This window comes from Acinetobacter sp. S54, assembly GCF_016624945.1.
GTDB lineage: Bacteria > Pseudomonadota > Gammaproteobacteria > Pseudomonadales > Moraxellaceae > Acinetobacter.
Genome location: NZ_JACVUI010000016.1, coordinates 1 through 57,671, shown reverse-complemented (window position 1 = coordinate 57,671; position 57,671 = coordinate 1). Strand labels below are relative to the sequence as shown.

Below are 57,671 nucleotides of genomic sequence, written 5' to 3'. Positions count from 1 at the left end.
AGTGCTTTTTTTATTATTCAGCACCCTAACAAAATTAGTTTAAGTTTTAATGACAAATATTCAGAATCATTCAACTTTGGGCTTCACCGTACGCTTACGTTTTGGTTTGGCTGGCGTAGACTCAATTTGGGCATTAGCGTCTTTATCTTCTATTTCTGTTATCGGTGCTGTTTTTTCGGACAATGCGGGTTGCTGTTCGGTTTTTTCATGAGCTTCAACGTATTGCTCAGCCAATGAATGAATTCCCTGTTCAACTTTCTGTGTTGAATCCTGCTGGTTTTTTGTGGCACGCGGTTTACGTGGCTTAACCGTTACTTTTTTTATGTCATCTGAATTTGTAGGCACAACCACTTCTGCCTGAACTTGTTTAATTTTCGACTCATCAATTTGTTTAATTTTCGATTCATCCATATGCAAAGAGGCAGTTTGCGAATTCGGACTGATGAGTGACGGTTTTGCTTGTCCAATTTGCTGTTCCAATGCCAGATAGGCATTTAATGGTGAAACCTGAGCATTTGGATGTTCAAGTAAATAATGACGCGCACCTCCAAAAATCGCTTGGGCTTTTTGACCTGCATCCTCGATTAAACGCCAACTATAAACAGCACTCACTGTCGCACCTGCAAGTGGGCTTAATTTACCAATCAACGAAAATTTAGAAAAACCATTTAACCATTTATATTTAAACTGTCCCTGATCATCAACTAGCCATTGTTTTAGAAATTCTGCATCATTAGTTGAACCCAATAGTTGCTGAAATTGAGACAGATCATGCGTTTGCAGCATACTACTTAAACTTTTAATCGCCATGAGTAAAGTTTGTTTCTCTGCGACTAAGCCTAAATCCACTTCTTTAAAAATAAACTCAACAATATCTTGCTCTTGTTGCTGGCTTAATTCAAAACCATGCGCCCGACCTGTTTGATAAATCGTTCTTAAAGCCAAAGCCAACGAGAAAGGTACATCTACAGCTGCACCAATCACCCCTGTCGCACCACTCACCGCGCCTTGCGCAATAGCCAAAATTTTATTTTGTTCAATTAATGCCTGACTAATACGTTGCGAACGATCAGGATTGTTACTAAGTTCATCAAGACTCTTAGCTCCCGCTTCTTCAAGTACTTTCGTCATTGAGCTAGTCTGTTCAGTAAAATCATTTAAACGTGTAAATAAATAGTCAGAAATTTTTTCATTAATATCTGGAGATAAAAAACTGGCAACGTTATAAATGCGGTTGTAATGACGACCTAATAACTGCTGAGATACTTTAGGTAGATGCTGACGCATCATTTGTTGCGGATTTTGATATTTTTCAACTTCCAGCGGATTTTTCACTCGTGCATTACCTTCTATGGTACGTGCTTCATTGACTGTAGTATTGATCTTAGAAACAGTGTCCGGCGCAACATGACCTAATATGCTTAAACCACTGGAACTGAGCTTTTTAGCCACTCCAAAAGCAGTGCCGAGCAAACTTTGCGATTGATTATTATTAGAATTTGTCATCAAGTACCTCTATATTTTGATTCTGGCATTTAGCTATAAATACTAGGTGTAGTGTGGACTTATCTCAACTTTAATCTGTTTCTTTTGGTAAAGCATTGTCCCAAATAACCATGATCGCTACGCATTTCTGTCTTAATACAATGGGCATAAGATTTGCCATAAGAATTGAAAATTCTTTCTGTTATTATGATGTCAATCTCAAACATGAGTGACGCAATTCTTCGGGCTCCAATCTCCCTTCAATCAAAAATGTCGAATTTCGTTAAACTCAAAACTATCACCATATAAGGGATCTGTAGATGAAACGTGTTGTAATCACTGGCATGGGAATTAACTCATGCATCGGTAACTCTTTAGAAGAGGTCACTCATTCACTTCAAAATGGCATCTCTGGAACACGTTTTAACCCATCTTATGCTGAACTGAATTTTAAAAGCCATGTCAGTGCAGCTGCGGAACAAAACTTTGATCACATTGATCGCAAAATTAAACGGTTTATGGGCGTGTGTGCTATGTACGCTTATAATGCAGCAGTTGATGCAGTTAAACATGCGGGTCTTGAAGTTGCAGATCTGGCAGGTAACCCTCGCTACGGAATAGCAGGTGGTAGCGGTGGTAACTCGACTCATTCAGTAGTTGAAATGGTCGAATTACTTGAAGAAAAAGGTGCACGTAAAATCGGTCCTTTCTTTGTACCACGTAATATGAGTAACACCATTACTGCAAACGTCGGCGTTGCTTTTAAATTACAAGGTGTTGCCCATTCTATTACCAGCGCATGTGCAACTTCTGCAGATGCTATTGGTTACGCATTTAACCTGATTCAACTTGGTAAACAAGATTTAATGCTTGCAGGTGGCGGTGAAGAGGATCATTGGTCACAAAGCTTATTGTTTGATGCAATGGGCGCACTGTGTTCAAAATATAATGACACTCCTGAAACTGCATCTCGCCCATATTCGGCTGATCGTGATGGTTTTGTTATTGCTGGCGGTGGTGGTTTTGTGGTTCTTGAATCACTCGAACACGCTCAGGCACGTGGCGCAAACATTCTTGCCGAAGTTGTAGCCTATGCAGCAAATTCTGACGGTGCCGATATGGTTGCACCAAGCGGTGAAGGCGCAACACGTTGTATTCTCATGGCATTGGATGAAGCGAAACAACATGGCGTTGAGAAAATCGACTATGTCAATACACATGGTACATCAACGCCAGCAGGTGACGTTACTGAGCTTAAAGCCATGGAACGCGCATTTGGTGAAGGCCAGGTTCCAGCTGTAAGTTCAACTAAATCCATGACAGGTCATAGCTTGGGTGCAGCTGGTGTACAAGAAGCCATTTACTCTGTTCTTATGATGCAAAATGACTTTATCGCACCAAACATTAACGTGACCGAACTTGATGAAGGTGCGAAAGGTTTTGATATCGTACTTGAAAAACGTGATGCAAAATTGAATACTGTGATGAGTAACAGTTTTGGTTTTGGCGGCGTCAATGCCTGCCTCATTTTCAAGAAGTGGGATGCCTAATATCCCACTAGGGATAATCGATGGATGCACCTTCTGATGCTTTCCTGTGGGTAAAAGCATTACATATTATTGCTGTCGTCTGCTGGTTTGCGGCATTGTTCTACTTGCCGCGCCTGTATGTCTATCATGCTATGAGTGAAGATACAATTAGTCATCAACGCTTTGAAGTCATGGAGCGTAAACTGTATCGCGGAATTATGTGGCCATCCATGATTGCTACCTTAATTACCGCACACTTTTTGGTGGATTGGGGCGACGCAACCCGACATTATCACCAAGCATTATGGTTTTATCTGAAAGTTGGTTTAGTCGCCCTATTGGTAATTTACCATTTCATTTGTGGTTATTATCGAAAAAAGCTGATTGCGAATGCTCACTATAAATCACACAAATTCTGGCGTTTCTTTAATGAAATGCCGACGCTGATTTTGTTTGCAGTGGTGATTTTAGTGGTAGTTAAACCCCAGTTTTAACATAAATGTTTCATGTTAAGCCTCAGTCTATCTGGGGCTTTTTTATTAACCACTTTTCTCTAATCTTATGGTTTAAAGGTGCAGAATAATATTTTTCAATCACCCAACTCAGAGCAAAGGTTCCAGCCAAAAAAATCAGCAGCAACAGCATCTTCTGATCGGGTGCAGTAGTTTTGGGAAAATACACCACCTTTATTAATCCTAAAATAATCAGATGGAATAAATACATTTCATAACTACGCTGGCCCATCCAAACCAAAATTTTAGAAAATAGAGCGAGAGTTTGAAATTTCGAATATTGAGAAAAACAAAATACTAAACATGCTGTTAATACTGCAAAAACACTAATACTCCAAGTACTTACATTTTTAATCGGCGCATACATATATAAAGCAACCATCAAGATCACCAGTAAGGGTATCATCCACTTGGCTGCATTCTGCTGCATTGAAAATTTGTGTAGCAATAACGCAGTTAAACAACCTATGGCGATCCCATCAAAACTAGAAAAATAATGATAAAGATATGCCCCATTTTCTTCGCCAAAATGTAATGCTCGAAAATACGGCGCATAGGCAATAATCAACACAAGAAATAAAATAAAAGCTTTCGTTTTAGTCAACATTAAACATAACAGTGGAAATGCCAAATAAAACACCTCTTCAACCGACAATGACCACAATACGCCCAAGGCATAATTGACCCAGCCATACTCAATAATCAGGATATTCATCCAAAAGGTGAATGCAGCCAAGATCGTCACGACATACGGCACTGCAATAGCATTGGGTGCTTGATTGAGAAAAGGCTGCAATCCCATGCCACCCAATAAAGTCACCACCGCTACCAAAAGTAAAAGGCAAGGGACAATACGAGCAATACGTCGAATATAGAAATTTCGGATATGAATGTTCGATAAAACCCCATCGCGATGAAGAGTATGCTGCGTGATAAGAAAGCCTGAAATAACAAAAAACATGGTCACACCATAATTACCATTTCTAGCAATCAAATGACTTAAAGGTTCTCCGAAAATTGAAAATCCTAACCATGTATCGTTTAATTTATAAGGAATATTAAAGTGATGCAGCAACACTAAAAAAATAGAAACACCTCTTAAGATGTCAATTTTATAATTTCGCATAAATTTCAAATTCGTTCAGTCAAGCATATTAATATCGTCATGATCTGCCTAAAATATCGTGATTATTTCAGTATTTTTTCTTATTGTGCTTGATAGAGTGCAAAGCCTATAGCTTGTGCCTGAGCCAATTGTTTCTGATTAATGCTAAAGATTCCAATTTTACCATTTGGCGCACCACACACCTGAGGTCGCATCAGCCCATCATCTCCAATCGATTCAGTATAAACGTGTATATGTTTTATCTCTAATTGCTGCTTGAGCATCGAGATATCAATTCCTGAGCTTTCGCACTGCTTACCTTGAAGAGATTTAGTCACCTGCACTCGATCTGTTGAATCATTGCTCGGAAATGTGTGGCAAGCAACCAAACCCGATATCAGCAAACCTTTTAAAGCTATTTTTTTAAACATGCGTGCTCCATCACACTGAGGATTTGTTATAAAGCCATCATAAAATAAGAGCTGGAGAGTTGCTGTTCGGGTTTGGTATCTCTTATTTAAATCAAAATATCCAGCAACTGATTAAAACTTTTGATTTTATACTTCGGTGCTGCCAGATTAAGTTCTTGTTCGGAGCCATAACCATACTCAACCGCAACGGTTTCAATGCCATTACGACGGGCACCTAAAATATCATGTTCCCGATCCCCTACCATTAAACACTCAGCGGGATTCAATCGCTCTTTTTCAAGTATATATGTAATCAAGTCGCCTTTATTGGTACGCTCGCCGCTCAACTCACTCCCATAAGGATGAGTAAAATACCGCAACAACTCAAAATGTTCCAAAATACGCACGGCATACACATGTGGCTTTGCTGTTGCCAAGTACAATTGATAACCCTGATTTTTGAGGCTATTCAATGTATCAATCACATAAGGATAAAGTTCATTCTCAAACAAACCTGTGACTGAAAAGCGCTCTCTATAGCCTAGCAGTGCCTGCTCTGCCAAATCATGACTCACATCGACATTCATAATTTTAGCCAGTGAAGCCTTCAAAGGTGGGCCAATAATCCAATCAATATTCTCATGGTCAGCAATAGGAAAGCCTACTTTATTTAACCCATAACGGGCTGAAGTAGTGATCCCTACTTTAGGATCGGTTAATGTTCCATCCAGATCTATCAAAATATTTTTTACAGCACTCACAAATTACACTCAAATAAGAAACAGGTTAAAATCAATAAAATCTGATTAAAAATGGGGTCGAGAGTTTAGTCAAACTTGCCTATACTACCTCAAATTGAACACTTTAAGGATAATAACTGTGCGCCCAACCGTACTTTGTTTCTCTGGTCTCGATCCTTCTGGTGGCGCTGGATTACAAGCCGATATTGAAGCCATTGGGCAAAGTGGCGCACATGCTGCTATCGCCTGTACTGCACTGACAGTTCAAAACTCACAACAGGTCTTTGGCTTTGAAGCCACTTCAAAACAACTGCTGCTTGCTCAAGCCAATGCAGTAGTTGGAGATCTACCCATTAAATGCATTAAATCAGGCATGCTTGGAACTACCGATAATATTGCAGCACTTGCCCAATTTTTACGTGAACATCCAAATTATCAATATGTACTTGACCCAGTGCTAGTCGCCAACAGTGGTGGTTCTTTAGGTGATCAGGCAACACTGGTTAAAGCTTTTGTCGAACTCATCCCCCTAGCCACGATTTTAACCCCCAATACAGTTGAATTACGGGCTTTAACAGGGCTGGATGATTTAGAAGCAGCGACTCAAAAATTATTTGAAATGGGTGCAAAAGCTGTTTTAGTCAAAGGTGGTCATGAAGCCACCCCAGATTTTATAAAAAACCAGTTATTCATACAAGGTGAACTCATTGCTGAAAGCACTTGCCCTCGTCTGGAGGGCGAATACCATGGTTCTGGTTGCTCAATGGCCAGTTATATTGCAGGTCGTTTAGCCTTAGGTGATGATTTAAAAATTGCGGTACAGCATGCCGAAGTATGGTTGTTTGGTGTATTAAAAAATGCAGAAACACCTGTACCCAATGGGCAAAAGATTCCAAAGCGGTTCTAAAAATTAAAAAAAGGCGCATAAGCGCCTTTTTTTAAAACATAAAATTTATTGCGGAATACGCAATACCTGACCTGGATAAATATCATCCGCATTCTTTAAAAGCGGTTTATTGGCTTCAAAAATTTTATTGTACTGATTTGGATCACCATAATATTCTTTTGAAATTTTGGATAAATTATCACCAGATTTAACCGTATAAAATTTACTTTCAGGCGCAGGCGTTTCAACTGTCATTTGATCATCCACTTTTGCAACATGATCAATGTTACCAACTGCCAGTACAATTTTTTCTTTATCTGCCTGACTCTTAACTTTGCCCTGAATAGTAGCCAAATCACTGGTACTATTATAATTTACGACTAGACCTTCAACAGGTAAATCCAAGCTTTTGATATGCGCTAAAAGCTGATTTGCAATTTCTTGAGCAGTAGGCTCAGCAGGTGTTGCGGCTGGTTGTTCTGTTTTTGCTTGATTCTTTTTACCAATGCCTTTTACAAAATCAAAAAGACCCATAATTGTCTCCTATAATGATTATTTTCATCATGCAATAAATTTTAAAGCCCTTATAGTTATACTCAAAAAACAAACAACTTATGGTGTCAGTTCGCTTCAATCAGGTAACGGTATGTAATTTATTTATCCGCTTTTTATAAAGACATAAAAAAACCACCTTGCGGTGGCTTTTATCAACATTGATCAATTAACCAAGTTTTTTGGTTACGTAATCAATTGCTGATTGAACAGTTGTGATTTCGTTAGAATCTTCATCAGGAATGGTGATGTCGAAATCATTTTCGAAAGACATAACTAGTTCAACAAGATCAAGAGAGTCTGCGCCCAAATCATCCATAAAAGATGCTTCGTTTTTGATCTCTTCAACTTTCATACCGAGTTGTTCTGCAACTGCTTGCTTAACACGTTGTTCGATATCGCTCACAGGAATTCTCCTCATTGCTTGTGGCGTTTTTAATTGCCGTTAGTTTAATTGAATATTGAATATTTTAAAAGTTTATCCATCAGCCTTAAGCCATGTATAAACCACCATTTACATGTAATACCGTACCAGTAATGTAACTTGCTTTATCTGAAGCGAGGAAACTTACTGCATTTGCGATATCTTGTGGTTCGCCAAGACGACCTAGCGCAACCTGATCACTCATTTTTTTACGAAGATCATCACTGAGTGCATCTGTCATTTCAGTTGCAATAAAACCAGGTGCAACACTATTTACCGTAATCTGGCGACTCCCCATTTCCTTGGCAAGACTGCGACTAAATGCCTCAATTCCCGCTTTAGCTGCTGAGTAGTTGGCTTGACCTGGATTAGCAAAATGTGCAACCACTGAACTAACATTGATGATACGTCCAAAACGGGCTTTGGTCATGCCTTTTAGCACACGTTTCGATAAACGATAAACCGCTTTCAAATGAATATTTAAAATGTCGTCCCAGTCATCTTCAGACATACGCAGTAACAAATTATCACGCGTAATACCTGCGTTATTGACCAATACCAGCACCGAACCGTAGTTCTGTTCAATATTGGAAACAACCGCCTCAATTTGCTCCAAATGACGAACATCTAGCACCAAACCAACGCCCTGCTCACCAAACTGCTCTGTTAATTTTTGAGCACCCGATTCGCTGGTTGCTGTACCCACTACAAAATAACCGTCTTGAAGAAGTTGCTGAGCAATTGCCGCGCCGATACCACGGCTCGCACCTGTCACCAAAGCAACTTTACGTTGTTGTGTCATGCAATTTTTCCTTCCGCCACTAAAACTGCGTTTAGGGCATCTTCCATACGACCTTTGGTATCGATCGCAAATGCTTTTTCAATATTTGGCAACCGTTTCGCTAGGTTACTTAAAACTGTACCCGGACCACACTCCACTACATACTGAATCCCTTGATCCTGTAGATATTGCATAGTGCGTGTCCATTGTACTGACTGATACAATTGAGCCGTTAATGCCTGACGTAATTGCGTAACATCGGTCGCGATTGCCGCGTTGACATTTTGTATTACAGGTATATGTGGTAGCTCAATGGCAGTTTGTTCCAATGCTGCTGCGAATTGTTCAGCAGCAGGTTTCATCAATGAACAATGTGACGGTACAGATACAGGCAAGGCAATAGCTTTACCTGATTGCTCTTTAGCAAGAGTCATCACCTCATTCACCAACACTGAAGAACCTGCGATTACAACCTGACCTTGCGCATTGTAATTCGCGGCTTCCACAGAACCCTGCCCAGATGCAGATACGTTTTGGCATAACTCAACAACTTTTTCGTCTGGCAAACCTAAAATTGCAGCCATTGCACCTTGTCCTTGCGGAACAGCACTTTGCATCAATTTACCGCGTAAATTCACAAGTTTTACCGCATCACTAAGGCTCAATGCCTGTGCTGCAACTAATGCACTATATTCACCAAGTGAATGTCCTGCCAAATATTTTGGAGCAATACCGCCCAAATCCAACCAGACACGCCATAATGCAATACTTGCAGTAAGCAAGACAGGCTGAGTATTCTCAGTTTGATCTAAACCTTCACCACTTTGCGCAATATGCCATAAGTCAAAACCCAGCGCTTCTGAAGCTTCAGCAAAGGTATCCTGCACACCACTAAACTGTTCAGCAAGTTCAGCGAGCATGCCGACTTTTTGTGACCCTTGGCCTGGGAACAAAAATGCAGTTTTAGTTGCTTGAGCCACTTGCTCGAGTCGTTTAGCAGACATATAGAAATCCTTTATTTCGTCTTAGCTGGTTTACGAGGCGGAAATTTAACATTTATTGAATCGCTTGATAATTGCGAAAAGCAACAAAAAAAGGGAGCTTTCGCTCCCATTTTTTCTACACTTAAGCATCACGCTTTAATGCAAATTCACTAAATTACTCAGCATCAGCTGCTTTAGCGAATAATTGACGACCACGGTAAAAACCATCTTTAGTCACGTGGTGACGACGGTGAGTTTCACCCGTAGTTTGGTCTACAGTTAATGCATTCTCGGTTAAAGCGTCATGTGAACGGCGCATGTCACGGCGAGAGCGACTTTTACGGTTTTGCTGAACGGCCATGATGGCTCCTTACAAAGATCGAAAAAATGGATCAGAACAAATTCAGTTGTCTTAACTCAACATAATAACACAAATTGTGTTATGAATTAAGTTTGCCTTTCAAACTTGCTAATACGTCAAACGGATTATCACGTTTTTCTTCAACAACGTCCTGAACGGCTGGTTGATGTTTATGCTCACAAGACACATGCTTAGGAGACAAAGGCATCAACAATAACAATTCATCTTCTATTAGAGAAAGCAAATCAACAGTGGCAGGAGTGGCAAAATCACCCTTTGTTGAAGATTCACTTTCGCCCAAGACGATGAAATCAGCATCCTCATCCAAGCGCTCTATCAGTGACTCATCATCGATCAATGCTAAATGGAAATCTGAAACAAGAGAAATCTCCACAGGTTCCAGACAACGCTGACATTCCAATGGGACTTTTGTTTCAACATGACCATTCAGCCATACAACACGATGATACGCATCCATTGATAGCTTACAGTCTATAGAGATCAATTGATCATCAATTGATCCAACAGCTTCACGAGCAATACGAGCAAAGCGAGACAATGGCAGTGTTCCTGACCATGTAAAGCCTTGTTCAGCCCATTTAAACGGCTCAATCTGTGCCGGAAAGGTATTTGCTGACATAATTAAGGCGGCAATTCTACAAATTCATCGGTACTCTGTCAAAGATTAAGATACAATTTTGTACTAATTTAGACAGAACTCATGGTAACACAGCAATGCATCTGTTGCAGCCGCAACCTGAAGTAACAACTTCATCACTTGTTAGCACCCATTCAACCCATCGGTCTGCCCTGTCGTCTAATACAGTGCAACTCTCACCGTGGCAAAGCCTACAAACAGAACATGAACAGGTTGATTGGCTTATTTTACACTTTAATCACTGGTTTTCCCATCAAAATGTGGCTTTGATCAGAGGAGATTTTGAACCAGAATATTTCCCTGCCCAAAATCAAGCGCCAGCCAAAATCCAGTTTGCCCATGGTTTTTTTAATAGTGCATTGCACGAAATTAGCCATTGGACGATTGCTGGAGCGAAAAGGCGTTTATTACCTGATTTGGGGTATTGGTATGCGCCAGATGGGAGAACGCTTGAACAGCAGCAACTTTTTGAACAGGTTGAAGTTAAACCCCAAGCCATTGAATGGTTATTTTCAACCGCTTTTGGCCGGAAATTTCGTGTATCTTTAGATAACCTAACGGGCGATGGCGGAGATGGAATGCGATTTAAAGATCGTGTTTTTGCTCAGGTACACTCTTTTTTTTCAGGTGAAACCAAACTCCCACGTGATGCAGCTTATTTTATTGAATGTATTTGTTTATGCACGCGCCATGGAAAAACATTACAGGCCGATGAATTTAGCCGCGCTCTATTAGATTAAATCTGCATTCAATTACATAACCTCAACTTGTAGTCACCTATTAAAGCTATTCAATGTGATTAAATAGACGATGTAATTGAATAAAAGTGTCCCTTTACAACAATAACATTTTATTCAGGAGGATCCAGACATGTTGCATTTGCATATTCATCCAGAAAATCCACAAGCTAGATTGATTAATCAGGCAGTTGAACGTATTCGCGCAGGTGATGTAGTAGTTTATCCAACTGATGCAGCGTATGCAATTGGCTGTCAAATTGGCAATAAATCCGCCATGGAACGAATTGCTCAAATTCGTGGCCTTGGCCCAAAACATCAATACGCGATTATGTGTTGTGATTTATCAGATATTGCAACTTATGCCAAAGTCGATAATGCGATGTATCGTCTGCTTAAAGCGAACACCCCCTCAATTACCACTTATATTTTGCCCGCCACTAGCGAAGTTCCAAAACGTTTGATGCATCCCAAAAAGAAAACGATTGGATTGCGTATTCCCACCAATCCCATCTGTCAGGCATTATTGCAAGAGCTTGGTGAGCCGATTTTGACCAGCACCTTGATTTTACCGGGTCAGGAAGATCCACTCGATGATCCTTACGACATTGAAAATCAATTGGCTAAACGTATTGATGTGTTTATCGATGGTGGGTTCGGTACACTTACGACTACCAGTATTGTAGATTTATCAGGAGACCATCCTGAAGTTATTCGCCAAGGGGCGGGAGATGTAACTGCATTTGAATAAGTAAGGACCCATGAACAATGGATTTATTTCAGATTTTACTGAATATTAGCCTCTATCAAGATGATGAAATAATCTATGTTGCTCAACCATGGACTTTGGAATCTGAAGCCAAAGTCCTTAACGCATCGAATCAAAACTTAATCCAGATGAATGAACATCATTTAAATTTTCAGTATTTTTTAGATATATCCACCGCAAAAGAAATGCTAGAAGATTCACAACCCCAGAACGTGTGCTATAGAGATCAATGCCAGCGTGTGATTGAATACGTCCTTGATGAAATCTAACCTATAATCCCTCATAAATTATAAAAATTAAAGTAATCGCGAATGGATTAGACGCTGTTTTTGACTCCCCTGCGGATCAAAGTTATCTGGACTTAACCACGCTTCATAAACAGCTTTCAACTCTGGCCATTCTCCATCAATAATTGAAAACCAGGCCGTATTACGGTTATGCCCTTTTGTGACTCTATCTTGTCTGAATAATCCTTCAAAGTAAAAACCGAAACGTAATGCAGCGCGTTTGGAGGGTTCATTAAAATCATCACACTTCCATTCGATTCGTCGAAAATTCTGCTCAAAGCATTTTTTAAGCAATAAAAATACAGCTTCTGTTGCCGCAACCGTACGCTTTAAACGATGCGAAAAATAAACATTCCCGACTTCAATCACTGCATGTGTCAAACGCGGATTTAGCAATGCAATCCAACCGACGACTTCACCATTCATTTTAATCAAATAATGGTAAGAAGGATGAAAACCAAATACCGTTTGCAGCGCATGTTTTAGTTCATTACGATTACTAAAACCTTCATAAGGTAGATATGTCCAGCAACGTGCATCTGGTTCAGTGTTTAGCGTTTGCCAAAGCTGTTCCAATTCCAGATCATTAGGGCAGTCATCGTTAATAGGAATTAGTTCAACAAACTGCCCTATTAATCGCTCATGGCGATATGTTACCGGTAATAATTGTCTAATCGGGGTGCCAACAGGTTGCTGAAAAGCATTGAACTCGGATTTTAAATAATCTTTCATTTTTACTTTACCCTGAATAATCAATATTAATAAGCTGATATTTTTTAGTAAAATAACACTATCACATAAAACACGGTCTATTTAGACATAAAATAGTGCTTATTTTTTTACGGTTTTGATGCGTTTAACAATTTATTAAACTCTGAATTTCTATTAGAATAAAACACATTCTGATCTCCTCCCTCTTTATGGCGTTTGTGTTCAATATGCCTAAAGTAATTCATGCTTTTGAAAATTCGCGTGGCCTATAACTGTAATGAATCAAGCTTTGAATAACTCCTCGGAAGTTTTGCCGCAGATTCGTGTATTAGACGAATGGCAAGAAGTCATCCCCGAAGATTTATACATCCCCCCTGCTGCTTTTGAAATTTTACTTGAACATTTCGAGGGACCACTCGACTTTCTGATTTATCTCATTCAAAAAAACGGTTTTGATTTATTGCAACTGGATATTGCCCCTATTGCAACCCAATATCTATCCTATATGGATGCGATGAAATCTCTCAATATTGAGCTCACTGCGGACTATATGGTAATGGCCGCATTGCTGGCTGATCTCAAATCACGTTTACTTCTTCCTAAACCCACATCGATCACATTGGAAAAAGATCCTAAGCAGGCGTTAATTGACCGTCTGGAAACTTACTTACGCATCAAACAAGCTGCAGAGCGTTTAGGACAATTCCCTGTACTGGATCGGGATACTTTTATTCCCAATGTCGGTTTAGGCCATACAGCACCGGTTTATGAGGGGTATGATGTTGAAAGCTTACGCGATGCTCTTTTTTGCGTATTTAATCGACCCGAACCAGTGATGCATACAGTTAAACAAGAAGCAGTGTTGCTGGAAGAGCGTATCGCTTTTATTCAGGAAAAAATTGAATCTGGATATGTGCTGGTATTTGATGAATTATTAAATCCAATGCAGGGTCGTATGGGAATGGTGGTTACATTCATGGCTGTTCTAGAACTAACCCGCCAACAAAAGATTAGAATCATCAGTACAGGTATTGAAACTCAGCTTTCCATTCAGGGGGCGCATGTATGAGTCTCGAGCAGCAATCAATAATGTCACCCGAAGACATGCATCATGATGTATTATTACAAATTGAGGCCATTTTGTTTGCTAGTGATACTCCAGTTTCGCTTGCCAGATTAAAAGAAGCGTTTCAGGATCAATACAATAAACCCCAATTACGCCAGTTTTTACAACAACTTGCGGTATTACAACATGGGCGTTCAATTGAACTCATTGAAACTGCTCAAGGGTTTCGGTTTCAGGTTCGATCAAAATATCGTAATATAATCACCCAAGTCTGGCCCGAACGTCCGACTAAGCTCTCGCCCTCACTGCTCGAAACCATTGCCGTGATTGCTTATCATCAGCCAGTTACCCGTGCCGATATTGAACAGATTCGTGGTGTTTCGAATAATAGTCAAATTTTGCGTACATTATTTGACTGGAACTGGATTAAAGAATCGGGATTTAGAGATTTACCCGGAAGACCTGCGTTGTTAATTACAACGCCCCAATTTTTGAACGCTTTTGGCCTAGCATCTTTAGGTCAATTGCCTCCCCTACAGGATGCCAAGGAAGCTTTCATGACATTGGATGCAAATGCAGCCAAGTCTTGAATAGGTGAACTGTTGACAATTATTTCTAAGGTTGTGCTGTCATGAGTGAAAAGTTGCAAAAAGTATTAGCGCGAATCGGTCTCGGTTCACGTCGATATATGGAAGAGGTTATTGCCGCAGGTCGCGTCAGTGTCAATGGTCAGATTGCGCAAGTAGGCGAACGGATCGAACCAGGTGATGAATTGCGTATTGATGGTCGTAAAGTTCAATTTCAGGTCGAAGATGAAATTCGTCGTCGTGTATTGATTTATTATAAACCTGAAGGCGAAATCTGTTCCCGCAATGATCCAGAACAACGTCCAACGGTGTTCGAGCATCTGCCACAAATTGCTAATGATCGTTGGGTCATGGTGGGTCGTCTGGATATTAACAGTACAGGTTTATTACTTTTTACGAATGATGGTGAACTTGCCAACCGTTTAATGCATCCTTCCAACGAAGTTGAACGTGAATATGCTGTTCGTGTCATGGGTGAAGTTACCCCTCAAATCCGCCAAACTTTAGTAAATGGTGTGGTTCTAGATGATGGACCAGCCAAGTTTGAGTCATTCTCGGAGCTTGGTGGTGATGGGATTAACCGCTGGTATCAAGTTGTAGTCAAAGAGGGACGTAACCGTGAAGTACGTCGTTTATTTGAATCACAAGGCTTAAAAGTCAGCCGCTTATTGCGTACTCGTTATGGCACTGTGATTTTACCACGTGAATTGCGTACTGGTCGCTGGATGGAACTGGATAAAGCAGATATTGATAATCTGACCAAATTGGTTGAACTTAAACCACGTCAAGGCACTGGTCTGTATGGTATGGCAAAACGCCGTACTGAACGTATGGTGGAAAAACCACTGGCTGCACGTCGTGGAGGCTATTTACGTCAACAAAAACGTGATACAGATGATCAAACCGAAAATTCACCTAAACCATTTGGCCAACGTAAAAGCTTTAGTCAAAATAAAACCTTTAAAAAGTTTTAAGTCCTCAGTTGGTAGATAACGTAAAAATAAAAGAGCCCATAGATGGGCTCTTTTATTTTTACCTTTTACATTTTAGGGATGTCTATCCACTTCGCTTCAGGAAAATGCTGTTTGAGATAGTTCTTTAAATATTGTGCCGTATCTTTTGAAATGATTTCATCTTGTGATTCATCATTGAGATTATAAGCTAAAGCAAAAAGTGACACCTCGCGCTGTTTCAGGGCTTCCAGACTCAACAAAGTATGATTAATACTTCCCAAACGTCCCGAACTTACCAAAATTACAGGCAAATGTTTTTGGTTAATATAATCTATCGTCAGTAGTTGTGTGGTTAAGGGAACCATTAGCCCCCCTGCACCTTCTAATAGCACAACATCAAAGCGTTGCTTAAGGGCTTCAGTCGCCTGCTCAATCTTATCAAAATCAATTTCTCGACCATCAAGTTGTGTCGCCAAATGTGGAGAAGCTGGATAGCTAAAAATCTCAGGCATGGTCAACTTATCATGATCTTCCGATAACCAACCTGTTCCCATAATTTCACGGTGTTTTTCGATATCTTCGGAGATCTCAACATTGCCAGTCTGTATCAACTTTTGAGTAATAGTAGATTGTCCCTGCGCATTCCAAAGTTTTGCTAAATAGCCTGTGGCATAGGTTTTCCCAATCCCTGTATCAATCCCACTAACAAAATAAACTGAAGCACTCATGCTTTTCTCCGTGCGATACAATAAACAGGATGATAGGTTAAGGTATACAAACCATTTTCCAACTGGAACTGTTGATAACGATGATAAAATTCGGTTAATGATTGTTTTGTCCATCGTTGCTGTTGTACGGATGTTCCCGTCACACCAGTGGCTTTAATATGTTTTAATACGGCTTTCGGCGTCTCAAATTGCATATAAAAATATTGCTGACTTAGTTCAACAATCTCAAAGTTTAATTGTTCAAGCTGTTGCCGCCAGTCATCTATAGACCAATATTGCAAACCTTGCCCTGTAAGCTGTTTGATCTCGGTAAAATTATCAGGACCAAAAGTTGAAAAACATAACCAACCCTGCCTTTTTAATGCGGCATGACAACGTGCCAATAACACAGACAGATCAGTCATCCATTGCACTGCCGAACTCGATACAATCGCATCTAAATGCTGAGGTAAAGTCAGGGTTTCAATGTCCCCAATCATCCATTGAATTGGCAAATCACTTTGAAAATGGGGTTGTACTTGGGGATACAGGTCATTTAAATGCCATTGTTCCACCTGAAAATTGGCAGCCACTTGTTGCGTTAAATTTCCAGATCCGCAACCAATTTCTAAAATATCAGGCAAATGTTTTGGACAAGATGCCTGCATTAATTGACATAAATGCTGACAGATTTTCTTCTGTATAACCGCTTGTTCAGTATAGCTTTGGCCTGCTTTGGCAAAACGCTGAGCAATCAAGGATTTATTTAGATTCACAAACACTCTACCAATCGTTGCAGATCATCGGGCTGAATCAGTGATGTTAATGAAATTCTCAAGCGTGCGCTATGTTGTGGAACAGTTGGAGGACGAACGGGCATTGCATAAAAACCATGCTGCTGTACATTTTTTGACTTTTCCACAGCTTTTTGACTTGGCCCAATGAGAATGGGCACAATATGACTTGTCGATGGGCTACTATAGCCTTTGGCCACAATCTCAGTTTGTAAATATTCACTAATTTTGTGCAAATGTAAGCGTTCACTATTTGCTGCCATAACTTTTTTAAGAATAAAATTAGACCATGCAATATTAATCGGTGGCAAAGCTGTACTAAAAATCAATGGGCGCATTGTGTTAATTAAATAACTGCGAATAATCGGATCGCAAATCAAATAGCCACCGATTGAGGCGCAAGCTTTACCAAACGTGCCAACCAGTAAATCAATATCAGCAATTACTTTATATTGTTCAGCGCAGCCCAAACCTTGTTCGCCGCGAACACCAATCGCATGCGCTTCATCCACATAAAGCATGACTTTAGCAAAACGTTGTTTAATGCGAACTAATGCAGCCAAATCAGTTTCATCACCGTCCATACTAAAAATACTTTCAGTCACCACAATAATGCGTTCAACTTCGGTATCATCATGATATTTTTCAATCAATTGAGTTAAATGAAGTAAATCATTATGACGATAACGCACATATTTGGCAGATGATAACCGAATTCCATCAATCATACTGGCATGGACCAGTTTATCCGCCAAAATCAGGGTCTTATTGTCACTTAAAGCTGGCAAAATCCCAATATTCATATGATAGCCACTATTAAATAGCAAGGCTGAACGACCTAAAAAGGCTCGACTGAGATTCGCTTCAAACTGCTCATATTCAGTAAAATTACCTGTAAGTAAACGAGATGAAGATGAACTAAAATAACAACGCTGAATCGGTTGCTGGTCCAGAAACTCTTCACGCAGTTGAACGTGTGTGGCCAAACCCAGATAATCATTGGAAGAAAGATTTAACATTCTCCGCCCAGCAATTTCGATATAAGCTCCGTGCTGCTGATTAGCATTGAACTGACGTAAATTTCCCGTCTGTTTTAATTGGTCGAGTTGTTGTTGATAATGATCAAGCAATGCCATGCGCCACCTCAGCATACATCTGTTGTACAACCTCGATAAGTTGCTCCAAAAGAAAATTTAACTCAGCTTCGGAGATGATATAAGGTGGCATCACATATACCAACTTACCAAAAGGACGCACCCAGATACCGCGTTCAACGAATTGTTGTTGTAAAGTTTTCATATCCACATTGAGCTTGAGTTCGACTACACCAATCGCACCTAAAATACGAATATCTGCTACATATTCTAACTCTGACAATATTTGTAATTGTTGTAACTGCTCCGAAATACGCTGAATATTAGCTTTCCAATCCTGTTCCAGTAAAAGCTGTGTACTTCGGAGCGCAACAGCACAAGCCAAAGGATTTGCCATAAACGTTGGACCATGCATAAATACACCAGCTTCACCACGACTAATGGTTTCTGCAACGTGTTTGGTCGTGAGTGTGGCAGATAAGGTCATATATCCCCCAGTTAACCCCTTGCCTATACACATTATATCTGGCTCTACCTGCGCATGTTCCCAAGCAAAGAGTTTTCCGGTACGACCAAAACCTGTAGCAATTTCATCAAAAATGAGCAACAACTTATATTTGTCGCACAACTTGCGTAACTGCTTTAAATATTCAGGGTGATAAAAGCGCATTCCACCTGCACCCTGCACAATTGGTTCAATAATAAATGCAGCTAATTCATGATGATGTTGCTTAAGCATTTGCTCAACCTCATCCATTTCAGCAGGATTCCATTCTCCCTCAAAGCAACTTTGTGGTGCTGATACAAAAAAGCGCTTTGCCAAACTTTCTCCAAATATCTGATGCATGCCTGTCACTGGATCGCAGACTGACATAGCATTCCAGGTGTCGCCATGATAACCCGAACGCGTAGTGATAAAGTTGGTCTTTGCAACTTGAACCTGTTTTGCTCCAGATTTTGAAGACTCTGCTTCTAAAGATCCCGCCCTTGAAGACCAATATTGAATAGCCATTTTTAGGGCAACTTCAACGGCGACAGAACCTGAATCTGCGTAAAAAATTTTGTCCAGACACGGCGGTGTAATTTTGAGTAATAATTTAGCTAGTTCAATCGCTGGATCATGAGTCAAACCACCAAACATGATATGCGCCATTTTTTCAAGTTGATGCGTCACTGCCTGATTTAAATCAGGATGGTTATAGCCATGAATCGCGCACCACCATGAAGACATTCCATCAATTAACTGACGTCCATCCTCAAGTTCAATAGTCGCGCCATAGGCACGTTGCACTTTAAAAGTAGGTAAGGGATTAAGCATTGAGGTATAAGGATGCCAGATATGCTCCAAATCAAATTGATCACTCATCCCTTTGCTCCATTGACTTGCTTTTTTTACACGGTGCTACATGGTAAACCTGCAGACTTTGAAAATAAATTGCGATAAACACCATTTCGTTTAAAGCTTAAACTGACGATTCCATAAAATGAATCAGTTCCTGACAAGTGAGTTCAACTTGAACAAAAGGAAAACTGTGGGCAGTGTTTTTTAGTTCTACAACCTGAATAAATTTTGCTGCTATTTTTTGCATATCGTAGCTAACTTGGTATGGAACTAATGCATCATGCTCAGCAAACAAATGTAACTGATGACCTATATAGTTTTTTAAGATATTAACCAGATTTAGTTGTTCCAACATATCTAAACCTTGCTTTAATAACGACATGGGTTGCGCATGTAATAAGCTTTGCATTTTATTAAAATCGGATTTGGCTGTTGTTACGCCTTTTGTTACAAGCAGCCCAAAACGTTTTAAGGTTGCAACTGGATCTATGTTAAATGATTGTCTAAACTGAATAAAATCATCAGCCGACATTGCATGTTTCCAATTATCAGTGGCAACAAAACAGGGATTAGACGCCATCGTGATTAAAGTTTTGGCCTCTCCTGTTTGTTTAAAAACTTCATGGGCTAGAACAATCGCCAGCTCTCCGCCCAGTGACCAACCCGCAATAACATCAAACTGGGCTGCGTGTTGCACAAATTGCGCTAATTGTTCTTCATCTAGCACATTAAAAATATTGCTCAGTTCAACCTGATAGCCACGTTGTTCAAGTGACTGTTTTAATGGATTTAATAGCTGTTCACCACCACCCCAGCCTGTGATCATTAGAATTCTTTGTTTCAATGTCGTGCTCAGTATCTTTAATCTAGAAAAGTATAACCATTTTTACTCAACGATTTGATTGCATGGCTGCTCATTGTTATCCAAATCAACCAAAAAAGTTGCTGGAATCACCTTCTCCCAACAGTCACGTTTAAATTGCTGATGAATCAGATCAATTTCAAAAGGACTACTTTTAGCAATCTGTTGGGCTTTAATTAAGTCAATTGCTCGCATATAAGCGATTAAATAATCCTGCCCTTCAAGCTGTGTATAAAACCATGATTCAATCATAACGCCTTCGGCTTGCAGCGTTTGTATGGCTTGCTCTTTATGTTCTTGAAGCCTCTGTTGCCATTCTTTAACCTTTGGCCATGTATCAGGTTTTAATTTGATCAGCGCCAAACCGATATCCATATTATGCGTTGCTCACTTGATTTGTTTTCGTTCACTTCATATGAACACAACCTCTCACAAAAGCAAAAGTATTTGTTAGCACATTTCGGAGTTGATTTTGTTAAACTGCAACGTAGTCTTTTACAAACGGGCTTTTAAATAAAGATGAAAATGATGCGTACAATAACAATATTAAAGATGAGTGTGCTTAGCCTCAGTTTAGCAATTGGAGTTAGTCATCTCGCTCATGCTGAAAAAAATGTATTTTCAACATCCAGTACGGATCAAAAACAATGGGTCGGTCAGACCGCGCCTGATTTTCGATTACAGGATCAAAATGGAAAATGGCATCAATTAAAGGACTTTCAAGGAAAATGGCTAGTTCTGTATTTTTATCCGAAAGATGATTCACCGGGTTGTACGCAGGAAGCAAATCGCTTTAAAGCGCTTGCTCCTCAATTTACTCAATCTAATGCAGTGGTCATGGGAGTCAGTCTTGACGATGTCGCCTCACATAAAAAGTTCTCGGAAAAACTAGGGCTTCCCTTTCTTATTTTGGCCGACAGTGATCACCAATTGGCTGAAAAATTTGGTATTGTTCGAAATTTAGGTCTTATAAAAATCGCCAAAAGAGAAAGTTTTTTAATTGATCCAAAAGGCATGGTGGTTTATCACTATAGCAGTGTCGACACTCAGACTCATGCCGATGAGGTTCTAAAAGATGTGAAACGCTTGCAACAGAAAAAGTGATAAGAATAAAAAACTCAGCTTCTGCTGAGTTTTTTTATTCTCAATTTTACATCTGAGATTGAATATAGTTTTGTAAGCCCATCAATTCAATTAAACGCAACTGCTTTTCTAGCCAGTAGGTATGATCTTCTTCTGTATCAGACATTTGCGTGCGAAGCATATCACGGCTGACATAATCACCCTTTTCTTCACATAGTTTCACGCCGTCTGCAAGTTTCTGACGAACATGGTATTCAAGTGCCAAATCTGCTTTTAAGCAAGATACGACATCTTCACCCGTAACAATATCATCACGATCCATATTCGGCGTACCTTCAAGAAATAAGACACGGCGAATAATTGCATCAGCATGAGCAGCTTCTTCCTGCATCTCATGATCGATACGTTCGTAAATTTTACTCAAGCCCCAATCTTCATACATACGTGAATGAATCAGGTATTGATCACGGGCAGCCAGTTCGCCACCGATCAACATATTTAAATAGTCTATGACTTCTGGATTGCCGCGCATTTGTAATTCTCCTCTTGAATGGCTTTATTATGGTCAAGTTTAAAAATGATTGCAAAACAAAAATAGTGTAAGTTTATGATTTTTATAAAATTAAAATGAGAAACATACGCATTTACAGTTTTAATTGGAAAAATTTATTGTGAAAAAATAGAAACTTGCAATATTTCATCCTTTCAATAAAAGACAAATCAATCACAAATTTATACTTTTTAAAATTTGTAACTAAAGACAATGCTTCTTGTTTCATTTATTTTCGTGAAAATATATGCTGCCATGATTGTATCTTCACGAAAATTTCGTTAAATAAAAGTCAGTTAAAAATATCAATAGGCGGAAATATGAATAAGAACACACCCATTTTGGTCACAGGTGCCACAGGTTATGTAGCTGGCTGGATTATTGAACGCTTACTCATGCAAGGGCATATCGTACATGCCACAGTTCGTGACCCATCCAAAACAGAAAAACTCAAACATCTCACCGAGATTGCAGAAAAATCCTCAGGCCAGATTTATTTCTTTAAAGCAGACTTATTAACACCTCATGCTTTTGATCAGGCCATGCAGGGCTGTGAAATTGTAATTCATACAGCCTCTCCTTTTGTGATTACCAATTATAAAGATGCAGTAAAAGATATTATTGAACCCGCAGTAAACGGCACGATGAATGTCCTTGAGGCAGTTAACCGAACAACTTCTGTTACACGTGTTGTGGTCACTTCTAGTATTGCAGCGACTTATGGGGACGCGATTGAAATTGAAGATACACCAAACAATGAGTTTGACGAAAGTTGCTGGAACACCACCAGTAATGAAACACATCAACCTTATTCTTATTCAAAAGTTGCAGCTGAACGCAAAGCATGGGAAATGGCAAAGCAGCAAGATCGTTGGTCATTGGTCTGTATTAATCCTGCGTTAGTTATGGGACCATCACTCACCGCCTCCAGCCAATCAGGCAGTATTGAGCTATTGCAACAATTTGCCAATGGTGTGACTCTGTTTGGTGTACCTCCGATGTGGAATGGAATTGTGGATGTTCGCGATGTCGCCGATGCCCATGTTGCAGCTGCTTTATCGCCGAATGCCAATGGACGGTATATCATTTCTGGCGGTAGCTTAAGTCTTCTTGAAATGGGTCAGGCGCTGACCAAACGTTTTGGTTATCGTTATCCATTTCCACACTTTAGTGTTCCAAAAGCAGCTTTTTCCCTGATTTCTCCATTATTGGGATATACACGTGAATTTGTAAAACTCAATATGGGCTATCCAATTTACTTTAATGCGACACGTAGTCAGGAAGATCTTGGCATTCGCTACCGAGATATTCGTGAAAGTGTTTGTGATCATTTCCAACAATTGCTGGATGATGGTGTGATTAAAAAACGCGGTTAGACATTAGGGCTGACGTTCATCTGAACTCAGATGAACGTCATAAAAAGCAATCAACTTTGGTACTGGGCTAAAAATTCAAGAAACTCTTGTTCATTCATTACACGAATCTCAAGTTTTGCTGCCTTATCGAGTTTGCTTCCCGCTTTCTCTCCAGCAACGACGCATTTCGTCTTACTCGAAACACTACCACTGACACGAGCGCCCAACGCCTGTAAACGCTGTGTTGCTTCGTCACGCCCCATCGTACTGAGTGTACCTGTCACCACCCAACTTTCGCCATTTAAAGGCTGACGAGTCGGCGCTATAGGTGCATCCCAATGAATACCAGCAGCTAACAGACGATCAAGCACTTCAATATTATGGGGTGCTAAAAAGAAATCAAAAATCCATTCGGCAGTAATTTCACCCACATCGGGCGTCTTTTTCAACGATTCAACATCAGCATTTTTCAACGCTTCAAAAGTCTGAAAAGTATTGGCCAGCATTCGAGCTGTAGTTTCTCCTACGCCACGAATTCCAAGCGCATAGATAAAACGTGCGAGAGTGGTTTTTTTACTTGCTTCAATCGCGTCCATCAAATTTTGAACGGATTTTTCTCCCATCTTCTCAATGCCGAGCAAGGTGTCACGATGTTCATGTAAATGGTAAATATCTGCCACGTCCTTGAGTAGATCCAGATGCAATAGAGACTCTACCCAGCGATCCCCCAAACCCTCAATGTCCATCGCCTTACGTGATACAAAGTGACGAATCGCTTCGATACGTTGAGCAGCGCAATATAATCCCCCAGAACAACGTGCCAGCGCCTCACCTTCAGGCATGACCACAGGTGATGAGCAAACTGGACAATTTTCTGGTAACTGGATAATTTCAGCTTCGACTGGGCGAAACTCAGGCCAGACTTTTTCAACTTTTGGAATCACGTCACCACTACGATACACACTGACGCGATCACCAATTCGTACATCTAAGCGGTGAATTTCACCGATATTATGCAAAGTCACATTAGAAACGGTAACACCACCCACCAACACAGGCTGTAAACGCGCTACAGGAGTCAATGTTCCTGTTCGCCCCACTTGCCAGTCAATGTTTTCTACCGTAGTCAGGGCAATTTCAGCAGGAAATTTATAAGCGGTCGCCCAGCGTGGTTCACGGCTTAAAAAGCCTAGTTGTTGCTGTTGTTTTAGATCATCAACCTTGATGACCATGCCATCAATTTCAACAGTTAAATTTGGGCGTTCCTGTTGGATTTGCTCATAACGCTGTTGAACTTCTTCAATTGATGAACACAAAAATTGACGTTCCGCAATTTCAAAACCCAATTGAATCAACCAATTCAGGCTTTCATGCATACTTGTGAGGCCATGATGTGGCTCACATTGTGCGATTCCATACGCATAAAAAGCCAAAGGGCGTGATGCAGCAATATTCGGATCAAGTTGTCTTAAACTCCCCGCTGCGGCATTACGTGGATTAGCAAAAGTTTTTTCACCTTTCGCTTCATTTGCAGCATTTAAACGCTCGAACCCCTGTTTTGGCATTAACACTTCACCACGAACTTCCAGTAACTGAGGAATCTCAACTGGATTGTGGCTCAAGTATTTTGGTAAATTGCGAATGGTTTTGACATTTTGACTGATGTCCTCGCCCGTTTCTCCATCCCCACGCGTGACTCCACGAACTAAAACACCATTTTCATACCACAGTGAAATTGCTAAACCATCTAGTTTAAGCTCAACATCGTATTCAACCTGCTGATTCGGTAATCGTTCTTCAATTCTACGGGCAAAAGCAAACAGTTCTTCCTGATTAAAAACATTGCCTAAAGACAGCATCGGCACGGCATGGGTCACGTTTTCAAATTTACTCAGTGCCTGACCACCAACTTTGTTGGTTGGGGTGTCGGGTTGTAATAGCTCAGGATATTGCTGCTCCAGAGCTTTTAACTGATGAAATAGCTGATCATATTCATTGTCACTAATCGATGGTTGATCCATGACATAATACGCATGATTATGTTTTGCAATCAGTTGAATCAATTGCCGCATTTGCGCAATGACATCACTATTATTCACCATAAAAATTCACCATGTAAAAGGGCGGAAAATCCGCCCTGAGTTACGATCTTCATACATCGCAATAAATAAAAGCACTAAAAAGTAGTTAAGCTGTTTCCTGTGTTGAACGATAGTCAATCACGTGATGGCGCCAATGTTCTTTCAATTGTGGAGTAAATTCCAGATTGTTTTCATCATAGACTTTCCCATCCACTTCACGTGCAATGAGTCCTGCAATACTGGTCATCATATCGAAACCTTTTAAAGCATCCTGATGCGGTAATGCAAGGAAAAATGCCAAACCTTGTACTTGTTCGCTTGATAACGTTTCAAGATCAAATCCCGCAGGGCCATTATCAGTCATACGCAATACGGAAAACATCAATGGACTTGGCTCGTCCGTTTTTTCATAACGATGAAAACAGGCCATTTCACCAAAACGCAGACCATATTTGAGTAACACTTTTAAGGTTTTATCGCCAGATAAAGCACGACGCGGATTTGGGAAGACATTTAAAGCCACAATTTCCTGTGCAGTTGCCAAAGCACTTTCATCATCAAAACGCTGTTGTTCATGCAAATGCACATCCAGCAAACTGCTTTCCCCATCAAACTCAGCAATAGTTGCTGCTTCAATCTCTGGATTAAGTTGAAATTCATCGACTTTTTTAAGGTTTTCTGTTTCAGTTTCGCTTTCAAGTGTTGTCACACTTTCTACTTTTGCGGTATCAAAATGTTGTGTTGTCATCGTTTCAGCCACAGTGTTTACTTTAGCTGATGCCTCTTCATGAATATGTTCAACAGGCGTGTTGATCCCTACGCTTTCAATCTCGACAGCATCCAGATTTTTATCCAGCTTGTCCGTATTCAATTCAGGCGAAGTCAAAGGTTGTGTCACTTTATCATCCAGAACTTCAGGAATTTCCTGTAGCGCTGGTTCTTTACGCTCATTATCTAGCACGTTTTCTGCGGGCAATTGATCACGTACATGACGTGGAATAATCGGCTTATTGCTCTCTGGATCGATATACAATTCGCTGTCTAATGAGGGTTCGGTCGGAGCAGGTTTTCTTAGAACCATTCTTAAACCGACAATCATGATAATAATGGCGGCGACTATGCCCACGATGGTGGTAACTTCCATACTATGACTCCGTGACTAACCCATATTCTTTTGCTTGTTCCAAATTAACAGTGACCAGTTTTGAGGTACCAGGTTCTGGCATGGTTACCCCTAATAAATCGGTCGCCATCGTCATTGCAAGTTTATTATGTGTAATGTAAATGAATTGCACCTGTTCAGAAAGCTCTTTTACCAAATTACAAAACCGCTGTACATTGGCATCATCTAAAGGTGCATCAACCTCATCCAGTACACAAAATGGTGCTGGATTGAGGCGGAAGATTGCAAAGACCAGAGCCAGTGCTGTTAATGCCTTTTCACCACCCGATAATAATGCCAGTGAACTATTACGTTTCCCTGGCGGTCGTGCCATTAGTTTTACACCTGATTGCCAGTCATCTTCAAGACTTAAACTTGCTTCACCACCACTAAAAACTTTAGGAAATAAATCCTGAAGTTCAGTATTGACCTGATCAAAAGTCGTCATAAATAACTTTCTAGTTTCTTGGTCAATGCTTTTCATGGCTTCTTTTAGCTGAGAAACTGTGTTTTCTAGATCCTGAATTTGATGACTCAGTTCGTCAAAACGTTTTGAAACTTCTTCATATTCCTCAGAAGCCGCCAAATTCACTGCACCCAGTTTTTCAAATTGGCGCTGTGCTTTTTCCAGCGCCTGTTGATGCTCAACTAAATGAAATTTTAGCCCGTTTACACGCTCGCTCCCCAAATCTTTAAGTTGTTCCTGAAAATGCTCTAAATCTGATTTAGCGGCTTGCCAATTTAGACGTTTTTGTTCCAGTTGCTCGCGTAATTGTTCCTCACGCTGCTGAGTGTGATGGCGTTGCTCGGTAAGACGCTGTTGTTTTTCCTGTACGTTATTGAGTTCGATTTGCCATTCATTCCAACTTTTTTTGAGTTGCTCGGTCTGTTGAGATTGCTCAGAAAACTCGGATTCGAGGGATGGCAATTCCAGTTGAATGGGATCAACAAATTTTTTTGCATGGTCCATCTGTTCAATAATCTGTCGATATTGAGTTTTTAAAAAGGACAGATCTTTTTCTAATAGTTCGATTTGTTGTTGGCTTTGCGAAACCATACGGCGCGTGTTTTCACGTTCCTGTTGATGCTGTTGCAGTTGATGCTGTTGATCATCCAGTTGTTCTGCCAATGTCTCAAGCTGAAATTGTCGAGTTTTATAATCTGGCAGACTTGCATCTAATTTTAAATTCAACGCATGTAAATCGATATCCAGATCATCACGCTGCATGGCATCATCTTCAAGCTGGGTTTCTAGTTGCTTTAACTGCTCTTGTAACTGCTGTTTTTGCACTACAAATGCTTGAGCCGCACTTTGATGTCTGGTCATGTTTAATTCAAGATGCTGTTGTTGCTTTTGATTTTGTTTTAATTGGATTTTTAATTGTTGTAATTGATCTTGCTGCGTATTGATTTGCTGTTGCTGCTCAAAACTTAGTCGGTTTAAATGCTCAAGTTCTGGTTCCAAAGTTGAGAGTAACTGTACAATTTCATCCAGACGAATACGATGACTCAACACGCCAGTGGTCTGGCTATCTTCATCATAATCGAGTGCAATAACCCAATCTTGTCCAACATGATAGGCATCTAGTGTCACAATACTTTGACCAGTCTTGAGCTGCTTTTGCAACCCTAATGCCTGATCCAACGTATCTGCTAACCCAATGTTTTGCCACAACGATAACTGTGGTGATTTAATCCACTCCGCAAATGGTCGCAATCCGAATTGTAGTGAATCTCCTGAGAATGCAGAAGCTTTAATTTGTCTCGAAAGCTGTGGTTCAAAGTCAGCATCTTTGTCAAGATAATGCGCGCTCATCCATTTGTTCAATAACTTTTCAATCAGACCGGCATGTGCTTTGCCTATTTCACTTAACTCTAACACCGCCATCAAACGTATAGCATCCGATTGTTTCGGACTTTGTTTTGCCACCAGTCGATTGAGATTCTTTTGTTCCGCCTGTAATACCTGTATTTGATTTTTATATTGTTGAATTTCAGTCGTTAAATCATTATGTTGCTGCTGCTGGATCTGAAAATGTTGTTCAACTTGTTCGATCTGCTGTTCAAGCGCCACGATGTCTTGTTCCAATTGAACGAATTGTTGCTCTAAACTTTGTAACTCATTGTCCTGTACCTGTGCCTCAATTTGCAAGGTTTGGGTTTCAAGTGTTTGTTTTTGCTGCGTGATACGCTCTATACTTTTGGTCAGTTGCTCAAGTTGTAGCGACATCTGATTTTTCTGTTGTTGTTGCTTTTCAACGTGCTGTTTAATCTGATTAAACTGCTCTTGCGCCTGTTTGTGTTGCGCTTGCAAATCCTGATAATTATGTTCACTTTGCTGAGTATTTGCCTCAAAACCATTTAAATGTTCAGTTTGTTCATCCAACTGTGTTAATAAATTTTCAAGCTGTAGCTCGTTCAGTTGTAATCGTTCTTTCGTCTGGGCTTTTTGTTGTTCTAACTGAGTCAACGTTGTATTGTTCTGTTGATATAAACTTTGCTTTTGTTGTAGCGTCATTTTCAACTCAGCTAACTTTTTCTCAGCCTGTTGCCATTCATTTTGTAGAGGAGTCGATTGTTGAATCAAGCGCTGGAACAACGCACTACTTGCTTCAAGATCATGCTCAATAGTAGTTAGCTCAGAACGAACCAACTTGAACTCCTCTCCCAAAGCAGTCATTTGTACCGTATATTCTTGCTGAAGTTGACTAGATTGCTCCGACTGGAAAGACAGGATTTCGATTTTCAGCGTTCTAATCTGCTGCTCAAGCTGTTTGTAATGAATAGCGGCTTCAGATTGACGTTTTAACGTTTTTAGTTGTGATTTAAGTTCCTGCGCAATATCCTCTAAACGCGATAAATTTTGTTCGGTGTGTTCTAAGTGTTGCAAGGTTTCCCGGCGACGTGCCTGATAACGTGAAACGCCTGCCGCTTCCTCAATAAACACACGCATTTCTTCAGGTTTGGCATCTACCAACCGATTAATCATGCCCTGTTCAATAATCGCATAAGAACGTGGACCTAAACCTGTTCCCAAAAAGATATCGGTAATATCACGGCGGCGACAACGTGTTCCATTTAAAAAATATTCAGATTTTCCATCACGGTTGACCTGACGACGAACTGCCAGCTCATTGTAGGCATTATAAGCACCACCAAGTTTTCCATACGTGTTGTCAAATCTCAGCTCGACACTAGCGACACCAACAGGTTTACGCTTCGCAGTTCCCGTAAAAATGACATCTTGCATACTGCCACCACGTAACTGACGTGCGCTAGATTCTCCCATGACCCAACGTATGGCATCAATCACATTGGATTTGCCACAACCATTCGGGCCAACGACTGCAGTACGATTAGCCTTAAATTGGAGAGTGGATGAGTCAGCAAATGACTTAAAGCCTGCAAGTTTTAAACTGCTTAAACGCATAATGTCCTAATCAAAAGTTTTTTATTATTTGCCCATCTCATTTCAATGGTATGGACATAATAGAATACCAATAGCGGCTTATTTTAAAATGAATGCAGCTCAATAGGGGCTTTTTTTAAGATGAAGTTGAACAATTTTATTCAGAATTTATCCAGAAATAGGGCGATCAGTTAAAATATCGCCAAACTTTCAGGTCATCACTTATTTTTCTACAAAACCTGACCGCTTCAACGACGCGAACGACGTGCCCAAGCCAACTCGATTTGCTTCATGCGAGTCAGTGAATCCAGAACTAGATTACGCAAATGTCGGCAAAAATCCTCCATAAATAAAGTAGCCTGATGTGATTTTCGGATCAACACAGCATCTGCCACCAATTTAAACAATGCGAAAGATTCTTGTAATTCACGACGTGAGGTATTTAATGTCAAAAAATAACTGCGGCGCAATGAAGGCAATAATTCTTTATAAAACTTCATTAAATAAGGATTGGCAACCATATCGTGTTGCAATGCTAGATATTGGAAAATACCATCATAAAATTTTTCGGTATCACCTATTTTTACTTGTTCAGTCAAATGCTCCATGAGGTGTTGCAATTGCTCCGCTTCATGTACTCGCCACGTTTCACTGATGCGTTGCACAATATGCCCTAGCACCAAAACATTGGTATCAAACAAAGCTTTGACTTGTTGAGATGACATTTCAGAAACAATGGCTCCACGACGGGGATAGATATGAATCAAGTGAGTGCGTTCCAGCAGTAACAATGCTTCACGTACCGAACCGCGACTGACGTCGAGCTCTTTGGCGATCCGCAATTCCTGAATACGTTCACCCTCTACCAGTTCACCAGTAATAATCTGGTCGCTAATGTGTTTTGCAATTTGCTCCGACAGGCTCTCTGTCTCTTCAAGTTTCATGAATCACCTGTTTTGATTTTTACTTTGGCGTTCCACTGCCATTTATTGTGATTGTTTTAACTGATTCTCTTTATGGATGACTATGTCATTGTCTAACAATTTTATTGCATTTTGAGCCAATTCAACATTCTGATCATTGGAAATTTCCTCTTATTTTCTTATCCCTATACCGCTAAAAGTTAAATTTAATTTTTATTTTTTAGCGATTTAGGAAGTATTGTTTTATGAATTTCTATTGAGTAGAACCTTGATAAATGAAATAGGTTCCAACGACCGTTAATAAACAGGCAAAGCATTTTTTCAACATGGCAGGCGACAACATATGAGCAACTTTCGCACCAAATTTAGCGGTAATGAAACTCATGATACTAATCCCTAAAAATGCATAAACGTGAATATAACCAATTGCATTGGGCACTTTGACATGTTGTTGAACACCAAACCACATAAAACCAATGGCACCCGCAACTGCTATAGGTAAACCACAGGCCGCTGAGGTCGCTACTGCTTTTTGCATTACCACTCCATTTCGATTCAGATATGGCACTGTCAAACTACCTCCCCCAATCCCAAAGATTGCCGAAGCAATACCAATGCCGCCACCTGCCAACATTTGCATAGGCGCTGAAGGTAAATGTCGTGTTTCATCCACAACCACATTTGCACCTTTAAACATTCGATAGGCCACCCAGATCGCAAATATTCCAATAATGATTTGTAAGTTTTGTCCCGACAAAAGATCCGCAATACCCGCTCCTAAAAAAGAACCAATCACTAAACCAGGCGCAAGATTACGAAACACCTGCCATAACACTGCTCCACGTTTATGATGTGCCATTACTGAACTGATTGAAGTCACAATAATGGTGGCCAGAGAAGTTCCCAAAGCCATATGCATAATGACAGCCGGATCATAATGAAGCTGAGTAAATACGATATAAAGAATTGGGACAATAATTAATCCACCACCCACGCCAAACAAGCCCGCAGCAAATCCAGCGATTGCACCGATGGCTAAATATATGATTAACTCCATACCTGATTTTCCAACTTTATAAAACTGAACATGGATGCAGAAACACGCCGACTACGACAACGCTTAAGCGATGCTGGACATGTTCCTGACATTGTTATTTTGAAACAAACGACCACATCGACCAATGACGATGTTCGCGAACTGGCCCAAAAGAATATTGCGTCCATTTTAATCTGTAGCGAAGCTCAGACCCAAGGGCGTGGTCAACATCAACGTCAATGGATATCCCCAAAAGGCAATATATATCTCAGTACGTTGATCAACTCCCGGACACCACTGGATGGTCGCTTAGCGCTTGAAGTTGCACTGAATATCTTGCAAATGCCAAAGCTACAGGGTCTAAATCTGCAAGTCAAATGGCCGAATGATTTATATAGCAGCCAAGGCAAATGGGGCGGAATTCTGGTTGAACCGTTATCACCACATCAGGCCATCGTTGGGGTTGGGGTTAATTTATTTACGCCACAATCACACGATCCATTACAACCGATCAGCTCATTGAGTGATTTTGGTTTAAACAATCTTGATCGTATTGAGATCGTGGCACAACTTTATCTAGCCATTCAACAGGCAGCACAATGGTTTGAACATGGTTGTTATAATCTTGCAGATCGGTTTAATCATCATGCGGTTTTTATGCAGGAACAGGTTCAGTTCGAGCATCATCAGGGTATTTTGACTGGCCGTTTTGAAGGAATTAATCAGGAAGGTGCGGTGCTCATTTCAAACAATGGACAACAACAGACATTTTATCAAGGTCGGATGCGCCGTATCCTAGGTCAGGATGATCCATCATGAAGCAACTCTGGTTAGATGTGGGAAATACTCGTCTTAAATACTGGATTACAGATTCAAATCAGATCATTGAACATGCCGCTGAACTACATTTACAGTCTCCTGCTGATTTATTGCTGGGTCTGATTCAACATTTCAAAACTCAACACTTGCAACAAGTGGGGATTTCTTCGGTACAGGATAAAGCCAATAATCAGCGCATTCAGGCAATTCTTAGCCAACTGGATATTCCTGTCATCTTTGCACAGGTTCATCATGAATATGCCGGTTTACGTTGCGGTTATGATCATCCTGAACAACTAGGAATTGACCGCTGGCTACAAGTGCTGGCACTTGCAGAACCAGAACAGCATTTTTGTATTATTGGTTGTGGTACGGCTCTGACCATTGATTTAAATGACGGTTTACAGCATTTGGGAGGGTATATTTTACCCAATCTATATTTGCAGCGTGATGCCTTAATTCAAAATACCAAAGGCATTAAAATTCCAGACTCTGCTTTTGATAATCTTGAACCGGGCAAAAATACTGTAGATGCCGTGCATCATGGTATTTTATTAGGCTTATTAAGCAGTATTGAACATATTTTAAAGCAATCTTCAAGACAACTGGTGCTTACAGGCGGAGATGCAACACTTTTTGCCAAATTTTTACAGGACTACCAGCCTCGTGTTGAAGAAGACTTATTGCTTAAGGGTTTACAGCGATATGTTGCTTACGAATCTGTGAGTAAAGGACGTAGCACATCCCAAAGCTGAGGAAACGCGGTATAGCCATCTTCTTGCATAAAATGCCCAGCTTGTTTGATTTCCAAAATTTGTGCGTTCAACCGTTGGCCTAGTCGTATGGTCAACGGTGGGGATACAAAGGGATCATTGCTAGATAAAAGAACATAACGGCGCAGAATATGTTGGCGTAGCAATTTATCATCAAGTGTTTGTGATTCCATAAATTGATCTAGCTCAGGAATGGCGTTGAGTTTTTCAGTAAAGCCTGATACAAAAATTCCTGCGCCAATAGATGATTTTTGCAAGACTTTGCTCAAGAAATTTAAGCTCGACACACACCCCAGACTATGCGCTACGATAATTGTATTTTCATTCAGTACAGTGCATTGCGCACTTAAACATTCTTGCCATACATCAGCATCAGGATGAGCTGAATCTGCCAAAAAAACCCGTTCAGCTGTGGCTCCTGTTTGCAGGATATGTTGTTCTAGCCAAGGAAACCAGTGATCTTCGGGTACAGCCTGATAACCATGAATAATATAGACATGCTTCATTGTAATTATGTTCCCCGATATCGGATATTTCTTATTTAATTTACCCAGTTTAAAGTACAGATAACCTGAAAAAAGTAGTGATTTTGTTGTTATAAAAAAAGGCGCATTCAGCGCCTTTAATTGTATGGAAAAAATCTATTATTTTTTATCGTCATTGCCACCGAACAATGGCCCCATGCCACCACCGCCGCCACCAAATTGTTTCTGCATGCCACTTAATGAACGTAACATTTTGCTCATCCCTGAAGGATTAGCAAATTTCTTCATCATCTTGGCCATTTGACTATGCTGCTTCAGCAATTTATTGATCTCTGAAACATCCATGCCACAGCCTGCCGCAATACGTTTTTTACGACTTGGGTTAATGATATCTGGATTTTTACGTTCTTTAGGCGTCATCGACTGGATAATGGCTTCCATTTTTTTGACTTGCTTTTCAGGATTTGCCTGCTCTATCGCCTGCTGAATGCCAGAATTGCTCATGCCTGGCAACTTATCCAGAAAGCCCATCATGCCGCCCATTTTTTTCATTTGCTCAAATTGCATCAGCATGTCTTCCAGATTGAAAGTACCGCCCTTTTGCAATTTTTTCGCCATTTTTTCGGCTTTTTCTTTGTCGATTTTGCGTTCGACTTCTTCAACAAGCGAAAGTACATCGCCCATACCGAGAATACGCTGTGCTACACGTTCAGGATGAAATGGCTCAAGTGCATCCAGCTTTTCGCCCATACCCAAAAACTTAATGGGCTTGCCTGTAATCGCACGTACTGAAAGTGCCGCACCACCACGCGCATCACCATCAGTTTTAGTCAAAATGACACCGGTTAAAGGTAAAGCATCATTAAAAGCTTTAGCAGTATTGGCCGCATCCTGACCTGTCATGGCATCGACCACAAACAAAGTTTCGGTTGGCTTTACGGCTGCATGTAATTCTTTAATTTCGCCCATCATGTCTTCATCGACATGCAAACGACCAGCAGTATCGACAATCAGAACATCAGCAAATTTAATTTTTGCCTGTTCAATCGCACGATTCACAATATCAATTGGTTTTTCTGAAGGATCTGACGGTATAAAGTCAGCACCCACCTCATCTGACACTGTTTGTAACTGTTTAATCGCTGCTGGACGATATACGTCAGCAGATACAGTCATGACTTTTTTCTTTTGACGTTCTTTTAAGAATCTCGCCAGTTTTGCCGCAGTCGTGGTTTTACCTGCACCCTGCAAACCTGCAAGTAAGACCACCACGGGAGGTTTGGCAGATAGATCAAGGCTTTCATTAGCCTCACCCATCATCTTGGTCAATTCGTCATATACGATTTTGACAAAAGCCTGACCCGGTGAAAGCTGAGTCATCACTTCTTGACCCAATGCTTGTTCCTTAACTTTCGCGATAAATTCACGAGTTACAGGTAACGCCACATCAGCCTCAAGAAGGGCCATACGCACTTCGCGCAAGGTATCTTTAATATTGTCTTCGGTCAGTTGCCCTGAGCCAGTAACATTTCTTAAACTCTGCGTGAGTCGTTCTGTTAAGGTATCAAACATTGCAAAATCCGCTAAAAATGGCCAGTTGCAAAAAAATCTTTCTCAAAATAGAAAATTTATGCATAGATGCTATAGGATACTGTAGTTCGCCGCGAATTTATATCTTATGTAGATGAATTTTAGGGTCTGATGATATTCATTTATAATTTACACTGAATGATCAAATGAAGCTCCAACTCCCAAATAAAGGTTTGACATGATTAGTCTCCCCTTGGTTTACACCATTTTGGCACTCATCGCATATACCACTGCGTTCTGGTATTTGTTTATGAATCTGATGTCAAAACGTGAACCAAATCATTGGTTTTTAGGCTTGATACTGACTTTAGGTCTAATCTTGCATGCAGGTGTGCTGTCTCAGGATATGCTCACACCAATGGGTATTAATTATGATGTATTTAACCTGATGTCATTTACGTCAGGTTTGATGCTGGTATTAAGCCTAATTTTTAGTACATTTCGTCCGACACTGGCGCTCAATTTAATTGGGATTCCTGTGGCTGCGACAGGTTTGATTCTGGGTTTTGCTTTTAGTCAGTCCAACCAGTTTATTGAGCGGCATTCACTGGGTCTAGATCTACATATCATTTTGTCGCTCTCTGCCTATGCTGTTTTGCTTATGGCAACGATTCATGCCATTTTAATGTGGTTTCAAAATCAGGAACTTAAAAAGAAACAAAAAAGTCGATTCTGGGTCAATTTATTACCTTCATTTCAGGCAATGGAATCCTTATTATTTGACCTCATCAAAACAGGCTTTGTGCTTTTAACGGTGGCTTTGTTTTTTGGCTTCTTTACCATTGATGACTTTTTTGGTCAGCATCTGGCCCATAAAACGGCATTTAGCATCATTTCATGGTTTATTTATGGGGCATTATTACTAGGTCATGCCAAATTTGGCTGGCGTGGACAAAAAGCCATCCGTTTTACCCTGATCGGATTTATTCTCTTGGCAATTGGATTTATTGGCAGTAAATTTGTATTAGAAATGATTTTACATCGCTAATTTTTAAATGTGCAGCAAGACTAGACAGCGTTATACAGATGCCGTATAAACGCTGTTTTTATTTTCAGGTAATATTGACGTGAAGCTAGTTCTTGCACCAATGGAAGGATTAACCGATCCAATTATGCGAGATGTCCTCACACATACTGGTCATTTTGATTGGTGTGTGACGGAGTTTATTCGCGTCACTGAAAGTATTTTACCAGATCATGTTTATCATAATTATTGTCCAGAACTTCTTACAGATGGCAAAACAGCGGCGGGGACGCCAGTACATGTGCAATTTTTAGGCAATCATCCAGAAATGCTGGCTGCCAATGCCGCCAAAGTCGTGGAACTAGGAGCCCCAGCCATCGATTTAAACTTTGGTTGTCCTGCAAAAACAGTCAATCGACATCGGGGCGGTTCGATCTTGCTAGATGAACCTGATGTCGTTCATCTACTCGTTAAAGCGGTTCGAGATGCGATCCCTTCACATATTCCTGTTTCAGCTAAAATGCGTCTAGGCTATCTAGATGAACATCATACACTGGATAATGCACATGCAATTGAAGATGCAGGTGCAAGCTGGCTTACAGTACATGCACGCACTAAAGCAGATGGTTATACACCGCCTGCCTACTGGGAAAAAATTCAACCTATCCAGAATGCTTTAAAAATTAATGTGATTGCCAATGGTGAAATCTGGAATAATGCCGATGCTAAGGCTTGTCAACAACAATCTGGCTGTAAGGATCTGATGATTGGTCGGGGTGCTGTAACTACTCCAGATTTAACTTTATGCATTCGTCAGAATAAAGATAAAGCTCTACTCACATGGCAGGATTTGGTTGAACTACAACTGCGTTTTGTAAATGGCGCATTTAAAACTGAGATCGGAATGGTGGGGCGTTATAAACAATGGCTTGGAATGATGAGTAAAGCTTACCCAGAAGCTAAAGCGCTTTGGAATGAGATAAAACGCTTAAAGACGCTCGAGGAAATTGTAGATAAATTACAGCCTAACTCGTAATACATTTAATTTGAAAAAATAATAAATTTCAGTTGGTTTTAACGTTATTCCAGATGAGCTCATTCCAGATAGATTTCTGAGTGCAGAGTAGTCTGAGCATTCAAACAAAAATAGAATCAAACAGACTCATCATCAGAGTTTTTCATCAATATTCTTTATTAAATAAGATGAAAACTTAATCAGAATGTAATTTAGGGTCCCTTTCTACCAAATAACATTTTGAAAAAATCAATCGCAATGCATAAACAACTGCCATGAGAAAAACACCTAAGCCAATATTTGGTGAAATGGCAGGAATACAAAAAATAATTATTGCTGTAATAGGATATAACCAGCGTCTGATCCCAGATAAATAAGGTAATTCATTGAGTAACCAAAGACTGGTGGTGTAACTGAGTAAGGTTGCAGCAACAAGATACTGCATAAACTGAGAACCAATCTCTGCACGACCTAAAGCGACATCGACTGCGGCGGCCAAAGCTGCTCCCACTGCAGCAATACTGATGAAAATAAAATAATGTCCGTATCCCCACAAGAATGCCTGTTTACTATTTTTGAGTAAGTGATGGGCATCCCGATCAAAATAAGCCCACCACATGGTAAACATCATCATGAGTCCACCGACCATCAGCAATATGATGTCAGTATGAATAATATGTGTGGCTAAATCATCTTGAATGGCTTTAAAACAAGCCACAACAGACTCACCTAAAACGATGATGGTGAGCAATGAATAACGCTCCGCAATATGATGAGGATGCCATGATGTGGGATTGTTCCATTCCGCAAAAACAGGAACACCTAACTCCAGCACCACCATAAATACAAACAGAATCGCAGTAAAATTAATGGGCGAAAAATGAAAAAGTAACCAGCCGATTTGTACAAAAATAATGCCAAAAGCATAGCGCAAGGCTACAGTACGATGCAGAGGATCGTGCCTTGCAACTCGAAACCACTGTGTTACCAAAGCCAGACGCATAATGACATAACCAATAATAATAACGTCAAAATCCTGATGATGAAAAACATCTGGAATCCCTGCCGCCATTACCAGAGAACCTGCAATCTGGACAAAAGTCATGAACCGATAAAAAACATCATCATTGTCATAGGCGGATGCAAACCAAGTAAAATTCATCCATGCCCACCACAAAGCGAAAAACACCATAAAATAATAAGGCAACATACTCCAGAGATGATTTTCAATTATTGCATGATGTAGCTGTTGTCCCGCTTCAGCAATTGCAACCACAAAAATCAGGTCAAATAATAATTCAAGTGGAGTTGCCACACGATGATGTTCTTTGGGATCACGTGCAGCTACTGGGCGTAAGGCTAAATATTTAAATGATTCTAATAGGCTCATTTTTAAAATTTCTTTGTGTTTAGCATGTCATAAACGGAATATTCTAAGCGAAATAGGGTTAAATTTTTAGTTATTTCATCCCGACTGATTTAAAGATTTAATTACGTTTACTAGGGTTCAGCCAAAATATACAACGGTTGCTGCTTTTCACAGTCAAAAGGCATGGAGATATGTTCGTGTACCACTTTCCATTTTTGTGATTCTTTATAAAAGCCCACTGTTGTGCGGCACCACGGTACATCTTCAGCCGAAGTTTGAGCATCTCCCAGCACTTTTGAATAACAATGCAAAAATACCACTTGATCGGAAGCATAAATCGTTAATTTTCGTCGAAACACTTGAATATGATCACCAAAATATGGAAAGCATTGTTGCCACAGTTTACGATAGGCTTGTACATCTTCTATTTGCAACGCAACATCAAAAACGCTGACATTATCTACATAATCCTGAGTCATTTCAGCAAGATCATGCTGGTTTAAAGCCTGCTCCCATATTTGAGTTAAAGCCAAGATCTCATTAGCACTTTGTTGGTTACCAATAATTTCAATGTCCACACGCTAACCCTTTTTTGTTGTTATTTCTCAACAAGCTTGGCAAAAAAGTAGATCTTTCACCAGTTAAAATTTGTGCGATTCAGGTAAATTGCACACTCATCTTTAAAAAAAGAAGGACTAAAAAACCACCATAAAGGTGGTTTTAATATCAATAAAAAATTGACTAAGAATCAGCTAGACTTAAATCCTTTATGGTCGTCGTTGCGCCATTTGTTTTCACCGACTCGATGCCCTTGTCTCTCGACTGTTCAGAAGCATAGAACTGGCTGGTCCCAATAATCTGATGATTTGCGGCCTTAAGATTAAAATAGGGTTTATCATTTTTTGCAGTTAATTTTTCATAGCGAGCATCATCCCCACTATTATTCTGTACGGAAGTAATACCATTTTCAGCAGAGGCTTTCGCCTTATAAAGCTCACTGGTTAAAATAATTTCCCCATTCCCCGCTTTAAGTACAAAACGATATTGACCATCTTTTGCCTTGCTCAACTCATACCATCCAGCCATAATCACCTCTTGTTGTGTGTTGTTCTATGCTTTGTTTTTAAACTTTATTTATGAAATATAGACGATTTTTTAGCAGGAATCAGCTTATTTTTTATTCTTTTTTTTACTTTGATTATATAAATCAATAAAAAGCAATGGTTGGTCAGAACGCTCTGAAGATCACTTGCCCATTAAAATCCAGACTATCCTGAACACGTCTTTTTTGAAGGAGACTCAACTCCTCTATGGTAAAAAAAGCATACTCGGAATGTTCATGACTCAACTGAATCTGAGCTTGATCAGGTAAATGACAACGAAAAATACTAACATGGGCATTAATATCAGTATGTAAATATAGTCCTGACAAATAATCTACCCGAACGATCAGACCTAATTCTTCTTCACATTCCCTTTGTAGTCCCTGTAATATGGTCTCTCCAGGATCGATGCCACCACCTGGTAATCCCCATGCGAAATTTCCGTAATTGGCTTTTAACAATAAAACTTTGCCGTCGATATTGGTAATAACAGCATGTGCTCCAACTCGATACTGATCAGAAAATGCCATTTTGATTTCCTTAATCTTTAACTTATATCTAAAAAAGGGAGAACCTCGCTCCCTTGATCATTATTATGCTTTTTTTACAAACTCTGACTTTAGTTTCATTTGACCAAAACCATCAATTTTACAATCGATATTATGTCCATCATTTGCATCTGGAACAAGTCGAATGGTTTTTACCTTAGTTCCTACCTTAATGACCGAAGATGAACCTTTCACTTTCAAATCTTTAATCACAGTGACGCTATCACCATCCACCAAAACGTTCCCATGCGCATCTTTAATAATGCTGTCTGGCTCCGTTAAACTAACGTCCCCTTCTTTCCATTCATTGGCACATTCTGGACAAATCAGTAGGTCGCCATCTTGATAGGTATATTCTGATTGGCATTTTGGGCAATGAGGTAAAGACATAAAAAAACTCGAAAAACCTTATTATGACTGGATTTCAGCTAAAGATCAAAAACCTTGTATTTTGTATGGATTTATCCCAATTTTTCACTCAATATTTGTTGTAACACCACAGCATTATTATGCTGAGTGTCTTTAGCCGCATAAATTAAGGTGATAGTTTGTTGATGTGCTAATTGTTCAAGTTCATGCAAAGCAGCATTATGTTGTAATTCCAACGTATATTTGTGCTGGAACTCCTGCCATTTTTCAGGGTCATGATTAAACCATTGGCGTAGTTCTGTACTCGGAGCTATTTCTTTTAACCATTTGGCTAAATGCGCCTTTTCTTTGCTTAAACCTCTTGGCCAGATTCGATCGACCAAAATTCGCAAACCATCATTCGTTGTCGGATCATCATACGCACGTTTAATGCGGATCATTTTAATTATCCTTGAAAACAAGATTCGTTTTTAAAAACATTTTATTGATCAGGAATATCCGGAGTAATCAACCATCCCAATAAGGTTAATGATTCTTGCCAGCCCAAATAACAGGCATCAACAGGTATTAGTTCTGGAATTCCTGATTGAGTAATATAGATTTCAGTTCCGACACTTACCGTTTTTATTTGAATAGTTACTTCCATATTTCCAGCAAGTGCGGGGTCATCAAACTGGTCAATATACCGAATCAATTGGTTAGGAATCAGCTCAACATAGGTTCCACCAAACGAATGCGTTGAGCCCGTAGAAAAGTTGGTAAATGACATTCGGTATTGTCCGCCTTCCTTTGCATCCATCGAATGTACTTTGGCGGTAAAACCATGTGGTGGCAACCATTTTACCAGTGCTTCTGGATCTAAAAATGCTCTATAAACACGCTCTGGTGGAGCATTAAATACGCGATGAAATGTGACTGTACCACTCATGTTGTCTCTCCTGCCTTATTATTTTTTTATTCAAAGTCGAACACTTGACCAGTATTTCAAAGATATATTCCTTTATCAAAATCTATAAAGCGAATATATCCCTTTTGAGTGCATTTAACTTTCAAGATGCTCGTCATCTTCATATTCATACAAATAGCTCATGCAGCCCCAGCCATCATATTCACCATTAAATTCCTGCGCGATTCGGGTAAACCATTCTTCCAAGTCCTGTATGTCTTCATGCTCAGGAATCATCGTAACATGAATATTTAAAACCCAAAGGTCAGAGCCATCAGCATGCTGATCTTCCTGAAAAAGAGAAACTTTTTGCTCTTGATGCAGCAAATGCAGGGCGCATTTTTCAACTTGTTCTTGTGTCTTGAATACAACTGTAAATTCAAACTCATGTGGCTCAGTAAGATCATTGCCATCTTCAATCATTTGCCAAAGTACATTGCCATTATCATCATCTGGAAAAAGTTCGTAGTTGCGGCTCATTGTCGTTATCCATTGTTATGATTGTGATACCTCAATAGCTTAACCTAGTTTTATGTCAGTTTGGAGTGAATTTACACGGATTTTGTTGGTCAAATTTAAATCCCATTTGAACTGGGAAAACCTAAAAAGGGGCCTTTATTTCAAGCTGAACCTCAACTTCAGAAAATGGCTGTGTGAAGGTAAGTGAAGTAGCATGTAAAGCCATACGTTGCAAAGCACATGCAAATGGAGTGGGATGATAAAGTTTATCACCCAAAATGGGATGCCCAAGATGTTGCATATGCACCCGCAGTTGATGGGAACGACCTGTCACTGGCTCTAATAAAATCCGACTGCATTGGTTTTCGTGGTCATAGTCCAGCAGTTGATACAATGTTTTCGCGTGCTTCCCTTGTTCATAATCTACTTTTTGTTTGGGACGATTGGGCCAATCCGTTATAAGTGGAACATCTACACAACCTTTATCCACAATCTGCCCCTGCACTAAAGCAACATAATATTTTTTAATTGTTCTCGCCTGAAAAATTTTCCCCATTGCAATTTCGGCTTGACGGTGTTTAGCAAACATCAGTAAGCCTGATGTTGCCATATCTAAACGATGAGTCACTCTGGCATGAGGATATTGTTTTAAAACACGCAAATAAGCGCTGTCCTGATGTTGGGGTAAACGCCCCATAACCGATAATAAACCCGCAGGTTTATCCACCACAATGAAATCAGCATCCTCATAAACCGTCTCTAAAGGGTCAAGTGGCGGTTGATAAATAAAATGATGAGAAGACATACTAATCACAAAACAATGGAAAATTTGCGCAAGATAACAATGCTGCGAAAACCTGTCAATGTTGTGTATTCACAGGAAAAACCCGTAAAAAAACTGCCCTTAGGCAGCTTTAGAATCTAACAAGATTTATTGCAATTGGGACTTTTGCTGACGCATTGCAAAGGCAGTTTCTATATCTCCTATTTTTTTCATTGCGGCTGTTTCCCCTGAAGAAATCGTATTTTCACGCTCTTTGACATCAAAAATATGCGCTTTCTCATGGAGTTCAGGCTGGATCACAATGTCAGCATGTTTTAGCTCTTCGGTAGCTAGACGGTTCTGCATAATATTAATATTTTGGTTAAATAAACCCCAAATATTGGTGGTTGGGGTATAGGCGGGTTGCGCCAAAATATCCACGGCAATCACGATATCAGCACCTAACTGGCGTGCTACATCCACTGGGACAGGACTAACCAGACCACCATCCACATATTCTTTGTGATCGATTTCCGTTGGAACAAACATACTTGGAATCGAAATAGATGCTCTTACCGCTTGTCCTGTATTGCCATAATTGAAAACTGTTTTTTTGCCATTTTTCAACTCAGTTGCGACCACATACATAGGAATTTTAAGCTTTTCCAGAGGTGTATCACCCACTTGTTGATTAACAAAATCTTCTACTTTTTGTCCATCAAAAAAACCTTTACGATCAAAGGTAATTTCACGTACATCACCCACTTTCATATTTAAGGCGATTTGTTTTAATTGCTGTGCATTTTTACCACTAGCATAAATTGCGCCCACTATGCTGCCCGCGCTAGTGCCTACAATAAAATCGGGATGAATCCCATGTTGCTCAAGCACTTCAATCACCCCAATATGTGCATAGCCACGTGCTCCACCGCTACCCAAAACCAAAGCAACTTTTGGGTGCTGCTGATTTTGCTGTGTTGGCATAGGCGGCATGAAAAGCGCAGATTCCTGCGCATTTTTTAAAGGCTGTAAGGCATTTATTGTTTCAGATGATGCTGGCATTTGCTGACAACCTGCCAGCAAAACACCTATACCCAAAATCCATGCATTGAGATACTTCATTTCACGATAAGACCACTTTTTTACTGGATCGATTTTATTCTGATCTGTTTTGAAATGCTGTATCAAATTATTTAAAACGTCATATTTATATGTTAAATATTGAAAATTTTGAATTTTTTATTATGTTCTTTTCTCGTGATATACATCAAATCCAGCACATAAAGCCTTTTTTTCTATGCATAAAATAAAAAAACCAGTCAGGTATCAATCTAACTGGTTTTTACTAGATCAGTCTGAAAATTACCAAATATCAGAATCGACTTTTTTCTTCATCTCAGGATGCTGATCTATTTTAAACTCTGGTTGTTTAATACCATTTTTCAATTGAAGCGTATAATCGTTTAATAGAGATTTTACAAACGGCGTCAATAATAAAATTGCGGTCAAGTTAATGGTCGCCATTATGCCCATAAATAAATCGGCCATTGACCAGACTAACGGTACACTACTAATTGCCCCAAAATACACCATGATTAAAACGAACACACGAAAGATAAACATCACTTTGGGACTATTATTAATAAACTGCATATTTCCTTCAGCATACGCATAGTTGCCCAATACCGCCGAATAACAGAATAAAAATAATAAAATAGCAAGAAAGTCACCTCCCCAGCTACCCAGTTCATTTTCGAGTGCACGTTGTGTCATCTCAACACCAATCGCACCACCATCATGATATACACCTGAAATAAGAATAATCATGGCTGTAGACGTACACACAATAAAGGTATCTACGAACACACCCAGCATCTGTACCAGACCTTGATCTACGGGATGCTTTACATCAGATGCTGCAGCGGCATTGGGTGCTGAACCCATACCCGCTTCATTAGAAAATAAACCACGCTTGATGCCCTGCATCATTGCCATGGAGATCATCCCCCCAAAGAAACCGCCTGCTGCTGCTTTAAATGCAAAAGCCTCCGTGAAAATAAGCTTAAAAACTTCAGGAACAACATCATAATTAATTAAAGCAATATATAAAGCCGCGGCCAAATAGAGTCCAGCCTTAATCGGCACAAACATCTCTGCAAATTTGGCAATCCGTTTAATCCCACCGAAAATAGCAATCGCAACCAATACAACCAAAGCCAGACCAACCCATGATATTTCCAGATCTAGGCCACCCAGTCCCAAAGTCAAATTTGCTTTATCCCATCCCCATGAATGTGAAGTAGCATTGGCAATCGCATTGATTTGTACAGAATTAAAAACAAAACCATATGTAAAGATTAATGAAATGGCAAACACCATACCAAACAGCTTATTCTTTAAACCTTGGGTAATATAATAAGCAGGCCCACCACGAAACTGCTTGGTTTCACTGTCTCGTACCTTAAAAAGTTGCGCAAGGGTAGATTCGGTAAATGCGGAACTCATTCCTAAAAGTGCAGTAACCCACATCCAAAAAACAGCACCAGGGCCACCTATCGCAATTGCAATTGCGACACCTGCAATATTTCCAACGCCAACACGACTGGCCAACCCAGTTACAAATGCCTGAAATGGAGTAATGCCGTGTTCATCTTCCCCCTCTTTTCGGCTGCCTTTCATTACCTTGATACTTTGCCAAAACATACGAATCTGCACAGCCTTGGTCGCGATGGTATAAAATGTACCCGCAGCAAGTAAAAAAATAACGAGAAAATCCCACAGAGGGTCATTAAAAAAACTGATCCATGACATCAGGGTTGTGGTTAATTGTTCATTCATATTTAAAGCACTTATTGTTGTCATATTGCTATGACAGCTATCCTAAATAATACTTAGCAAATAAAAAAGCCTCTAATCATAGAGACTTTGTTGTTAATGATTTGCAAATTAAACTGATCTTAAAACAGTTTTAACTATGACATAAAAAACTTAAGAATAACTTGAATGACAGTCGCGCTCATCAAATTCACAAAAAAAACTGCATAATTCCTACGCAAAAGTTAGCAATTCAATTCCTGTATCGCTACGATCAATAGTCCTTATGTTCAAAAAACTCCAAAATAAACAGTGCCAACGTATTAAGAGTATGCTCTGAGAGCATGAAATAAATCGAATCTCGCTTAGCCTGAATTCAATTTAAGGCCTAATTTAGAAATTACAAAATCACCCCTAAAAAATGATTTTTTGAAATTTTTAGACCATAAAAAACCACAGATGCATCTGTGGTTTTTTAAAACAGAAATAAATTATAAATTTCTCTGTTAATTAGAAGCTATAGCGTGTCAAGAAATTGATACGAGATAGATCACCTTTGTCACCTGCAAATGTTTCACGCTTACCAAATGTATATTCAGCGCCTAGATCCACATTTTTTACAGGAGTATAGATGATATTCGCAATCGCATTATAAAGCGTCTTGTTGTAGCCTTGATTATTCTCAGCATACGTGTTGTCATCTTTAAACCACATACCCGCTAAAGAGAATGCAGAACGTAATTTTGGTGACCAATTACGTTGATAGCCGATTTGAGCAGTATCAAATTCATTGTTTTCGATATCATAGCCAATAGTTGTACCATTTCCGCTGGTATAATACGCAGCATTATTTTGGTTACTGTACAGGATATAACGCGAATCCCCTTTAACATGATAATAGTTCGCCATAATGGCATCTTGAGGAGTAACCTGATATTTACCGCCTACGCCTAAGCCCCAACCCCATTTTTCTTCATCATTAGAATCATTAGTGGATACACGATTTTCATGTGCTAGACCATGAACTTGTAGCAAGCCTTTAGAATCACTGGTTTTGATGTCATAACGTGCAGTCAAAGCAGGGAAACGACCACCACCTGCAGTTTTACCATTTTCTACATCACCACCTTCCAGTGCTACTAACACTTTTTGGTTTGCATCAATTGGCTGAGTAAAGCGAACTTGAACGTTACGCTGAGTACCGCCCCCCATTGGCCCAGTAAAGTCAATCAGATCAGGCGTGGTATCAGTGTTAACAAATGGAGAAGTGGTTTGACCTGCTAACCATTTTCCTAATGATACATAAGCATGACGAATACGAAGTTTTCCATCCGCATTTGAGGTACCATCCCCCCAGAAGTCTGCTTCAATTTTTCCTGTCAATTCACCTAAATCGGTTTGGCGTGCAATATCGAGTCCGATACGTGTAGCCGCCGCAGAAACATTCAAAGAATCTTCAGTTGGATTGTCTTTATTTAATGGAACAAGACCTGTTTTATTGTTAATGCCACCTGTCGTACCTTTAAAGTCGTAGGCTGCATCAACACGCACATTTCCGTACAACTTCACTTGAGTTTGACCATCTGGCAAAGTTAACCAGCCTGGTTTTGCATTGGCTGGAGCTGGTGTAGCTGGCGCTTGTGCAAGAACTGGGGCTGGAGGTGGAGTAACATAAGCGGGTCGAGCTTTTTGTTCTGCCACGATTTGTTTTTGAGTTGCTGCCTGTTGTTGGATCAATGCGCGAAGTTCTGCGACTTCTGAACGTAATTGTTGGATCTCTTGCTGCTCACTTGTCCCCGCATAAGCTGTAGATGCCATAATTGAAGCAGTTGCAATTGCAAGACCGTGCTTAATAAACTGTTTTCTGATGAGGGGTAAACTCATGTATGAACTTCCTTCATTGTTATTGGTTGGTTAATCATGAACCGTTTTTTCATCCTGTGGAGCTTGAGATCTCAATCATCTCTTTCTCCCACCACGAGTATGGAGATTTCGTCACAATTAAAAAAGGGGCACATTATGCAAAAAAATGATGTTTTTTGTTTATTTTCTACTATTAAATTGTGTTTGTGATGAAAAAAACAGCTTAATTTAAGGATTTAGTCTTTTAAATTCATAAGTTTACATTTTTTCATAAAAACTTAATCTACACAGACGTACAAATATGATATTAGACTAATTGATTAATTTTTTTTGGAAATACTCTGAAGAAAATTTAATCATTCTCTCAACATAATCCGATGAAATGAACAGATAAGCTTATATTTTGTACTTTAAAGAGGTTCAACTCATTGCAATATGGCTGTCAAAACTCGACCTCAATGTAAGTCATATTTTCCATCAAATAATCAATTGAATAGAAAATAAGTTAAAAATTGGCCTCATATCCTTTATAGTTTGCATATGTTTTATAGCTTAATGAGAAAGGAACTCCTATGAATCCCGAGCAAGTTCAACTCGTGGACAATGCAATTCGTTCAAGACATTCAGTTCGCGCTTTTTTACCTACATCGGTTGATCCACAAACCATTAAAGACATTTTAGAGGTTTCAAGCCGTGCCCCTTCTGGTACCAATACTCAGCCATGGAAAGTTTATGTCGTCACTGGAAAAAAACGTGATGAAATGATCAATCGGGTATGTGAAGCTCAATTAGCAATCTATGCTAATCCAGAAAAAGCGGGTGAATATCAGGAAACCTTTCCCTATTACCCAGAAAAATGGATTTCGCCTTTTATTGACCGTCGTCGTGAAAATGGCTGGGGGCTCTATGGATTATTGAATATCCAGAAAGGTGAAAAGGAAAAAATGGCTGCACAACAATTGCGTAACTACAAATTGTTTGATGCGCCTGTTGGTTTATATTTTACTGTCAACAAGGCAATGGGCATCGGTTCAAAAATGGACATTTCCATGATGATTCAAAATGTCATGGTTGCAGCCAAAGCCCGTGGACTGGATACGTGTCCACAAGCAGCTTGGAATCATTTCCATCCCATTGTGTTGGATGTAGTCGGAGCCTCTGAAGATGAGGAATTGGTATGTACGATTGCGCTTGGTTATGCCGATCCTGACGATATTGTGAATACCTTTATTACACCACGTGAACCCGTTGAAAGTTTTGCTGTATTTCTCAGTGAATAAATCATAGCAGATAAAAAATAGACCCATTATTGGGTCTGTTTTTTTTATTGGCAGAAGAATCAAGCTTGCTGTTGATTGCTCTGTGCAGCAATTTTGGCAATTGCCCGTAGACCTGCTCCAGTAAAGAGAACCATCATAATTCCCATATTTAACAATGAAGTCCAGATCAAGAAATTAAGTAGTAAACCACCAAGCAAACCCACAGCAAACTGCATACTTCCCATAATAGCACTGGCTGTCCCTGCGCGTGCGCCTTGCTGCGACATTGCCAACGCCATCGCATTTGGGCCAGTAAACCCCAAACCTGAAACCGCAAAAAATAAACCGAGCATTACCATGACTAATGGCGCGTGTTCTAGTAGACCACTCAAAAGTACAACCGCTGCACCAGAAAATTGAATTAAGCCCCCTAACTTTAGACGCCGAATAGTATTCAGTCTCGTCACCAGACGCTTATTGATCGATGAAAGGATAATAATCCCCAACGCATTAAAACCAAAGGCATAGGCAAATTGCTGCTGATTTAAACCATACATATCCATAAAAACAGGAGACGCTGAACTAATATAGCTAAACAATGCTCCTCCTGTTAAACAACCTGCAAACATAGGGAAACGAAAACTTTTGTCTTTTAAAATGGCTGCATATAAAGTTAATATTTGATTGAAAGTTAATTTTAGACGACGTGTAGGTTGTAATGTTTCCTTAAAAAAGAAATGCACACAAAATAGACAAAGACATCCCATTACAGAAAGAAAAACGAATACTGCATGCCAGCTAAAGAAATAAAGAATCCAAGCACCAAGTGCTGGTGCTGCGATAGGGGCAATCCCCATGACGATCATCATGCTGGAAAATGCCTGAGCTGAGCCTTGAACATCAAGTCGATCACGTATGGCTGCACGGGCTATGACCACACCGACACAACCACCTAATGCTTGCACAACACGTAAAGCAATCAGGCTCCACTCACTGGTCGCAAAGATACACAATAGACTAGCGATCGCATATAAACTGAGTCCCACATAAAGCGGCTTTTTCCGCCCAATTCGGTCACTAATCGGCCCATAAATCAGTTGCCCCATAGCGAGACCAAAGAAATATGCTGGAAGTGTATTTGCCATCATTTGGGTACTGACCCCAAAATCATTCGCCATTTGCGGCAAAGCAGGCAAATACATATCAATCGATAATGGCCCTAGTGCAGTCAGTAAAGCCAGTAGCATGATCCAAGCAGATGAATACTGCTGTCGTGATCCATTTTCAGACATATCTACATTTCAATTTTAAATAGTGGTTGTAAAGACAAGCCAACACTGTCCATAGTATGATTCAGGCTATAGAACAAGTATTTTCCAAACGTAATTCTTGGGCTGACCTAAATTTGAGCCCATTTCACATTGGTTATAAAGGATTCGCTTTGAAACCCTTATTCGCGCATGTCAGAAGAGCCACCTATAATACGACATTAATGTATAACCTGCGCATGTTAATTGCATTTGCCGGTACTGCATTTGTTCCCTATTTCCTTGATTTCCAGCTGGCAACTATTCCTTTAACCTTGGGTGTTGTCGCCGCTGGCTTAAGTGATATTGATGATCGCTTTTCTGTGCGAATTCTCAATCTAGTCTATACCTATATTGGATTTTTTATTACTGCGGCATCCGTTCAATTATTATTTCCCTATCCATTTCTGTTTGCGATTGGCTTGATTGCCTCATGTATCGGGTGGATTTTATTAGGTTCTTTAGGAAGGCGTTATGCAACCATCTCTTATGGTTGTTTGGTGGTTTCAGTTTATTCTATGCTGGGTGTGCATCTATTTGATGAATGGTATATGCAACCGCTGTTACTGGTGATTGGGGCAGCATGGTATGGTGTAATTTCAACCATTAGCTTTTTACTTTTTCCTGTACGTCCTTTACAAGACAAACTCAGTGCCTGTTATGAAGCTCTGGGTAACTTTTTATTTGCAAAGTCTAATTTGTTTGATGTTGATATGACACCTGAAAGCTATCAACAAAGCATGATTGATCTTTCATTGGAAAATGGCAAATTAATTGGCATTTTCAACGATACTAAAACAGCCCTACTTACCCGCCTAAAGGGTGACCGTGGACAAAAAGATACTCGTCGTAGTCTGCATTATTATTTTGTGGTTCAGGATATTCATGAACGCGCAGATTCAGCACATATCAACTATCAGGAACTGTCCAAAGTATTTCAGCATAGTGATATTTTATTCCGCTTCCAGCGCATTTTATCAATTCAGGGCAAGGCCTGTCAGGATTTAAGTCAGAGTATTCTTAAACGTCAGCCCTATATTCATAATAAACGTTTTAAACATGCTTTTGAAAACCTAAAGCTTTCCCTAGAAAAACTACAGAAAGAACAATTTTATGATCAGGTCTGGGTCAATGCGTTATATGCCTTATATCAAAATCTAAAATCAATTGACGCACAATTACGTAATCTGGAAACAGAACGAAGCATCAGTCTTGAAAAAAACAAGCAATTTGAACATCAATTGAAAGATGATGACTTAAAAGGCTGGAGTGATATTGTCACACGTATCAAACAAAACTTAACCCCAGAGTCGGTCTTGTTTCGGCATGCCATTCGATTATCAATCGTGCTGCTCATTGCTTATATTTTTGTACAAATTACGGGTATTAAATATGGCTATTGGATTCTTCTGACCGCTTTATTTGTAAGTCAACCTAACTTCAATGCAACTAAACGGCGTCTAAGACTGCGGGTAGTTGGAACGCTGGCAGGTATTATTTGTGGGCTTGCCATTTTATATTTTGTACCGTCACTAGAAGGACAACTACTGTTATTGGTCATTAGCGGTGTGCTTTTCTTTGAGTTACGCAGTAAGCAATATGCACAAGCCACCGCGTTTATTACGATTCTGGCCTTAATTAATTTTAACTTGGACAGTTCAGGTTTTTCTGCGGGTTTACCTCGGCTCATCGATACCTTAATTGGTTGTGCTCTGGCGTGGTTTGGTGTGAGTTTTATTTGGCCAGACTGGAAATTTCGACGCCTGCCCCGCACCATTCAACGCTCATTACAAGCACAATGTAATTATTTAAAAGATGTCGTCCGCCAATATCACGATGGGCGTGATAATGGCTTAAATTATCGTATAGCACGTCGTGCTGCGCATAATACCGATGCAGAAGTCGCATCTTTAATTTCGACCTTGGCCACAGAACCTGATTTTGATCCTTATCAAAAAACGCTGGCTTTTGAGTTTTTATGCCTGAATCACACATTTCTAAGTTATATTGCTGCGCTGGGCGCGCATCGTGAGCAAAGTCAGGATCAGGATATTTTAAACTTACTCGACCAGGCACTGGATGATATTCAAGGGGCTCTTCTACGTGATGAAGTCCCTGATTTAAGCTCACAAAATATGTTGCAGACCATTCGACAACGCTTAAAACAAAATAGTAAGGAAGATCAGACCTCTTTAATTATTTTACAGCAGTTGTCACTAATGCTCAGCATTTTGAATCAGCTGAGTCGACTTAAACAAAGTCTAAGTCACGATCGGGATAATGATGCCACCGAATTGGGATCATTATAATTCCCCGTAAAATGGCAGAATATATTCACGAGATTGGCTAAATTAATGCTAAACTCCAATCAGTTTGAAACTCACTATTTGCACTATGACCGCGAAAACTCTATACGCTTATACTTTACAGCCTGTTAACTACGAAATTTCTGAAGCTGAACAACGCAATGCACAGCTTATGATTTGGCGTAGCACCAACAAAATCAGCACAAAAGCATGGATTATAATGGCTGTAGTCGTTGCATTATCTCTTGCTGGCATAGTCTTATTAAAAAACTATTCCACTATATTTTGTTGGGTTGCCATTGTCTGTGTGGTGTTGTACTTCTTGATTCGTAAATACGGTCTTGAATGGTATGTAAAACGCAAGATGAATGAATTTCCTGTTCAGGAAATTAAAGGTATTCGTTTAGGCGTACAACCTCATGGTCTTGTGATGCGTCAACAAATGGGTGCGCAAGAAGGTGTCGGCACCATTGGTTGGAAGGATATTTATGAATGGTATAATGCTCCTGATTTTATCCTGATGAATTTCAAGGTAAAGGGTCAACAAGGTGCGTATATTTTACCTAAGCGTATGGATTCAAGAAATTTTTCATTTAATACTATTCGTAAGCATTTGACTGAAACTGTTGGCGAACCTAAAAGTATTTAAAGTTCGGTCATCTCAATAAAAAGCCTCCTTCATGGAGGTTTTTTTATAGATGCAATAATAAATGATAATGAAAATTAATATTATCTACAAAATCCATAGTATCTCCGTAATATTCCATTATAATTTTCTCACTTACGTCGCTTAAAATATTGTCTATTACCATGTTTAAAAAAACGTTTTTTCAGGTTCATTGGTTTTTAGGGATTTCAGCTGGGCTCATTCTTTCATTAATGGGAGTGACGGGAGCAATTTACTCCTACGAACAACAAATCCTAAAATGGATCAATCAAGATAGTTATGTGGTACAAGCTCAACAACAGCCGAAACTCACCCCTGTTCAGCTTTATCAGCACTTTAGCCATCAGGATCCCAGTATAAAAATCAACAGTATTACCATTGCCAAAGATCCAGAAGCTTCATCTACGGTAAATATCGCGAAAGAAGGTGAACGTCGTGGCTACAACATGATGGTCAATCCTTATACCGCTCAAGTTCTACCAGAAATCAAGGGGCGAGGTTTTTTCCAGTTTGTGCAGCAACTTCATCGTACACTTACCTTTGGCCCTGTAGGGAAACAAATTACAGGTGCATGTACGCTGATGCTGATTTTCTTCGTGCTAAGTGGACTGTATTTGCGTTGGCCGAAAAAACATTCTCTACGCCAATGGCTGTTTGTAAAACCCAAACTTAAGGGACGTAATTTTATTTGGGATTTACATGCAGTCGTTGGAACATGGGTCGTTGTGTTCTATCTAATTTTGGCCTGTACAGGATTGTATTGGTCATATGACTGGTGGCGTAGTGGCATGTTTAAAGTCATGGGGGTTGAACAACCCAAACCGCAGATGCAGGAAAGCACTAAAGAACGTAAAGGTGGCTCCAACACTCAAAATCAGGAACATGGCGGTCGTCCACAATCTGCAAATAATACAACACAAATTATGCAGCGTAATCATCAGCCGAATACACAAAGATCAAGTGCACGACAAGCAGAGCGAGATCAATCAGCTTTATCCTCTGTTCAAATCCAGCAAGCCCTGAATCAAACATGGACAGACTTTAATCAGAAAATTGGCCGTGATTATTCAACATTAACGCTCAATTTACCAAAAAAAGCAGATGGTTCAATCGAACTTAGTTTTGTTGATCCAGTTGCACAGCATGAACGCGCACGTAATAGCGCAATTTATAATTATCAAACTCACAAATTTGAAAAACTAGAGCTGTACCAAGATAAAAAGCTCAATGAAAAAATCATGAGCAGTATGTTGCCTGTGCATCGAGGTAGCTTCTTTGGCCCTGTTTATCAGTTTTTTGCTATGCTGGCTTCATTGGCAATGCCATTATTTTTTGTGACAGGTTGGATGCTTTACCTGAAACGTCGTAAGCAGAAACGGCTGACTCAAACTGCACGTAATCAGCTCGCTGATCATTATATTGATCCCAATGCAACACCCTGGCTCATTACTTATGCATCCCAGACAGGCGTATCCGAACAATTGGCATGGCGTACAGCCAACAGTCTCCAAGAAGCACATCAGCCTGTTACCGTTAAATCTGTACAACAATTAACTGAGGATGAACTTAAAAATACATCACAGATTTTATTTGTAGTGAGTACCTATGGCACGGGTGAAGCGCCTGATTTGGCCAGTGGTTTTGAGAAAAAGTTTTTAAGCTCGAATATAGATTTAAGTCATATCCATTATGCAGTATTGGCTTTAGGTTCACATGAATATCCAGATACCTACTGTAGTTTTGGGCATCGCGTAGATGAGTGGTTAAAACAATCGGGGGCTGAGCCATTATTTGATTTAATTGAAGTTAATAATGGCAACAATGATGATATTCAGCACTGGAATGATGCTTTAGCCAAAGCAAGTAAACTTGAGCTTCAATCCATGAGTATTGAAAAGACATTTGATACCTGGATACTGGATAAGCGCACATTACTTAACCCTGAAAGTCTCGGAGCACCAGCCTATAACATTGAATTAACGCCTAAACATGAAGTCCATTGGCAAGCTGGAGATATTGCAGAAATTCAACCTGGAAATAGTCCAGCCCTCATTCAACAATTTTTGCAACACTATCATGTACATCCTGAAACACAGGTTGGATCTTTATCGATTTCTATTCAACACGCACTTTGGGATAAAGATCTGACTGTAGAAATTGAACCTTTTGCCAATGTAGAACATTTGCTTGAACAGCTTCCGATCCTACCTACACGCGAGTACTCGATCGCCAGCATTCCAACACAATTATTCTTAAGGCTTACAGTTCGTCAACAATATGATCAACAAGGTCAACTTGGACTTGGTTCAGGTTGGCTAACCGAGCATACTCAAGTCAATGATCCTATTGCCTTACGAATTCGGACTAACGAATCTTTTCATTTAATTGATGATAACCGTCCGATTATCTGTATCGGTAATGGTACGGGTATCGCAGGTTTAATGAGTTTATTGCATGCACGCACCCGTCAAGATTACGCAGAAAATTGGTTAATATTTGGGGAAAGACAGCGCAGCTGTGACTTTTTTTATCAGACAACAATTGAAGCGTGGCAAAATATGGGAATGCTTAAACGACTGGATTTAGCGTTCTCCCGTGATCAAGAACAACGAACTTATGTACAAGATGTGCTGCAACAACAGGCCGAAGAACTTAAAGCATGGATTGATCGCGATGCCGTGATTTATGTCTGCGGTAGTATCGAGGGTATGGCTAGCGGTGTCGATCAGGTACTCAACAATATTTTAGGTGAATCTCGAATGGACGAGTTGCGCTTAAATGGACGTTACCGTCGAGATGTTTACTAGATTAGATCACCCACATTTGCAATTAATTAGAAGGGATATTCCAAGTTATTGGAATATCCCTTTTTTTATTCGACTCTATCTAATGAAATTGCTAAAGTTAGTTTCGATTATGACGCTACCAGCCTTACATAAGAATATTTGATATGTCCGCTATTTTTTTTATACGTCTTAGCTTATTTATTATCGGTTTGATTTTATTTGCAGATGCAGTATTGCTTTTATCCTATCGAAAAATTCATTTAGGGATAATTTTACCTCTACTGATCGGGCTTATTTTCTGTGCTTACGCTTGCTTTTATCTTCAGATCCAGCAATGGCTCAAGCAACATCTTACACTAAAAAAATTCTGGCGTTTCGGATGGGGAATCTTCAGTGTCTGGTTAATCACACTTTTTGCATTCTTTATATTCTTAACAGTGCAAATCCAAAATAGCCAATCCATTCCCCCTGTAAAATCAATTATTGTATTGGGCAGCGGAATTGAAAATGGAAAACCTTCAGCAGCGCTTGCAAAACGATTAGATACCGCAGCACCTCTTGCCAAAACTCAACCAAAGGCGTTACTCATCCTGACAGGTGGTTTAGACTTTGGAGAAACAAAGACGGAAGCTGCCATCATGGCGCAATATTTACAACAACACTATGCACTGCCTTTTGCACAAATGGCGCTGGAGAATCAAAGTACTAGCACAGAGCTTAATTTAAAAAATAGTCAGGCTATTCTCACACATCATCAAATCCAGCTTACTGACCCCATTGCGATTGTCACCAGCGACTTTCATACTATTCGTGCCAAAGCCATCGCTCAAAAACAAGGCTATAGCAATGTTTATTTGATTGCTGCACCTACCCCGCTTCTAATTCGTTATAACGCATGGCTACGTGAATATTTTGCTTACTTAAGTGGTTGGGTACTCAATGAATACTAATCAATTGAGTCGAATAGAACGAGGTAAAGGCAACTTTAAATCAGCAAAGACTTCTGGCTTTTTTACATACAATTGATAAAGGAAGCTTTTTATATCTGCCAAAAAGCTTTCAGGTTTGACCAGTAAATTTTGCCCTTCGGGAGTCAGATTTAAAGAAAGCAAGGTATTTTGTTGACGCAAATAGGGAATGAGTTGCTGCACTAGAGTTAAAAGCGAAATTTCCTGAAGCTGATAGCTTTGCCAACTTCCTTTCTGCAAGAGTTTGGCCAGACGCTTATTATGCCAGATTGCAAATGCCTGCTGTCCGCTTGGCGTCGCACATAATGCCCAGCCTTCATCATACAAACCGACTACATGACTTTGAAAAACCAACGTTTCTATAAATTGCTTATATAAATTTTTAGGATCATTCATCAAATGAGATGACGTAGATACAACAGGACGTCGATAAGGATTTCGCATATGCTAATAATAAGGCAAATAAACGAAAGCTTAGGAAAAGCGAAAAGAAAAAGCAAGATAAAGCAGATATGGTGGGCGCTGACGGGATCGAACCGCCGACATTCTGCTTGTAAGGCAGAC

General features: G+C 39.9%; 59 protein-coding genes. 20 read left to right on the top strand and 39 right to left on the bottom strand.

From position 1 onward, the window contains the following. Positions 1-66: 66 nt before the first annotated feature. Positions 67-1,506 carry an EcsC family protein gene (locus tag IAE20_RS15420; protein ID WP_200482704.1) on the bottom strand — a complete coding sequence of 480 codons (1,440 nt, stop codon included), beginning with the start codon at positions 1,504-1,506 and terminating at the stop codon, positions 67-69. 299 nt (positions 1,507-1,805) lie between these two features. Between IAE20_RS15420 and IAE20_RS15415 the strand changes: the two genes are divergently transcribed. Together IAE20_RS15415 and hemJ are read left to right on the top strand one after the other, a co-directional pair. Continuing rightward, complete coding sequence (locus IAE20_RS15415) at positions 1,806-3,035, top strand: beta-ketoacyl synthase N-terminal-like domain-containing protein (protein WP_200461563.1); 1,230 nt, start codon at positions 1,806-1,808, stop codon at positions 3,033-3,035. A 20-nt stretch (positions 3,036-3,055) separates the two neighbouring features. Further along, on the top strand, positions 3,056-3,508 hold the full coding sequence (hemJ, locus tag IAE20_RS15410; RefSeq protein ID WP_200461564.1) for a protoporphyrinogen oxidase HemJ: 453 nt from the start codon (positions 3,056-3,058) through the stop codon (positions 3,506-3,508). A gap of 22 nt (positions 3,509-3,530) precedes the next feature. Here the strand turns inward: hemJ and IAE20_RS15405 are convergent, their stop codons facing one another. From IAE20_RS15405 to IAE20_RS15395, 3 genes are all read right to left on the bottom strand, one after another. Continuing rightward, on the bottom strand, positions 3,531-4,652 hold the full coding sequence (locus tag IAE20_RS15405; RefSeq protein ID WP_200482705.1) for an acyltransferase family protein: 1,122 nt from the start codon (positions 4,650-4,652) through the stop codon (positions 3,531-3,533). Between the two features lie 80 nt (positions 4,653-4,732). Then, on the bottom strand, positions 4,733-5,062 hold the full coding sequence (locus IAE20_RS15400; RefSeq protein WP_200482706.1) for a hypothetical protein: 330 nt from the start codon (positions 5,060-5,062) through the stop codon (positions 4,733-4,735). 86 nt (positions 5,063-5,148) lie between these two features. After that, complete coding sequence (locus IAE20_RS15395; RefSeq protein WP_200482707.1) at positions 5,149-5,802, bottom strand: HAD-IA family hydrolase; 654 nt, start codon at positions 5,800-5,802, stop codon at positions 5,149-5,151. A 118-nt stretch (positions 5,803-5,920) separates the two neighbouring features. Between IAE20_RS15395 and IAE20_RS15390 the strand changes: the two genes are divergently transcribed. Then, positions 5,921-6,688 carry a hydroxymethylpyrimidine/phosphomethylpyrimidine kinase gene (locus tag IAE20_RS15390; protein ID WP_200482708.1) on the top strand — a complete coding sequence of 256 codons (768 nt, stop codon included), beginning with the start codon at positions 5,921-5,923 and terminating at the stop codon, positions 6,686-6,688. Positions 6,689-6,733: 45 nt separating this feature from the next. Here the strand turns inward: IAE20_RS15390 and lysM are convergent, their stop codons facing one another. The 6 genes from lysM to IAE20_RS15360 all read right to left on the bottom strand — a co-directional run bounded on the left by lysM (position 6,734) and on the right by IAE20_RS15360 (position 10,408). Continuing rightward, positions 6,734-7,201: a peptidoglycan-binding protein LysM gene (gene lysM, locus IAE20_RS15385; RefSeq protein WP_200482709.1), complete on the bottom strand. Its 468-nt coding sequence runs from the start codon at positions 7,199-7,201 to the stop codon at positions 6,734-6,736. Between the two features lie 187 nt (positions 7,202-7,388). Continuing rightward, complete coding sequence (acpP, locus tag IAE20_RS15380) at positions 7,389-7,625, bottom strand: acyl carrier protein (RefSeq protein WP_004991077.1); 237 nt, start codon at positions 7,623-7,625, stop codon at positions 7,389-7,391. 85 nt (positions 7,626-7,710) lie between these two features. Continuing rightward, the gene (fabG, locus tag IAE20_RS15375) at positions 7,711-8,445 is read right to left on the bottom strand and encodes a 3-oxoacyl-ACP reductase FabG (RefSeq protein WP_200461569.1); all 735 of its coding nucleotides are present in this window, start codon (positions 8,443-8,445) and stop codon (positions 7,711-7,713) included. Then, positions 8,442-9,428: an ACP S-malonyltransferase gene (fabD, locus tag IAE20_RS15370; RefSeq protein WP_200482710.1), complete on the bottom strand. Its 987-nt coding sequence runs from the start codon at positions 9,426-9,428 to the stop codon at positions 8,442-8,444. Before fabD ends, fabG begins: the two co-directional genes overlap by 4 nt. A gap of 154 nt (positions 9,429-9,582) precedes the next feature. Further along, positions 9,583-9,768 (bottom strand): 50S ribosomal protein L32, encoded by a 186-nt coding sequence (gene rpmF, locus IAE20_RS15365; protein ID WP_004723964.1) that lies wholly within the window; start codon positions 9,766-9,768, stop codon positions 9,583-9,585. 79 nt (positions 9,769-9,847) lie between these two features. Next, positions 9,848-10,408, bottom strand: coding sequence for a YceD family protein (locus tag IAE20_RS15360; RefSeq protein WP_200461571.1), 561 nt, complete (start codon positions 10,406-10,408; stop codon positions 9,848-9,850). A gap of 95 nt (positions 10,409-10,503) precedes the next feature. On the opposite strand from IAE20_RS15360, the gene IAE20_RS15355 reads away from it, so the two are divergent. From IAE20_RS15355 to IAE20_RS15345, 3 genes are all read left to right on the top strand, one after another. Further along, complete coding sequence (locus tag IAE20_RS15355; RefSeq protein WP_200482711.1) at positions 10,504-11,166, top strand: elongation factor P hydroxylase; 663 nt, start codon at positions 10,504-10,506, stop codon at positions 11,164-11,166. A 130-nt stretch (positions 11,167-11,296) separates the two neighbouring features. Beyond that, positions 11,297-11,914: an L-threonylcarbamoyladenylate synthase gene (locus IAE20_RS15350; protein ID WP_200461573.1), complete on the top strand. Its 618-nt coding sequence runs from the start codon at positions 11,297-11,299 to the stop codon at positions 11,912-11,914. A gap of 17 nt (positions 11,915-11,931) precedes the next feature. Then, positions 11,932-12,201 carry a hypothetical protein gene (locus IAE20_RS15345; RefSeq protein ID WP_200482712.1) on the top strand — a complete coding sequence of 90 codons (270 nt, stop codon included), beginning with the start codon at positions 11,932-11,934 and terminating at the stop codon, positions 12,199-12,201. Positions 12,202-12,228: 27 nt separating this feature from the next. On the opposite strand, the gene IAE20_RS15340 is transcribed toward IAE20_RS15345, so the two are convergent. Further along, positions 12,229-12,951, bottom strand: a complete 723-nt coding sequence (locus IAE20_RS15340) for a GNAT family N-acetyltransferase (RefSeq protein WP_200482713.1) — start codon at positions 12,949-12,951, stop codon at positions 12,229-12,231. Positions 12,952-13,207: 256 nt separating this feature from the next. On the opposite strand from IAE20_RS15340, the gene IAE20_RS15335 reads away from it, so the two are divergent. The 3 genes from IAE20_RS15335 to rluB are packed head-to-tail and all read left to right on the top strand — an operon-like array spanning position 13,208 to position 15,557. Further along, on the top strand, positions 13,208-13,999 hold the full coding sequence (locus IAE20_RS15335) for a segregation and condensation protein A (protein ID WP_200482714.1): 792 nt from the start codon (positions 13,208-13,210) through the stop codon (positions 13,997-13,999). After that, positions 13,996-14,586, top strand: coding sequence for an SMC-Scp complex subunit ScpB (gene scpB / locus IAE20_RS15330; protein ID WP_200461577.1), 591 nt, complete (start codon positions 13,996-13,998; stop codon positions 14,584-14,586). The genes IAE20_RS15335 and scpB overlap by 4 nt, the downstream gene beginning before the upstream one ends. 41 nt (positions 14,587-14,627) lie before the next feature. Then, positions 14,628-15,557 (top strand): 23S rRNA pseudouridine(2605) synthase RluB, encoded by a 930-nt coding sequence (gene rluB, locus IAE20_RS15325; RefSeq protein WP_200461578.1) that lies wholly within the window; start codon positions 14,628-14,630, stop codon positions 15,555-15,557. Positions 15,558-15,622: 65 nt separating this feature from the next. Here the strand turns inward: rluB and bioD are convergent, their stop codons facing one another. The 6 genes from bioD to IAE20_RS15295 form a co-directional block, all read right to left on the bottom strand. Then, positions 15,623-16,264: a dethiobiotin synthase gene (bioD, locus tag IAE20_RS15320; protein WP_200482715.1), complete on the bottom strand. Its 642-nt coding sequence runs from the start codon at positions 16,262-16,264 to the stop codon at positions 15,623-15,625. Beyond that, positions 16,261-17,025 (bottom strand): malonyl-ACP O-methyltransferase BioC, encoded by a 765-nt coding sequence (bioC, locus tag IAE20_RS15315; RefSeq protein WP_320159400.1) that lies wholly within the window; start codon positions 17,023-17,025, stop codon positions 16,261-16,263. The genes bioD and bioC overlap by 4 nt, the downstream gene beginning before the upstream one ends. Continuing rightward, entirely contained in the window at positions 17,016-18,173 is a 1,158-nt protein-coding gene (locus tag IAE20_RS15310; RefSeq protein ID WP_200482717.1) for an 8-amino-7-oxononanoate synthase, read from the bottom strand. Before IAE20_RS15310 ends, bioC begins: the two co-directional genes overlap by 10 nt. Beyond that, the gene (gene bioA / locus IAE20_RS15305; protein WP_200482718.1) at positions 18,160-19,497 is read right to left on the bottom strand and encodes an adenosylmethionine--8-amino-7-oxononanoate transaminase; all 1,338 of its coding nucleotides are present in this window, start codon (positions 19,495-19,497) and stop codon (positions 18,160-18,162) included. The genes IAE20_RS15310 and bioA overlap by 14 nt, the downstream gene beginning before the upstream one ends. Positions 19,498-19,594: 97 nt before the next feature. Then, entirely contained in the window at positions 19,595-20,317 is a 723-nt protein-coding gene (locus IAE20_RS15300) for a hydrolase (protein WP_200482719.1), read from the bottom strand. Between the two features lie 42 nt (positions 20,318-20,359). Beyond that, complete coding sequence (locus IAE20_RS15295; RefSeq protein ID WP_200482720.1) at positions 20,360-20,710, bottom strand: DUF6176 family protein; 351 nt, start codon at positions 20,708-20,710, stop codon at positions 20,360-20,362. A 144-nt stretch (positions 20,711-20,854) separates the two neighbouring features. Between IAE20_RS15295 and IAE20_RS15290 the strand changes: the two genes are divergently transcribed. After that, a complete protein-coding gene (locus IAE20_RS15290; protein ID WP_200482721.1) occupies positions 20,855-21,439 on the top strand; it encodes a peroxiredoxin in 585 nt (194 codons plus the stop codon). 46 nt (positions 21,440-21,485) lie between these two features. Here IAE20_RS15290 and ftn read toward each other — a convergent pair whose 3' ends face one another. Next, entirely contained in the window at positions 21,486-21,950 is a 465-nt protein-coding gene (gene ftn / locus IAE20_RS15285; protein WP_200461586.1) for a heteropolymeric bacterioferritin subunit Ftn, read from the bottom strand. A gap of 338 nt (positions 21,951-22,288) precedes the next feature. Here ftn and IAE20_RS15280 point away from each other — a divergent pair, with 338 nt between their 5' ends. Continuing rightward, positions 22,289-23,344 (top strand): NAD-dependent epimerase/dehydratase family protein, encoded by a 1,056-nt coding sequence (locus IAE20_RS15280; protein ID WP_200461587.1) that lies wholly within the window; start codon positions 22,289-22,291, stop codon positions 23,342-23,344. 50 nt (positions 23,345-23,394) lie between these two features. Here the strand turns inward: IAE20_RS15280 and ligA are convergent, their stop codons facing one another. The 5 genes from ligA to IAE20_RS15255 form a co-directional block, all read right to left on the bottom strand. After that, the gene (gene ligA / locus IAE20_RS15275; RefSeq protein ID WP_227611115.1) at positions 23,395-25,425 is read right to left on the bottom strand and encodes an NAD-dependent DNA ligase LigA; all 2,031 of its coding nucleotides are present in this window, start codon (positions 25,423-25,425) and stop codon (positions 23,395-23,397) included. Between the two features lie 85 nt (positions 25,426-25,510). Continuing rightward, positions 25,511-26,548 carry a cell division protein ZipA C-terminal FtsZ-binding domain-containing protein gene (locus tag IAE20_RS15270; protein WP_200482722.1) on the bottom strand — a complete coding sequence of 346 codons (1,038 nt, stop codon included), beginning with the start codon at positions 26,546-26,548 and terminating at the stop codon, positions 25,511-25,513. A gap of 1 nt (position 26,549) precedes the next feature. Further along, positions 26,550-29,996, bottom strand: coding sequence for an AAA family ATPase (locus tag IAE20_RS15265; protein WP_200482723.1), 3,447 nt, complete (start codon positions 29,994-29,996; stop codon positions 26,550-26,552). A 227-nt stretch (positions 29,997-30,223) separates the two neighbouring features. Next, positions 30,224-30,919, bottom strand: a complete 696-nt coding sequence (locus IAE20_RS15260; RefSeq protein ID WP_200461590.1) for a GntR family transcriptional regulator — start codon at positions 30,917-30,919, stop codon at positions 30,224-30,226. Positions 30,920-31,151: 232 nt separating this feature from the next. Then, on the bottom strand, positions 31,152-31,955 hold the full coding sequence (locus IAE20_RS15255; protein ID WP_200482724.1) for a sulfite exporter TauE/SafE family protein: 804 nt from the start codon (positions 31,953-31,955) through the stop codon (positions 31,152-31,154). Positions 31,956-31,985: 30 nt separating this feature from the next. Here IAE20_RS15255 and IAE20_RS15250 point away from each other — a divergent pair, with 30 nt between their 5' ends. Together IAE20_RS15250 and IAE20_RS15245 are read left to right on the top strand one after the other, a co-directional pair. Continuing rightward, the gene (locus IAE20_RS15250) at positions 31,986-32,753 is read left to right on the top strand and encodes a biotin--[acetyl-CoA-carboxylase] ligase (RefSeq protein ID WP_200482725.1); all 768 of its coding nucleotides are present in this window, start codon (positions 31,986-31,988) and stop codon (positions 32,751-32,753) included. Continuing rightward, the gene (locus IAE20_RS15245; RefSeq protein WP_200461593.1) at positions 32,750-33,508 is read left to right on the top strand and encodes a pantothenate kinase; all 759 of its coding nucleotides are present in this window, start codon (positions 32,750-32,752) and stop codon (positions 33,506-33,508) included. The genes IAE20_RS15250 and IAE20_RS15245 overlap by 4 nt, the downstream gene beginning before the upstream one ends. Here the strand turns inward: IAE20_RS15245 and IAE20_RS15240 are convergent. Both IAE20_RS15240 and ffh read right to left on the bottom strand, forming a co-directional pair. Then, positions 33,466-34,032, bottom strand: coding sequence for an RBBP9/YdeN family alpha/beta hydrolase (locus IAE20_RS15240; protein WP_200482726.1), 567 nt, complete (start codon positions 34,030-34,032; stop codon positions 33,466-33,468). The two genes, IAE20_RS15245 and IAE20_RS15240, sit on opposite strands and share 43 nt — an antisense overlap. A 138-nt stretch (positions 34,033-34,170) precedes the next feature. Further along, positions 34,171-35,583, bottom strand: coding sequence for a signal recognition particle protein (ffh, locus tag IAE20_RS15235; protein ID WP_200482727.1), 1,413 nt, complete (start codon positions 35,581-35,583; stop codon positions 34,171-34,173). A 196-nt stretch (positions 35,584-35,779) separates the two neighbouring features. Here ffh and IAE20_RS15230 point away from each other — a divergent pair, with 196 nt between their 5' ends. Together IAE20_RS15230 and IAE20_RS15225 are read left to right on the top strand one after the other, a co-directional pair. After that, the gene (locus tag IAE20_RS15230) at positions 35,780-36,589 is read left to right on the top strand and encodes an inner membrane protein YpjD (protein WP_200482728.1); all 810 of its coding nucleotides are present in this window, start codon (positions 35,780-35,782) and stop codon (positions 36,587-36,589) included. 79 nt (positions 36,590-36,668) lie between these two features. Continuing rightward, positions 36,669-37,601, top strand: coding sequence for a tRNA dihydrouridine synthase (locus IAE20_RS15225; RefSeq protein ID WP_200482729.1), 933 nt, complete (start codon positions 36,669-36,671; stop codon positions 37,599-37,601). 175 nt (positions 37,602-37,776) lie between these two features. Here IAE20_RS15225 and IAE20_RS15220 read toward each other — a convergent pair whose 3' ends face one another. The 12 genes from IAE20_RS15220 to IAE20_RS15165 form a co-directional block, all read right to left on the bottom strand. After that, positions 37,777-38,970 carry a low temperature requirement protein A gene (locus IAE20_RS15220; RefSeq protein WP_200482730.1) on the bottom strand — a complete coding sequence of 398 codons (1,194 nt, stop codon included), beginning with the start codon at positions 38,968-38,970 and terminating at the stop codon, positions 37,777-37,779. Between the two features lie 110 nt (positions 38,971-39,080). Continuing rightward, positions 39,081-39,527, bottom strand: a complete 447-nt coding sequence (locus tag IAE20_RS15215; protein ID WP_200461599.1) for a YybH family protein — start codon at positions 39,525-39,527, stop codon at positions 39,081-39,083. 163 nt (positions 39,528-39,690) lie between these two features. Further along, positions 39,691-40,035 carry a YegP family protein gene (locus tag IAE20_RS15210; RefSeq protein ID WP_200461600.1) on the bottom strand — a complete coding sequence of 115 codons (345 nt, stop codon included), beginning with the start codon at positions 40,033-40,035 and terminating at the stop codon, positions 39,691-39,693. A gap of 142 nt (positions 40,036-40,177) precedes the next feature. Next, the gene (locus tag IAE20_RS15205; protein ID WP_200482731.1) at positions 40,178-40,582 is read right to left on the bottom strand and encodes an NUDIX hydrolase; all 405 of its coding nucleotides are present in this window, start codon (positions 40,580-40,582) and stop codon (positions 40,178-40,180) included. Between the two features lie 63 nt (positions 40,583-40,645). Then, positions 40,646-40,990, bottom strand: coding sequence for a zinc ribbon domain-containing protein YjdM (locus IAE20_RS15200; protein ID WP_200482732.1), 345 nt, complete (start codon positions 40,988-40,990; stop codon positions 40,646-40,648). 71 nt (positions 40,991-41,061) lie between these two features. Then, positions 41,062-41,409: a DUF488 domain-containing protein gene (locus tag IAE20_RS15195; protein ID WP_200482733.1), complete on the bottom strand. Its 348-nt coding sequence runs from the start codon at positions 41,407-41,409 to the stop codon at positions 41,062-41,064. Positions 41,410-41,450: 41 nt separating this feature from the next. Next, positions 41,451-41,897, bottom strand: coding sequence for an SRPBCC family protein (locus IAE20_RS15190; protein ID WP_200482734.1), 447 nt, complete (start codon positions 41,895-41,897; stop codon positions 41,451-41,453). 114 nt (positions 41,898-42,011) lie between these two features. Further along, the gene (locus IAE20_RS15185) at positions 42,012-42,395 is read right to left on the bottom strand and encodes a ribonuclease E inhibitor RraB (RefSeq protein WP_200461605.1); all 384 of its coding nucleotides are present in this window, start codon (positions 42,393-42,395) and stop codon (positions 42,012-42,014) included. Between the two features lie 121 nt (positions 42,396-42,516). Next, a complete protein-coding gene (locus IAE20_RS15180) occupies positions 42,517-43,179 on the bottom strand; it encodes a pseudouridine synthase (RefSeq protein ID WP_200482735.1) in 663 nt (220 codons plus the stop codon). A 126-nt stretch (positions 43,180-43,305) separates the two neighbouring features. Further along, complete coding sequence (locus IAE20_RS15175) at positions 43,306-44,259, bottom strand: patatin-like phospholipase family protein (RefSeq protein WP_200461606.1); 954 nt, start codon at positions 44,257-44,259, stop codon at positions 43,306-43,308. Positions 44,260-44,499: 240 nt separating this feature from the next. Beyond that, positions 44,500-45,975: an alanine/glycine:cation symporter family protein gene (locus tag IAE20_RS15170; RefSeq protein WP_200482736.1), complete on the bottom strand. Its 1,476-nt coding sequence runs from the start codon at positions 45,973-45,975 to the stop codon at positions 44,500-44,502. Between the two features lie 486 nt (positions 45,976-46,461). Then, the gene (locus tag IAE20_RS15165) at positions 46,462-47,835 is read right to left on the bottom strand and encodes a DcaP family trimeric outer membrane transporter (RefSeq protein WP_200461608.1); all 1,374 of its coding nucleotides are present in this window, start codon (positions 47,833-47,835) and stop codon (positions 46,462-46,464) included. Positions 47,836-48,386: 551 nt separating this feature from the next. Here IAE20_RS15165 and IAE20_RS15160 point away from each other — a divergent pair. Beyond that, positions 48,387-49,094: a nitroreductase gene (locus IAE20_RS15160; RefSeq protein ID WP_200482737.1), complete on the top strand. Its 708-nt coding sequence runs from the start codon at positions 48,387-48,389 to the stop codon at positions 49,092-49,094. A 59-nt stretch (positions 49,095-49,153) separates the two neighbouring features. Here IAE20_RS15160 and IAE20_RS15155 read toward each other — a convergent pair whose 3' ends face one another. Further along, positions 49,154-50,365 (bottom strand): multidrug effflux MFS transporter, encoded by a 1,212-nt coding sequence (locus IAE20_RS15155; protein ID WP_200482738.1) that lies wholly within the window; start codon positions 50,363-50,365, stop codon positions 49,154-49,156. Between the two features lie 149 nt (positions 50,366-50,514). Here IAE20_RS15155 and yccS point away from each other — a divergent pair, with 149 nt between their 5' ends. The 4 genes from yccS (at position 50,515) to IAE20_RS15135 (ending at position 57,089) form a co-directional block, all read left to right on the top strand. Further along, the gene (yccS, locus tag IAE20_RS15150; RefSeq protein ID WP_200482739.1) at positions 50,515-52,689 is read left to right on the top strand and encodes a YccS family putative transporter; all 2,175 of its coding nucleotides are present in this window, start codon (positions 50,515-50,517) and stop codon (positions 52,687-52,689) included. A gap of 85 nt (positions 52,690-52,774) precedes the next feature. After that, entirely contained in the window at positions 52,775-53,335 is a 561-nt protein-coding gene (locus IAE20_RS15145) for a hypothetical protein (protein ID WP_200461612.1), read from the top strand. Positions 53,336-53,496: 161 nt separating this feature from the next. Then, the gene (locus tag IAE20_RS15140) at positions 53,497-56,160 is read left to right on the top strand and encodes a PepSY domain-containing protein (RefSeq protein WP_200482740.1); all 2,664 of its coding nucleotides are present in this window, start codon (positions 53,497-53,499) and stop codon (positions 56,158-56,160) included. 143 nt (positions 56,161-56,303) lie between these two features. Further along, complete coding sequence (locus IAE20_RS15135; RefSeq protein ID WP_200482741.1) at positions 56,304-57,089, top strand: YdcF family protein; 786 nt, start codon at positions 56,304-56,306, stop codon at positions 57,087-57,089. Here the strand turns inward: IAE20_RS15135 and IAE20_RS15130 are convergent, their stop codons facing one another. Continuing rightward, positions 57,090-57,551, bottom strand: a complete 462-nt coding sequence (locus tag IAE20_RS15130; protein ID WP_200461615.1) for a DUF2750 domain-containing protein — start codon at positions 57,549-57,551, stop codon at positions 57,090-57,092. Between the last annotated feature and the right edge of the window lie 120 nt (positions 57,552-57,671).

What these genes read in the sequence shown, in the direction of transcription:
- IAE20_RS15420 (WP_200482704.1), bottom strand. Translation starts at nt 1,506, where the DNA reads ATGACAAATTCTAATAATAATCAATCGCAAAGTTTGCTCGGCACTGCT.
- IAE20_RS15415 (WP_200461563.1), top strand. Translation starts at nt 1,806, where the DNA reads ATGAAACGTGTTGTAATCACTGGCATGGGAATTAACTCATGCATCGGT.
- hemJ (WP_200461564.1), top strand. Translation starts at nt 3,056, where the DNA reads ATGGATGCACCTTCTGATGCTTTCCTGTGGGTAAAAGCATTACATATT.
- IAE20_RS15405 (WP_200482705.1), bottom strand. Translation starts at nt 4,652, where the DNA reads ATGCGAAATTATAAAATTGACATCTTAAGAGGTGTTTCTATTTTTTTA.
- IAE20_RS15400 (WP_200482706.1), bottom strand. Translation starts at nt 5,062, where the DNA reads ATGTTTAAAAAAATAGCTTTAAAAGGTTTGCTGATATCGGGTTTGGTT.
- lysM (WP_200482709.1), bottom strand. Translation starts at nt 7,201, where the DNA reads ATGGGTCTTTTTGATTTTGTAAAAGGCATTGGTAAAAAGAATCAAGCA.
- fabG (WP_200461569.1), bottom strand. Translation starts at nt 8,445, where the DNA reads ATGACACAACAACGTAAAGTTGCTTTGGTGACAGGTGCGAGCCGTGGT.
- fabD (WP_200482710.1), bottom strand. Translation starts at nt 9,428, where the DNA reads ATGTCTGCTAAACGACTCGAGCAAGTGGCTCAAGCAACTAAAACTGCA.
- rpmF (WP_004723964.1), bottom strand. Translation starts at nt 9,768, where the DNA reads ATGGCCGTTCAGCAAAACCGTAAAAGTCGCTCTCGCCGTGACATGCGC.
- IAE20_RS15360 (WP_200461571.1), bottom strand. Translation starts at nt 10,408, where the DNA reads ATGTCAGCAAATACCTTTCCGGCACAGATTGAGCCGTTTAAATGGGCT.
- IAE20_RS15355 (WP_200482711.1), top strand. Translation starts at nt 10,504, where the DNA reads ATGCATCTGTTGCAGCCGCAACCTGAAGTAACAACTTCATCACTTGTT.
- IAE20_RS15350 (WP_200461573.1), top strand. Translation starts at nt 11,297, where the DNA reads ATGTTGCATTTGCATATTCATCCAGAAAATCCACAAGCTAGATTGATT.
- IAE20_RS15345 (WP_200482712.1), top strand. Translation starts at nt 11,932, where the DNA reads ATGGATTTATTTCAGATTTTACTGAATATTAGCCTCTATCAAGATGAT.
- IAE20_RS15340 (WP_200482713.1), bottom strand. Translation starts at nt 12,951, where the DNA reads ATGAAAGATTATTTAAAATCCGAGTTCAATGCTTTTCAGCAACCTGTT.
- IAE20_RS15335 (WP_200482714.1), top strand. Translation starts at nt 13,208, where the DNA reads ATGAATCAAGCTTTGAATAACTCCTCGGAAGTTTTGCCGCAGATTCGT.
- scpB (WP_200461577.1), top strand. Translation starts at nt 13,996, where the DNA reads ATGAGTCTCGAGCAGCAATCAATAATGTCACCCGAAGACATGCATCAT.
- rluB (WP_200461578.1), top strand. Translation starts at nt 14,628, where the DNA reads ATGAGTGAAAAGTTGCAAAAAGTATTAGCGCGAATCGGTCTCGGTTCA.
- bioD (WP_200482715.1), bottom strand. Translation starts at nt 16,264, where the DNA reads ATGAGTGCTTCAGTTTATTTTGTTAGTGGGATTGATACAGGGATTGGG.
- IAE20_RS15310 (WP_200482717.1), bottom strand. Translation starts at nt 18,173, where the DNA reads ATGGCATTGCTTGATCATTATCAACAACAACTCGACCAATTAAAACAG.
- bioA (WP_200482718.1), bottom strand. Translation starts at nt 19,497, where the DNA reads ATGAGTGATCAATTTGATTTGGAGCATATCTGGCATCCTTATACCTCA.
- IAE20_RS15295 (WP_200482720.1), bottom strand. Translation starts at nt 20,710, where the DNA reads ATGGATATCGGTTTGGCGCTGATCAAATTAAAACCTGATACATGGCCA.
- IAE20_RS15290 (WP_200482721.1), top strand. Translation starts at nt 20,855, where the DNA reads ATGAAAATGATGCGTACAATAACAATATTAAAGATGAGTGTGCTTAGC.
- ftn (WP_200461586.1), bottom strand. Translation starts at nt 21,950, where the DNA reads ATGCGCGGCAATCCAGAAGTCATAGACTATTTAAATATGTTGATCGGT.
- IAE20_RS15280 (WP_200461587.1), top strand. Translation starts at nt 22,289, where the DNA reads ATGAATAAGAACACACCCATTTTGGTCACAGGTGCCACAGGTTATGTA.
- ligA (WP_227611115.1), bottom strand. Translation starts at nt 25,425, where the DNA reads ATGGTGAATAATAGTGATGTCATTGCGCAAATGCGGCAATTGATTCAA.
- IAE20_RS15270 (WP_200482722.1), bottom strand. Translation starts at nt 26,548, where the DNA reads ATGGAAGTTACCACCATCGTGGGCATAGTCGCCGCCATTATTATCATG.
- IAE20_RS15265 (WP_200482723.1), bottom strand. Translation starts at nt 29,996, where the DNA reads ATGCGTTTAAGCAGTTTAAAACTTGCAGGCTTTAAGTCATTTGCTGAC.
- IAE20_RS15260 (WP_200461590.1), bottom strand. Translation starts at nt 30,919, where the DNA reads ATGAAACTTGAAGAGACAGAGAGCCTGTCGGAGCAAATTGCAAAACAC.
- IAE20_RS15255 (WP_200482724.1), bottom strand. Translation starts at nt 31,955, where the DNA reads ATGGAGTTAATCATATATTTAGCCATCGGTGCAATCGCTGGATTTGCT.
- IAE20_RS15250 (WP_200482725.1), top strand. Translation starts at nt 31,986, where the DNA reads ATGGATGCAGAAACACGCCGACTACGACAACGCTTAAGCGATGCTGGA.
- IAE20_RS15245 (WP_200461593.1), top strand. Translation starts at nt 32,750, where the DNA reads ATGAAGCAACTCTGGTTAGATGTGGGAAATACTCGTCTTAAATACTGG.
- IAE20_RS15240 (WP_200482726.1), bottom strand. Translation starts at nt 34,032, where the DNA reads ATGAAGCATGTCTATATTATTCATGGTTATCAGGCTGTACCCGAAGAT.
- ffh (WP_200482727.1), bottom strand. Translation starts at nt 35,583, where the DNA reads ATGTTTGATACCTTAACAGAACGACTCACGCAGAGTTTAAGAAATGTT.
- IAE20_RS15230 (WP_200482728.1), top strand. Translation starts at nt 35,780, where the DNA reads ATGATTAGTCTCCCCTTGGTTTACACCATTTTGGCACTCATCGCATAT.
- IAE20_RS15220 (WP_200482730.1), bottom strand. Translation starts at nt 38,970, where the DNA reads ATGAGCCTATTAGAATCATTTAAATATTTAGCCTTACGCCCAGTAGCT.
- IAE20_RS15210 (WP_200461600.1), bottom strand. Translation starts at nt 40,035, where the DNA reads ATGGCTGGATGGTATGAGTTGAGCAAGGCAAAAGATGGTCAATATCGT.
- IAE20_RS15205 (WP_200482731.1), bottom strand. Translation starts at nt 40,582, where the DNA reads ATGGCATTTTCTGATCAGTATCGAGTTGGAGCACATGCTGTTATTACC.
- IAE20_RS15200 (WP_200482732.1), bottom strand. Translation starts at nt 40,990, where the DNA reads ATGTCTTTACCTCATTGCCCAAAATGCCAATCAGAATATACCTATCAA.
- IAE20_RS15195 (WP_200482733.1), bottom strand. Translation starts at nt 41,409, where the DNA reads ATGATCCGCATTAAACGTGCGTATGATGATCCGACAACGAATGATGGT.
- IAE20_RS15190 (WP_200482734.1), bottom strand. Translation starts at nt 41,897, where the DNA reads ATGAGTGGTACAGTCACATTTCATCGCGTATTTAATGCTCCACCAGAG.
- IAE20_RS15185 (WP_200461605.1), bottom strand. Translation starts at nt 42,395, where the DNA reads ATGAGCCGCAACTACGAACTTTTTCCAGATGATGATAATGGCAATGTA.
- IAE20_RS15180 (WP_200482735.1), bottom strand. Translation starts at nt 43,179, where the DNA reads ATGTCTTCTCATCATTTTATTTATCAACCGCCACTTGACCCTTTAGAG.
- IAE20_RS15175 (WP_200461606.1), bottom strand. Translation starts at nt 44,259, where the DNA reads ATGAAGTATCTCAATGCATGGATTTTGGGTATAGGTGTTTTGCTGGCA.
- IAE20_RS15170 (WP_200482736.1), bottom strand. Translation starts at nt 45,975, where the DNA reads ATGAATGAACAATTAACCACAACCCTGATGTCATGGATCAGTTTTTTT.
- IAE20_RS15165 (WP_200461608.1), bottom strand. Translation starts at nt 47,835, where the DNA reads ATGAGTTTACCCCTCATCAGAAAACAGTTTATTAAGCACGGTCTTGCA.
- IAE20_RS15160 (WP_200482737.1), top strand. Translation starts at nt 48,387, where the DNA reads ATGAATCCCGAGCAAGTTCAACTCGTGGACAATGCAATTCGTTCAAGA.
- IAE20_RS15155 (WP_200482738.1), bottom strand. Translation starts at nt 50,365, where the DNA reads ATGTCTGAAAATGGATCACGACAGCAGTATTCATCTGCTTGGATCATG.
- IAE20_RS15145 (WP_200461612.1), top strand. Translation starts at nt 52,775, where the DNA reads ATGACCGCGAAAACTCTATACGCTTATACTTTACAGCCTGTTAACTAC.
- IAE20_RS15140 (WP_200482740.1), top strand. Translation starts at nt 53,497, where the DNA reads ATGTTTAAAAAAACGTTTTTTCAGGTTCATTGGTTTTTAGGGATTTCA.
- IAE20_RS15135 (WP_200482741.1), top strand. Translation starts at nt 56,304, where the DNA reads ATGTCCGCTATTTTTTTTATACGTCTTAGCTTATTTATTATCGGTTTG.
- IAE20_RS15130 (WP_200461615.1), bottom strand. Translation starts at nt 57,551, where the DNA reads ATGCGAAATCCTTATCGACGTCCTGTTGTATCTACGTCATCTCATTTG.